This window comes from Leuconostoc suionicum (assembly GCF_001891125.1).
Lineage (GTDB): Bacteria > Bacillota > Bacilli > Lactobacillales > Lactobacillaceae > Leuconostoc > Leuconostoc suionicum.
In genome coordinates this window covers 57,672-115,342 of the sequence record NZ_CP015247.1, presented here as the reverse complement: position 1 = coordinate 115,342, position 57,671 = coordinate 57,672, and the positions used below count along the sequence as shown (strand labels likewise).

Annotated in this window: 58 protein-coding genes, 1 tRNA gene, 1 pseudogene, 1 riboswitch and 2 other annotated features (1 of these 63 only partly in view); of the genes and pseudogenes, 11 read left to right on the top strand and 49 right to left on the bottom strand. The window is 36.8% G+C overall.

Translation table 11 applies throughout. The features are described from left to right. A protein-coding gene (adhE, locus tag A6B45_RS00650; protein ID WP_072612920.1) for a bifunctional acetaldehyde-CoA/alcohol dehydrogenase crosses the window boundary here: on the bottom strand, positions 1–272 show its beginning. It extends 2,431 nt beyond the left edge of the window; 272 of the gene's 2,703 nt are visible here — the first part of the coding sequence; it begins with the start codon at positions 270–272; the stop codon falls past the left edge of the window. A gap of 232 nt (positions 273–504) precedes the next feature. Then, positions 505–1,281: a (S)-acetoin forming diacetyl reductase gene (locus tag A6B45_RS00645; protein ID WP_072612919.1), complete on the bottom strand. Its 777-nt coding sequence runs from the start codon at positions 1,279–1,281 to the stop codon at positions 505–507. Between the two features lie 126 nt (positions 1,282–1,407). Here A6B45_RS00645 and A6B45_RS00640 point away from each other — a divergent pair, with 126 nt between their 5' ends. After that, positions 1,408–2,091: a hypothetical protein gene (locus A6B45_RS00640; RefSeq protein WP_072612918.1), complete on the top strand. Its 684-nt coding sequence runs from the start codon at positions 1,408–1,410 to the stop codon at positions 2,089–2,091. A gap of 16 nt (positions 2,092–2,107) precedes the next feature. Here the strand turns inward: A6B45_RS00640 and thiD are convergent, their stop codons facing one another. The 11 genes from thiD to A6B45_RS00585 all read right to left on the bottom strand — a co-directional run bounded on the left by thiD (position 2,108) and on the right by A6B45_RS00585 (position 12,617). Continuing rightward, a complete protein-coding gene (thiD, locus tag A6B45_RS00635) occupies positions 2,108–2,935 on the bottom strand; it encodes a bifunctional hydroxymethylpyrimidine kinase/phosphomethylpyrimidine kinase (protein WP_072612917.1) in 828 nt (275 codons plus the stop codon). Positions 2,936–2,973: 38 nt separating this feature from the next. Beyond that, a complete protein-coding gene (locus tag A6B45_RS00630; protein ID WP_072612916.1) occupies positions 2,974–3,531 on the bottom strand; it encodes a folate family ECF transporter S component in 558 nt (185 codons plus the stop codon). Between the two features lie 36 nt (positions 3,532–3,567). After that, positions 3,568–3,698: riboswitch (THF riboswitch) on the bottom strand. Positions 3,699–3,815: 117 nt separating this feature from the next. Next, positions 3,816–4,358, bottom strand: a complete 543-nt coding sequence (locus A6B45_RS00625) for a hypothetical protein (protein WP_072612915.1) — start codon at positions 4,356–4,358, stop codon at positions 3,816–3,818. 89 nt (positions 4,359–4,447) lie between these two features. Continuing rightward, a complete protein-coding gene (locus A6B45_RS00620; protein ID WP_072612914.1) occupies positions 4,448–5,959 on the bottom strand; it encodes a peptide chain release factor 3 in 1,512 nt (503 codons plus the stop codon). A 118-nt stretch (positions 5,960–6,077) separates the two neighbouring features. Continuing rightward, complete coding sequence (locus tag A6B45_RS00615) at positions 6,078–6,860, bottom strand: amino acid ABC transporter ATP-binding protein (protein ID WP_072612913.1); 783 nt, start codon at positions 6,858–6,860, stop codon at positions 6,078–6,080. Between the two features lie 10 nt (positions 6,861–6,870). Then, on the bottom strand, positions 6,871–7,581 hold the full coding sequence (locus tag A6B45_RS00610; RefSeq protein ID WP_072612912.1) for an amino acid ABC transporter permease: 711 nt from the start codon (positions 7,579–7,581) through the stop codon (positions 6,871–6,873). Continuing rightward, complete coding sequence (locus A6B45_RS00605) at positions 7,578–8,300, bottom strand: amino acid ABC transporter permease (RefSeq protein WP_072612911.1); 723 nt, start codon at positions 8,298–8,300, stop codon at positions 7,578–7,580. The genes A6B45_RS00610 and A6B45_RS00605 overlap by 4 nt, the downstream gene beginning before the upstream one ends. A 23-nt stretch (positions 8,301–8,323) precedes the next feature. Further along, positions 8,324–9,184: a transporter substrate-binding domain-containing protein gene (locus A6B45_RS00600; protein ID WP_072612910.1), complete on the bottom strand. Its 861-nt coding sequence runs from the start codon at positions 9,182–9,184 to the stop codon at positions 8,324–8,326. A 15-nt stretch (positions 9,185–9,199) separates the two neighbouring features. Then, positions 9,200–10,201, bottom strand: a complete 1,002-nt coding sequence (locus tag A6B45_RS00595) for a uroporphyrinogen decarboxylase family protein (protein WP_072612909.1) — start codon at positions 10,199–10,201, stop codon at positions 9,200–9,202. After that, on the bottom strand, positions 10,194–11,225 hold the full coding sequence (locus tag A6B45_RS00590) for a uroporphyrinogen decarboxylase family protein (protein WP_072612908.1): 1,032 nt from the start codon (positions 11,223–11,225) through the stop codon (positions 10,194–10,196). The genes A6B45_RS00595 and A6B45_RS00590 overlap by 8 nt, the downstream gene beginning before the upstream one ends. Positions 11,226–11,397: 172 nt before the next feature. Beyond that, positions 11,398–11,652: a binding site (T-box leader), on the bottom strand. A gap of 119 nt (positions 11,653–11,771) precedes the next feature. Then, positions 11,772–12,617: an undecaprenyl-diphosphate phosphatase gene (locus A6B45_RS00585; RefSeq protein WP_072612907.1), complete on the bottom strand. Its 846-nt coding sequence runs from the start codon at positions 12,615–12,617 to the stop codon at positions 11,772–11,774. A gap of 138 nt (positions 12,618–12,755) precedes the next feature. Between A6B45_RS00585 and A6B45_RS00580 the strand changes: the two genes are divergently transcribed. Beyond that, positions 12,756–12,828 (top strand) — tRNA-Lys (locus A6B45_RS00580). A gap of 151 nt (positions 12,829–12,979) precedes the next feature. Here the strand turns inward: A6B45_RS00580 and xylB are convergent. The 11 genes and pseudogenes from xylB to A6B45_RS00520 all read right to left on the bottom strand — a co-directional run bounded on the left by xylB (position 12,980) and on the right by A6B45_RS00520 (position 24,069). Further along, complete coding sequence (xylB, locus tag A6B45_RS00575; protein ID WP_072612906.1) at positions 12,980–14,491, bottom strand: xylulokinase; 1,512 nt, start codon at positions 14,489–14,491, stop codon at positions 12,980–12,982. A gap of 142 nt (positions 14,492–14,633) precedes the next feature. After that, positions 14,634–15,980: a xylose isomerase gene (gene xylA / locus A6B45_RS00570; RefSeq protein ID WP_072612905.1), complete on the bottom strand. Its 1,347-nt coding sequence runs from the start codon at positions 15,978–15,980 to the stop codon at positions 14,634–14,636. 173 nt (positions 15,981–16,153) lie between these two features. Continuing rightward, the gene (locus A6B45_RS00565) at positions 16,154–17,323 is read right to left on the bottom strand and encodes an ROK family protein (protein WP_072612904.1); all 1,170 of its coding nucleotides are present in this window, start codon (positions 17,321–17,323) and stop codon (positions 16,154–16,156) included. A gap of 200 nt (positions 17,324–17,523) precedes the next feature. After that, positions 17,524–18,405, bottom strand: a pseudogene (locus A6B45_RS00560) (MFS transporter); the annotation flags it as partial. Positions 18,406–18,685: 280 nt separating this feature from the next. Beyond that, entirely contained in the window at positions 18,686–19,324 is a 639-nt protein-coding gene (trhA, locus tag A6B45_RS00550) for a PAQR family membrane homeostasis protein TrhA (protein WP_002815718.1), read from the bottom strand. Between the two features lie 83 nt (positions 19,325–19,407). Further along, positions 19,408–20,289: a DegV family protein gene (locus A6B45_RS00545; protein ID WP_072612903.1), complete on the bottom strand. Its 882-nt coding sequence runs from the start codon at positions 20,287–20,289 to the stop codon at positions 19,408–19,410. Between the two features lie 43 nt (positions 20,290–20,332). Next, the gene (locus A6B45_RS00540) at positions 20,333–20,671 is read right to left on the bottom strand and encodes a fluoride efflux transporter FluC (protein ID WP_072612902.1); all 339 of its coding nucleotides are present in this window, start codon (positions 20,669–20,671) and stop codon (positions 20,333–20,335) included. After that, the gene (locus A6B45_RS00535; RefSeq protein ID WP_072612901.1) at positions 20,668–21,066 is read right to left on the bottom strand and encodes a fluoride efflux transporter FluC; all 399 of its coding nucleotides are present in this window, start codon (positions 21,064–21,066) and stop codon (positions 20,668–20,670) included. Before A6B45_RS00535 ends, A6B45_RS00540 begins: the two co-directional genes overlap by 4 nt. A 152-nt stretch (positions 21,067–21,218) precedes the next feature. Beyond that, the gene (gene solA / locus A6B45_RS00530) at positions 21,219–22,346 is read right to left on the bottom strand and encodes an N-methyl-L-tryptophan oxidase (RefSeq protein ID WP_072612900.1); all 1,128 of its coding nucleotides are present in this window, start codon (positions 22,344–22,346) and stop codon (positions 21,219–21,221) included. 35 nt (positions 22,347–22,381) lie between these two features. Further along, a complete protein-coding gene (locus tag A6B45_RS00525; RefSeq protein WP_072612899.1) occupies positions 22,382–23,245 on the bottom strand; it encodes a MetQ/NlpA family ABC transporter substrate-binding protein in 864 nt (287 codons plus the stop codon). Between the two features lie 47 nt (positions 23,246–23,292). Further along, positions 23,293–24,069, bottom strand: a complete 777-nt coding sequence (locus tag A6B45_RS00520) for an acetoin reductase (protein ID WP_072612898.1) — start codon at positions 24,067–24,069, stop codon at positions 23,293–23,295. Between the two features lie 309 nt (positions 24,070–24,378). Further along, positions 24,379–24,624: a binding site (T-box leader), on the bottom strand. A gap of 208 nt (positions 24,625–24,832) precedes the next feature. Between A6B45_RS00520 and A6B45_RS00515 the strand changes: the two genes are divergently transcribed. Further along, positions 24,833–25,372, top strand: a complete 540-nt coding sequence (locus tag A6B45_RS00515; protein ID WP_072612897.1) for a YagU family protein — start codon at positions 24,833–24,835, stop codon at positions 25,370–25,372. 86 nt (positions 25,373–25,458) lie between these two features. On the opposite strand, the gene A6B45_RS00510 is transcribed toward A6B45_RS00515, so the two are convergent. The 10 genes from A6B45_RS00510 to A6B45_RS00465 all read right to left on the bottom strand — a co-directional run bounded on the left by A6B45_RS00510 (position 25,459) and on the right by A6B45_RS00465 (position 36,052). Then, entirely contained in the window at positions 25,459–26,829 is a 1,371-nt protein-coding gene (locus A6B45_RS00510) for an FAD-dependent oxidoreductase (RefSeq protein WP_072612896.1), read from the bottom strand. A 181-nt stretch (positions 26,830–27,010) separates the two neighbouring features. After that, a complete protein-coding gene (locus A6B45_RS00505) occupies positions 27,011–27,466 on the bottom strand; it encodes a GtrA family protein (protein ID WP_227005798.1) in 456 nt (151 codons plus the stop codon). Between the two features lie 109 nt (positions 27,467–27,575). Continuing rightward, entirely contained in the window at positions 27,576–28,580 is a 1,005-nt protein-coding gene (locus tag A6B45_RS00500) for a glycosyltransferase family 2 protein (protein WP_072612894.1), read from the bottom strand. 20 nt (positions 28,581–28,600) lie between these two features. After that, a complete protein-coding gene (locus A6B45_RS00495; RefSeq protein ID WP_072612893.1) occupies positions 28,601–30,703 on the bottom strand; it encodes an ArnT family glycosyltransferase in 2,103 nt (700 codons plus the stop codon). 209 nt (positions 30,704–30,912) lie between these two features. Continuing rightward, positions 30,913–31,551 (bottom strand): hypothetical protein, encoded by a 639-nt coding sequence (locus A6B45_RS00490; protein ID WP_227005796.1) that lies wholly within the window; start codon positions 31,549–31,551, stop codon positions 30,913–30,915. Between the two features lie 96 nt (positions 31,552–31,647). Continuing rightward, positions 31,648–32,538 carry an XRE family transcriptional regulator gene (locus A6B45_RS00485; RefSeq protein WP_072612891.1) on the bottom strand — a complete coding sequence of 297 codons (891 nt, stop codon included), beginning with the start codon at positions 32,536–32,538 and terminating at the stop codon, positions 31,648–31,650. A 223-nt stretch (positions 32,539–32,761) separates the two neighbouring features. Then, positions 32,762–34,117, bottom strand: a complete 1,356-nt coding sequence (locus A6B45_RS00480) for a flavocytochrome c (protein ID WP_072612890.1) — start codon at positions 34,115–34,117, stop codon at positions 32,762–32,764. 122 nt (positions 34,118–34,239) lie between these two features. After that, positions 34,240–34,530, bottom strand: a complete 291-nt coding sequence (locus A6B45_RS00475; RefSeq protein WP_072612889.1) for a hypothetical protein — start codon at positions 34,528–34,530, stop codon at positions 34,240–34,242. A gap of 168 nt (positions 34,531–34,698) precedes the next feature. Beyond that, complete coding sequence (locus A6B45_RS00470) at positions 34,699–35,265, bottom strand: ECF transporter S component (protein WP_081371152.1); 567 nt, start codon at positions 35,263–35,265, stop codon at positions 34,699–34,701. Further along, positions 35,249–36,052: a hydroxymethylpyrimidine/phosphomethylpyrimidine kinase gene (locus tag A6B45_RS00465; RefSeq protein WP_072612887.1), complete on the bottom strand. Its 804-nt coding sequence runs from the start codon at positions 36,050–36,052 to the stop codon at positions 35,249–35,251. The genes A6B45_RS00470 and A6B45_RS00465 overlap by 17 nt, the downstream gene beginning before the upstream one ends. 787 nt (positions 36,053–36,839) lie before the next feature. Here A6B45_RS00465 and A6B45_RS00460 point away from each other — a divergent pair. Continuing rightward, positions 36,840–37,835 carry a sensor histidine kinase gene (locus A6B45_RS00460; protein WP_237048954.1) on the top strand — a complete coding sequence of 332 codons (996 nt, stop codon included), beginning with the start codon at positions 36,840–36,842 and terminating at the stop codon, positions 37,833–37,835. A gap of 5 nt (positions 37,836–37,840) precedes the next feature. Continuing rightward, complete coding sequence (locus A6B45_RS00455; RefSeq protein WP_072612886.1) at positions 37,841–38,566, top strand: response regulator transcription factor; 726 nt, start codon at positions 37,841–37,843, stop codon at positions 38,564–38,566. A 489-nt stretch (positions 38,567–39,055) separates the two neighbouring features. On the opposite strand, the gene A6B45_RS00445 is transcribed toward A6B45_RS00455, so the two are convergent. From A6B45_RS00445 to A6B45_RS00415, 6 genes are all read right to left on the bottom strand, one after another. After that, the gene (locus A6B45_RS00445) at positions 39,056–39,229 is read right to left on the bottom strand and encodes a class IIb bacteriocin, lactobin A/cerein 7B family (protein ID WP_072612884.1); all 174 of its coding nucleotides are present in this window, start codon (positions 39,227–39,229) and stop codon (positions 39,056–39,058) included. Positions 39,230–39,242: 13 nt separating this feature from the next. After that, complete coding sequence (locus A6B45_RS00440) at positions 39,243–39,422, bottom strand: class IIb bacteriocin, lactobin A/cerein 7B family (RefSeq protein WP_072612883.1); 180 nt, start codon at positions 39,420–39,422, stop codon at positions 39,243–39,245. A 619-nt stretch (positions 39,423–40,041) separates the two neighbouring features. After that, positions 40,042–40,203 carry a class IIb bacteriocin, lactobin A/cerein 7B family gene (locus A6B45_RS00430; RefSeq protein WP_072612881.1) on the bottom strand — a complete coding sequence of 54 codons (162 nt, stop codon included), beginning with the start codon at positions 40,201–40,203 and terminating at the stop codon, positions 40,042–40,044. Between the two features lie 29 nt (positions 40,204–40,232). Then, the gene (locus tag A6B45_RS00425) at positions 40,233–40,409 is read right to left on the bottom strand and encodes a class IIb bacteriocin, lactobin A/cerein 7B family (RefSeq protein WP_072612880.1); all 177 of its coding nucleotides are present in this window, start codon (positions 40,407–40,409) and stop codon (positions 40,233–40,235) included. A 585-nt stretch (positions 40,410–40,994) separates the two neighbouring features. Continuing rightward, positions 40,995–41,159 carry a class IIb bacteriocin, lactobin A/cerein 7B family gene (locus A6B45_RS00420; protein ID WP_072612879.1) on the bottom strand — a complete coding sequence of 55 codons (165 nt, stop codon included), beginning with the start codon at positions 41,157–41,159 and terminating at the stop codon, positions 40,995–40,997. Beyond that, entirely contained in the window at positions 41,152–41,352 is a 201-nt protein-coding gene (locus A6B45_RS00415; RefSeq protein ID WP_072612878.1) for a ComC/BlpC family leader-containing pheromone/bacteriocin, read from the bottom strand. The genes A6B45_RS00420 and A6B45_RS00415 overlap by 8 nt, the downstream gene beginning before the upstream one ends. Before the next feature lie 688 nt (positions 41,353–42,040). On the opposite strand from A6B45_RS00415, the gene A6B45_RS00405 reads away from it, so the two are divergent. Further along, positions 42,041–44,188: a peptide cleavage/export ABC transporter gene (locus tag A6B45_RS00405; RefSeq protein ID WP_072612877.1), complete on the top strand. Its 2,148-nt coding sequence runs from the start codon at positions 42,041–42,043 to the stop codon at positions 44,186–44,188. 17 nt (positions 44,189–44,205) lie between these two features. Then, positions 44,206–45,555: a bacteriocin secretion accessory protein gene (locus A6B45_RS00400; protein ID WP_072612876.1), complete on the top strand. Its 1,350-nt coding sequence runs from the start codon at positions 44,206–44,208 to the stop codon at positions 45,553–45,555. Between the two features lie 818 nt (positions 45,556–46,373). On the opposite strand, the gene A6B45_RS10340 is transcribed toward A6B45_RS00400, so the two are convergent. From A6B45_RS10340 to A6B45_RS00390, 3 genes are all read right to left on the bottom strand, one after another. Next, positions 46,374–46,499: a putative metal homeostasis protein gene (locus A6B45_RS10340; protein ID WP_011679061.1), complete on the bottom strand. Its 126-nt coding sequence runs from the start codon at positions 46,497–46,499 to the stop codon at positions 46,374–46,376. A 114-nt stretch (positions 46,500–46,613) separates the two neighbouring features. After that, positions 46,614–47,351 carry an SDR family NAD(P)-dependent oxidoreductase gene (locus A6B45_RS00395; RefSeq protein ID WP_072612875.1) on the bottom strand — a complete coding sequence of 246 codons (738 nt, stop codon included), beginning with the start codon at positions 47,349–47,351 and terminating at the stop codon, positions 46,614–46,616. A 57-nt stretch (positions 47,352–47,408) separates the two neighbouring features. Then, entirely contained in the window at positions 47,409–47,996 is a 588-nt protein-coding gene (locus A6B45_RS00390) for a helix-turn-helix domain-containing protein (protein ID WP_072612874.1), read from the bottom strand. 464 nt (positions 47,997–48,460) lie between these two features. Between A6B45_RS00390 and trpX the strand changes: the two genes are divergently transcribed. The 4 genes from trpX to A6B45_RS00370 all read left to right on the top strand — a co-directional run bounded on the left by trpX (position 48,461) and on the right by A6B45_RS00370 (position 52,139). After that, entirely contained in the window at positions 48,461–49,465 is a 1,005-nt protein-coding gene (gene trpX, locus A6B45_RS00385; RefSeq protein WP_072612873.1) for a tryptophan ABC transporter substrate-binding protein, read from the top strand. Further along, positions 49,462–50,361, top strand: a complete 900-nt coding sequence (locus tag A6B45_RS00380; protein ID WP_072612872.1) for an ABC transporter permease — start codon at positions 49,462–49,464, stop codon at positions 50,359–50,361. The genes trpX and A6B45_RS00380 overlap by 4 nt, the downstream gene beginning before the upstream one ends. Continuing rightward, positions 50,354–51,109, top strand: a complete 756-nt coding sequence (locus A6B45_RS00375) for an ABC transporter ATP-binding protein (protein WP_072612871.1) — start codon at positions 50,354–50,356, stop codon at positions 51,107–51,109. The genes A6B45_RS00380 and A6B45_RS00375 overlap by 8 nt, the downstream gene beginning before the upstream one ends. A 115-nt stretch (positions 51,110–51,224) precedes the next feature. Further along, positions 51,225–52,139, top strand: coding sequence for a lactate/malate family dehydrogenase (locus A6B45_RS00370; protein ID WP_072612870.1), 915 nt, complete (start codon positions 51,225–51,227; stop codon positions 52,137–52,139). A gap of 40 nt (positions 52,140–52,179) precedes the next feature. Here A6B45_RS00370 and A6B45_RS00365 read toward each other — a convergent pair whose 3' ends face one another. From A6B45_RS00365 to A6B45_RS00340, 6 genes are all read right to left on the bottom strand, one after another. Next, entirely contained in the window at positions 52,180–53,136 is a 957-nt protein-coding gene (locus A6B45_RS00365) for an ABC transporter permease (RefSeq protein WP_072612869.1), read from the bottom strand. 1 nt (position 53,137) lies between these two features. Next, the gene (locus A6B45_RS00360; RefSeq protein ID WP_072612868.1) at positions 53,138–54,274 is read right to left on the bottom strand and encodes an ABC transporter permease; all 1,137 of its coding nucleotides are present in this window, start codon (positions 54,272–54,274) and stop codon (positions 53,138–53,140) included. Beyond that, positions 54,274–55,830 carry an ABC transporter ATP-binding protein gene (locus tag A6B45_RS00355; RefSeq protein WP_072612867.1) on the bottom strand — a complete coding sequence of 519 codons (1,557 nt, stop codon included), beginning with the start codon at positions 55,828–55,830 and terminating at the stop codon, positions 54,274–54,276. The genes A6B45_RS00360 and A6B45_RS00355 overlap by 1 nt, the downstream gene beginning before the upstream one ends. A 348-nt stretch (positions 55,831–56,178) precedes the next feature. Next, positions 56,179–56,385, bottom strand: coding sequence for a hypothetical protein (locus A6B45_RS00350; protein WP_072612866.1), 207 nt, complete (start codon positions 56,383–56,385; stop codon positions 56,179–56,181). Between the two features lie 40 nt (positions 56,386–56,425). Next, positions 56,426–56,635 carry a Blp family class II bacteriocin gene (locus A6B45_RS00345; protein WP_072612865.1) on the bottom strand — a complete coding sequence of 70 codons (210 nt, stop codon included), beginning with the start codon at positions 56,633–56,635 and terminating at the stop codon, positions 56,426–56,428. Positions 56,636–57,161: 526 nt separating this feature from the next. Next, positions 57,162–57,434 carry a helix-turn-helix domain-containing protein gene (locus A6B45_RS00340; RefSeq protein WP_157884975.1) on the bottom strand — a complete coding sequence of 91 codons (273 nt, stop codon included), beginning with the start codon at positions 57,432–57,434 and terminating at the stop codon, positions 57,162–57,164. Positions 57,435–57,671: the final 237 nt, after the last annotated feature.

Below are 57,671 nucleotides of genomic sequence, written 5' to 3'. Positions count from 1 at the left end.
CGGTTTTTCGTATCTTTGTCTTCTACAACACCACGACCCGTTTCATCATGAGCAGCGTGGGCTAATAGCAGTGAATTTTCTGAACCAGCTAAAGCCATAGCTGCAACAATTTTATCAACTTGTTCTTGAGAAAATGTTGAAAATTCAGCTAATGCTTTTTGTGATTTTTCTACCAAACCCTCGGTCATTTTCTCAGCTTGTGTCTGTAGTTCCGCTTTTTCTTCAGGTGTCAAAACCTTTTTTGCGGGCTTTTTTGCAATTGCTTCTGCCATAATTTTATGCTCCTTTACTTGCTCATTTATTAACAATATAAGTATATATCATCTCCTTTAAAAAAGCAACTGTATTTAAAAAAGTTTTTAAAACGTTGTTTTAATAGCATTTGGAAGCGCTAACATAAACAAGGAGTAATTGTATAGTAAATCACATGGAGGCCGTTTTGACAACAAAAAAATACCCCAAATTAAATATGTGGGATACTTTTTTATTTATTTTGAATACTTATTAACTAAATACCATACCGCCATCGACAATCAATGTTTGTCCAGTGACATAGTTTGAATCTTCACTTGAAAGGAAAGAAACGACATTAGCAACGTCTTCTGGTTCACTCAAACGTCCCATAGCGATTCCTTCAGAGAATTGTGCCATGCCCCACTCATCGTCTTTGCCAGCATTTACACTAACCTCATGAGCGATATCTTCCATCATTGGTGTTTTAACAATTCCAGGCGCAAATGCATTTACTGTAATACCAAACTCTGCTAATTCTCTAGCTGTTGTTTGTGTAATACCACGAATAGCAAACTTTGTTGATCCATAAGCAGTTAAATTAGCGTTACCTTGAACACCAGCTTGCGATGTTGCATTAATAATTTTGCCACCATGACCAAATTCTTTGAATGCGTCTACTGCTGCCTGAGTTCCCCAAACAATACCATTTACGTTAATGCCCCACGTCCAGTTCATGTCGTCTTCTGTGACAGACATGATTGGTGTCGTAGGAGCAACACCAGCATTATTAACAATTACATCAAAACCGTTAAACTTTTCTTTTGTTTCTTTAACAGCCGCAAAAACTTCATCACGTTTTGCTACGTCAGCCTTAATAGCGATGGCTTCTCCACCATTTCTATTAATTTCATCAGCTACTTTTTGTACTTTTTCAATATGACGTCCAACTAGGGCAACCTTAAACCCATCTTTTGACAATCGTTCTGCGATTGCTTGTCCAATTCCTTGACCAGCTCCAGTTACCAAAGCGACTTTATTTTCTGACATTGTTTTTTTCCTCACAATTTTCTAATGCATATATTCTATACCTTAATTGTGATTTTGTAAACTATCTTTAAAAACCTTTCTTAATGCTATAATAAGAAGATAATCAACTAAGGAAAAAATTACACAATGTACTATATAGATGGTCAATTTTATCAACTGGGATACAAACAAAAAATTAGTTTCTTTTTTATCTCTTTAATCATTAACTCATTTGGTAATGGATTAAGTGTGGCTAGCGCTATGGGTTCGGCCCCATGGACGGCTAGCGCCGCTAACTTAGCTAACACCACTGGATGGCAAATTAGTATCTTTTTAGCTATTACAGCTGTTTCTGTGGCCTTCTTAAATATGTGGTTAGCCATGCGTATCAATTGGTTACGATTATTTGGCAATATTTTCTTCGGTATGGCGTTTAGTATTTTAGTTGGCATATTCGCCAATTACTTTATCTCGCTGGGCATTCGTCAACTTAGTTGGTGGTGGCGTATTCCTCTTGACCTGTTTGGTATTTGGACAATTGGCGTGGCCATTTCTATATACCAGCGTGTCAATTGGATTCTTCACCCCTTAGATGATCTGACGAATATCTTACGCTTTGATTATTTCCGTGGCAATGCTAGTAAAGCTCAAATGAGTAATTTCGCTGTTGCAATTGGTATTTCGATTATTTGTCTCATCATTAGCCATCAAATAGTGGCGCTCGGTATTGGTACTGTCATGTCCTTCCTTTTACAGGGGCGTAATATTGCTTGGGCGGATCGTCATATTTTCAAACGACTTGTTCATGGTGATATCACCGGTGCATCATAATAAAAAAGAAGACAAATTACTTGTCTTCTTTTTTATTATAGTCTTGAGCTGCCCAGTGATTAATTGGCCCAAACTTATGTCCAACAGCAATTTCATGTTCGATCGCTGTTGCCGTCACATCGTGGGCAATGCGAATAGCTGTAGCAATGTCTTTCCCCTTAGCAATTTCAGCGGCAATAGCAGCGCTTAAAGTGTCCCCAGTACCATTGATGTGTGTAGTATCAAAATACGGATGCCTTAACCAAAAATCAGATCCATCCGCGAGAAGAACATAGTCAGCAACCTCATTTTGGTTATCTTGATTATGCCATCCTTTGATAATAACATTTTGGACACCCAGAGATTGAATATCTTTTGCAGCTGCTGCCTGTTGCTGTTCATTATCAATAGTACGTCCTGTTATCAACTGTGCTTCAAAAAAGTTCGGAGTTGCAACTGTTGCAAGGGGTAGAAGTTTTTCTTTTAGTGCCTCAAAGGCCGCTGCCTCTAACAACTGAGCACCATGTTTTGTTGTTATTACCGGATCAACTACTAATGGACCAAAGTCAAACTTTTTATAAGCTTTTACCACCGCTTCAATTAGGCTAGCATCTGATAACATTCCTGTCTTACTAGCACGAACTTTAAAATCGTCAGCAAGAACCTCAAACTGTTTGTCAATAAAGTCTAGCGGTAAGGTTTCCGCAGCATGAATACCGTATGAGTTCCCAGCCACAGCAGCAACTAACACACTCATACCGTATGTTTTTCTAATGAAAAAGGTATGTAAATCTGCTTGCATACCTGCGGATCCATCTGAATCAGAACCTGCTATTGTTAAAACTTGTGGAAATTCATTTACCATATTAAACCCCTACTTTCAAAAAAAACAGCCGAAGCTGTTTAACTAAAAATCTTTTTTGTGGTGTGACTAATAACCTGATTATTCAAAAGGAAATACGAAATACCTACTTGAATGGGAAACATAATTAAATTCTTAATGACACGTGGTGTAATAAAGGTTAAAAATGAAGGCCAATCGTGTGCTGTATGATACATCATAACCAACCAAATCGAATTTAAACCAATATTAGCAATTAATAGTACCAAACCCACAGCAATACTTACTCGCCACCAGCTTGTTTTGTCGTGCTTGAAATAAGCCAGTGAATAAATTAACGCACTAATCATTGCTGTAAAAGTGAATCCCAAAAAGAATGCACCTGGATTAATAATTGTTGCGCCGATAATGTCTAATATCGCCGCAATTAACATAGACCACAATGGGCCATACCATTTAGCAATAAGAGACATTGTTACAAATGCAAAGCTTACTTGAAGTACATTAGTACCGACTGTCAGCCTGCTCAGCACCATGTGAAGTGCCATCAACATCGCCAATAAAACAAATTGACGCGTATCTAGTTTTGGGAAAACCCACGTTCGTGCTGTATTTTCCATGCTATAGAACCTCCGAGTGGAGCGTTCACCTTATATAGTGGTGAATGTGACTGATGCATCGCACAAACCAATTAGCTAATACGAAAAACGATTAGCTAATTAGTTTGTTTCGTCAGCGGCTCACATTCCGTCTCCGCTGCACTTAACGCGCATCAATCTACCCCGATTTTATTTGTCTCATCGACCCAAACATTGTACCACAAAAAAAAGCGAACGTTAACGACAATACTTACAAAACGTTCGCTAAATTAGCTAAAGATACTATTCATCCGCCGTTATATTCACTATTCTGGTAGTATTATTTGAGTCGATGGTCCTTTTTGTTCGGATTGTTCAGGTTGCTCTTGTACTAAAAAACTTGGGTAAAGTGTCAAAGATTTTTCTTCAAATCCAACAACAGAAGATCCGAGAACACGTGTAACTAATTCTAACAATCTTTCTTCGAAAAGATCCTTATCAATTTCCTCAATTTCAGGCTTTAGAGACTGTTGGTACATGTTCATGTGTAAGTTGGGAACCAACGCATATTCACGGCCAATTAAACCAGCCCATTCCTCAAATAACTCATTAGGAATTTCTTCCTCTTCAGCATGCGCCAATGGCATAAAGTTAACGCTAAATGTGTTAACCGACTCGCCTTCCTCATCAAACTGTTCCTGTGTGATTTCACCATTCGTTAATTCTTTAGCATATTCAAAGTCAAAAGCTCGCCGTTCGTCGAAAATATGAATAAAACCAGCAGTTGCTTGTGTAGCATCATCTGAATCAACAACACGCAAAATACGTTCGCGTTGGCCATTAAAAAGTTGTTGTGTATAATATGACATGATTTTCTCCAATATTCTTATTACTATATTCTAACATATTACGATATTAAAAAAGAACGTCCACAGACGCTCCAATATTCTTGGTGTTCTTACATTTTTTCTTCTAATTCAACATCAGGGTATTTATCGTGGAACCAATTCAAGGCGAATTTATTCTCAAATAAGAATACTGGCTCATCATACCGATCTTTTACTAGTAAATTACGTGATGAACTCATTTTCTCATCTAATTGTTCTGGCTTTATCCAGCGAGCAACTTTGGAACCAATGGGTTCAAATTGAATTTCAACATTATATTCGTTTTCCATACGGAACTGGAACACTTCAAATTGCAATTGTCCGACAGCACCAATAATGTAGTCGCCACCATTCCATGATTTATAGAGTTGAATAGTTCCTTCTTGAACGAGTTGTTCAATCCCTTTATGGTATGACTTTTGCTTCATTACATCCTTGGCAACCACACGGTTAAACAATTCAGGTGTAAATGTTGGCAAATCAGGGAACTGAATAGATTTCTTTCCAGAGTATATCGTATCACCAATTTGGAAATTCCCCGTATCATAGACACCAATAATATCACCAGGAACTGCTGTCTGGACGTTTTCACGTTCTTCAGCCATAAATTGGGTCACGTTCGAGAGCTTTAATTTCTTGCCATTACGTTGTAATAACACATCCATACCGCGATTAAACTCACCACTTACGATCCGCACAAACGCAATACGGTCTCGATGTCTGGGATCCATGTTGGCCTGTATCTTAAATACAAAACCACTGAACTGCGCATCTTCTGGATTGATTGTTTTGTCATCAACTGTTGTCATCGCCGCTGGAGCTGGGGCATAGGTCAAATATTCACGTAAGAATTCTGTTACACCAAAATTAACCAACGCTGAGCCAAAGAATACTTGTGTTAATTGCCCATGAGCAATTTTATCCTCATCAAATGGATTACCCGCATCACGCAACAATTCAATTTCGTCCATCGCCTCATCGACAATCTCGGAGTGAGTTGTGGCATTCTTAAAGGGCACAAGTTGGTCAGCCCGCAAATCATAAATGCCTTGCAGAACCTGCCCAGAGCCGACTGGCCAATTCATTGGGTAAGCTTGAATTCCTAATACAGTTTCGAGCTCGTCAACCAAATCAAGTGCTGGGCGAGCGTCACGATCAATTTTGTTAAAGAACGTAAAGACTGGTATTCCCCGTTGTGAGACAATTTCAAATAACTTTTTAGTCTGTGGCTCAATACCCTTGGCGGCATCGATTACCATGACTACTGAATCCACAGCCATCAAAGTACGATAAGTATCTTCTGAAAAGTCCTCGTGCCCTGGTGTATCCAAAATATTGATTCGTTTACCTTCATAGTCCAACTGCAATACAGATGACGTTACTGAAATACCACGTTGTTGCTCAATCGCCATCCAATCAGATGAGGCTAATTTGTTCGACCCACGGCCTTTAACTGTTCCGGCTTCACGAATCACACCACCATGCAACAATAATTGCTCAGTTAAGGTTGTTTTACCAGCATCGGGATGGGAGATAATCGCAAAAGTACGTCGGTTTTTTAGTTGTTCTTGAAAGTTTTCCATAATATCTAGTTTACCTGAAAAACAAGCCAATCGCTAGTAACCAGTTAAATATTTTTATCTGTTTCACGTGAAACACTTTCCGCTAGATGCTTCTGCAAGTCTAAAAAATGCGTTTAACTTATTTTTGATTAGCCTTTTCATACTCAAAACTATTGTCAGCAATATTGGCAGCGCTAATACGACTTAAAAATTCCTTCAAACGTGGCGACTTAGGATTATCAAAAAATTCAACAGGTTCATTTTCCTCTACAACCAAACCTTTATCCATAAAAACTACTTTGTCAGCCACATCACGAGCAAAAGCCATCTCATGAGTGACGACAATCATCGTTTTCCCTTCATCAGCTAGTTGTTTAATCACCTGCAAAACATCCGCTACTAATTCGGGATCTAACGCGCTCGTCGGCTCATCCAACAAAATAATCTCCGGATTCAAAGCTGCTGCTCTAGCAATTCCTACGCGCTGGGCTTGTCCACCAGATAATTGACTGGGATAATGATTTGCAAATTCCAATAAACCTACTTTTTGTAGGGCTTCCTGCGCTTTTTTTCGAGCTATTTCTTTTGGCTCCTTATGTCCAATAATCAAACCTTCTTCGACATTTTGTATTGCCGTCTTATTAGCAAACAAATTGAAATTTTGAAAAACGAAACCCATTTTTTGTCGCAACTTTTTAATATCAACAGGCGTTGCCGATTCAATACTTATTTTTTGATCATCAAATTCTATAACACCAGAATCTCCTGGTGTTAGAAAAGCTAACCCTCTTAAAAACGTAGTCTTACCAGATCCTGATGGCCCGAGTAATGCCACTACATCCCCTTGGTTAACTTCAATATCAATTCCTTTCAATACTTCATGTTCATGATATTTTTTTCTGAAATTTCTGACTTTTAACATGTTATTCTCCCTATGCAACTGTTCCACGTAGCTTATGTCGACCTAAGTAACGTTCCAGATATTTAAAAATAATTTGCAGTATTGTTCCTAAGATAAAATAAATTATAAAGATATCAATATAGGCTTCCGTGTAATCATAAGTATACGAGGCTGCTGTTTTAGCAACTGCCGTTACTTCTTGAACCGTCATCATGAACGCAAGCGATGTGCCCTTTAAAATGTTTAACGTTAAATTACCAATGTTAGGCACAGCCGAAACCAATGCTTGCGGGATAATAATACGATAATAAGCTTGTATTGGCGTCAACCCAACCATTAAAGCTGCCTCTTTTTGTCCAGGATCAATCGTTAAAATTGCTGATCGAAATACTTCCGATAAATTTGCAATTGCAATTAAAGCAAAAACAATAATGGCATAAATAATGGGATTTGTGTCGAACACCGTAACATGCCAGTGTAGTTTTTGGTTGATTAGGACATTCAACAAGCTTGGTAATGTACTATAGAACAGTAAAATCAGTAACACCATCGGCGTAGCCCGCATGAGCGATGTGTATGCGACAACAAGCGGATAAAGTATACGAATCTTTCTAATTTTAATCCATGCCAGTAAAAAGCCAAGAGGCAAACCAATGAACAATGACGCACCGGTGATTAATAGTGTTATTGGCACAGCTTTTATAGCCGACCAAAAAGTTTGAATTAAAAATGGTACATTCATGAGACAACCTCCGCAGGATTTGATGCAATTGCACGGCTTTTGCCAAAATATCTCTCTAAATATTTCGCGCCTTGCTCAATGATTACAAATAAAAACCAATAAATAATGGCCAACGCTAAATATGTCTCGAGTGAGTGGTGTCCAAAATTCCTAGAAATCAAGTTGTCTCCTGCGCCCATCATGTCTAATAATCCAATGACATATGCCAAAGCTGTATCTTTAATTAATGCGGCGACGGTATTTGCGAAATTGGGTAAGGCGACTACGATGGTTTGTGGTAGGGTTATACGATAAAATGTCTGCCATTCTGATAAGCCTACCATCAATGCCGCTTCACGTTGCCCAGTGTTCACAGATAAATAGGCAGATTTAAACACTTCTGCTAAATTTGACGCAAACAGTAAGGATAATGCGATAATGACGAAAATCGATTTTTGCCAGTCATTAATATTAATATTCAAGGATAGCAATAATAATTTAGGTAACCCATAAAAAATTAAAAACAATAAAACGATAGGTGGCGTAGAGCGCAGTACAAAAACATAACCTTGTGACAAGGTTCTCCATATTGGTGATCGACTAAGTTGCCCACTAGCCACTAATGCCCCTAATAAGGAACTAAAAATTATCGATGCAACAATGATGAGTAGCGTAACTGGAAAATAAGGTAGCACCTCACTAAAAACCGATAGGAAAAATTTGAAACTAAATGGTGGCATCTTAACTCCTTAATTCTGAAACTTTATTTATCACCGACAAAGTCCCAAACATTTTCTTTGAAATACTTTTGTGACAACTTTTCCAACGTACCGTTCTTCTGTAGCTTCTTGATAGCTTGGTCATATTCTTTTGAGAAATTAGAGTTGTCTTTATTGGCACGACTGATAATTGGATAAGTCTTAATGCCCTTATAGGGTATGTAGGCCAATTTGTCAGCTGAACTATGGTAAGCGCCACTGCTCTTAACAACTGAATTTTGGTAATTTACCTTCACATCAAAGTAAGCATCATATCGGCCTTCCAACACCCAGTTATACGCATCACCAACAGTAAATTGATCAGCTGATTTTAATGTGATTTTTTCATTGGGGTGTTTTTTGTTCCACTCCTGTACTACTGCGTATTGACCATTCTGTGGTGAAATCGGCACTAACTTACCTGACTTCTTAGCAAACTCGGCAAATGACTTATAGTTATCATCCTTTCGATAAGTGATTCCTATGATAGATGCACCAACCGCTTGCTTGGGTAAGATGTACTTTTTGGCACGTTCTTTTGTCCACCAAGCACCCTTCACCCCAACATCATATTTCCCTGAGTCCAAGCCAACTAATAAATCTTCATCTGATGTTGGATGATACTTAAACTTATAATCGGGCAATAGCTTATCAACAGCTTTCAAAACATCAACTTCATATCCTTTTGATACACCGTTTTGCACATAATCATATGGCACATAGTTTTGTGTATGTGCCACATTAATTGTTCTTACTTTTTTGGTTGCTGCCTTGTTGCTGTCTGCATTAAAATGACGTATAGTCAAACCACCACCAATAACAACAATGACTACCGCAGCGGTAACAATCCCTTTTTTATTTACCATTCTCTCTTCTCCTCGTTACACAACGCTTTCATGTACGGCGGCAATCGCCCACCTCAAATGATCAACAGGAATATCGCGGGGAACAGTGCAATCCGCACCGATAATAACACGCTTTTTATCAACATTGGACAATAATCCTTGTACAGCCGCTTCTATTTCGTCTTTAGACCCGTTGTATAATACATCATCTGTTGTATTACCAAATCCGCCCAATACAACTTTGTCTTTAAATATTTGTTGCCCCTGTTGGAGTGACACACCTTCCACTGTCACTGCCCAATTGACAATTGGCAAATCATAGTCTGTAAACCACTCTAGATGGTTACTTGTACCGCTGAAACCACAGATATGAAGAATGCTAATATCACTAACAGACTTAATTGCATCTATAACACTTAAATCAACATTCTTTTGTATGCCATCAAACAATTCTTTAGTATATTTTGAACTCTGTAATTCTTGTGTACTGTAATAGACTCCGTCAGCACCACCGCCTACTACAACCGCCTTCACTTGCTTGATAATGCTCTTAGCTAGAACGTTTAGAACATGCTTAATTTTCTCTGGGTATTGAATAAACAATTCGGTTAAGCGTTCATCTCCCTTGGCAGGCAGCTCACTTTCTGCATCATAGAGCGCCCACTTTAAAATCGTAACCGGTGAAAAAATATTATAAAATCCTCTACGCTGACCAATAACTTTTTTCTGCTCTTGCACTAATTTGACCTGTTCAGTAAGCCAAGGATCCTCATCTTGTATCTCTTGAATTTTATTTAAATCATCAATATTTTTAGGATCAGTGACATTGTCAAATGGAACATTAAAATAACCGTCACTCATTAACTTCACAAAATCTGGACGTAAGCCTTCAACATATTCCTTATGTCCTTGAATATTAATCGTAGCAATTGTTGGATTCTCTAGTGCATCGACAGTTTCATCATCAGCGAAATGGCGCCAAAAACTAACCGGTATTTTTTCTGTTGCATCTAATAATACATTTTGTTGATTACTCATAACTTTTCAAACCTTCACTTTCTTTTTGAACTGCTTCTATCGCCCACTGTAAATGTTGAAGATCAATATCCCGGGGAACCGTACAATTAGCACCAATAATTAAATTCTCGGCTCCCGCTTCCTGAACTAAATGTTTAGCAAATTGTTGTATTTCAGACTGTGTTCCTCGATACAAAACATCTTTCGCAGTGTTACCAAACCCACCAAGAACAATTTTCCCTGGGAAAATCTCTTTGCCCTCATGTAAAGATATATCTTCCGTATCAACTGACCAATTAACAATTGATGCCGGATAATCTTCAAACCATGAGATTTCATTTCTGGCGCCGCCATTACCACAAATATGTAAGATATTTGTATCTGACAATTGATTTGCTGCCTTTAGAACTTGTTTATCAGTCGCAGCGACAAATTCAGCAAAATCCGCATGTCCTAGCCGGGTATCCTGAATAACTTGCGTACTATAATAGATGCCATCGGCGCCAGCATTGACTGCAGCCTTAACCTGCTTGATTACATCTAGTGTAATCACCTCTAATGCCTGACGAACATTTTCGCTATTTGTCAAAATAATATCAGCAAGCTTTTCATCGGCTTTACTTTTATCGTAGTGCCCATCTGGATTCCTAACTAATGCCCATTTAAGTAACGTCGTTGGTGAAAAAACATTATAAAATGAAGCTCGTTCACCGATAACCTGCTTTTGCCGTCTAACTAAATCTGCTGTTTTTATTAACCATGGATGATTATTCGCTATTGGTGATAAATTAGCGTAAACTACACTTTTATCATCAGCATCTTGGTAATTAAATTCGTAATGAAACAGGCCGTCACTCATTAATTTCACAAAATCCGGTGAGGTTGTCTCAACCAACTTCTTAGTACCTAAAATATTACCTTCAATAATCTCAGGATTTTTAAAGGCATCTAAATCAACACCGGATGCTGCTGAGAAATGATACCAAAAGCTTACTGGAATATGATTAAATCTCTTACTGAAGTTGTCTTGATTTTCCTTAGCCATGTGCTCTCCTTGTTTATTGCCATAAAAAATTAACAATAACAATCACATTCGGCTTTGTACCATACCTAGCCCTTTTAATTTAACTAATATGTTTTTAGTCACTAACGCATTCATATTAATTATCTCCTTTATTTCATACAATAAAAAAACCGCAACTTTGAAGTCATCAAAGTTGCGGGACGAAGTTATCGCGTTACCACCCGTTTTCTGCATATTATTACTAATACACACTTACCAAGTACGGAAAAATCTTTTCGATACTGTGACACTGTAACGGGTGTACCCGAATGGCATTTACAATTACGTATGCTCACACCATTATTAAACTCCAAGACCATTTTCCTAATCATTCTGATACTAATTTTCACCACACATTAGCTCTCTATCCAATCAGTCCGACAAGTACTTATCTTTTCAACGTTATATGTTGAAATAATTATATACTAATCATTTTTTAATGTCAATCACTTTTTTCTAATTATATATTCAATGTTTGTGGTAAATAAAAAACGCACAAAGTTAATTTGTACGTTTTTGGGAAAATGCTTATTTTACGATGCCTACAAGACCTAGAATCAAGAAGATAGCACCTACAATGATTCTATAGTAACCAAATGCCTTGAAATCATTATTCTTGATATAATCCATCATAAATTTAATTGCAAACCAAGCAACAATCCATGAAACAATGAAACCAATTAGCATTACCAAACTTTGCATGCCTGTAAATGAACCACCCTTGAGGAAGAATGAACCCATTTTAAGAAATGTAACGCCAAACATAACCGGTATTGAAAGGAAGAAAGAAAACTCAGCAGCCACAAAACGTGAAGCGCCCAAGATAATTGCTCCTAAAATAGTTGCTCCAGAACGTGATGTACCAGGAACTATTGATAAAACTTGGAACAAACCAATGTATAATGCCAACTTAAATGTGATTTGGTTTACATTAGTGATAACTGGCACAATACTTTTTTGACGATTTTCAATTACGATAAACGCAATACCATAGATAATCAGCGTTGCTGACACTACCCAAAAGTTCATTAGATGTGCATCCATAAAATCATTTAATGCAAATCCAAAAATCATGGCTGGTATTACACCAACGATAACGCGAATCCACAAGCGCCAAGTTTGGAACTTTTCGTGATCTGTTTTTTTAGATGAAAACGGATTTAACTTGTTAAAATACAATTGAATAACAGCAAAAATAGCGCCCAATTGAATTGAGTAATCAAATACCGAACTGAAAGCTTTGGTCCAAACAGTGCCCCCTGGGATTCTCATTAGGGATTCTGCTAGAATGATATGTCCCGTTGAAGAAACTGGTAGAAATTCTGTCAGTCCTTCAATGATACCAATAATTATTGCTTTGATAAGATCAAACATGATAATAGAGCGTGAACGATTGATTCATATTTCACGCATCTCCTTCCAATATAGAATATATTCATTTTATCATACTTAGCTATTGCATTTTGTATTTTCACATGGTATTATATTTGATGTTGTGAAACACGACATTTTGGTCAGCTAGCTCAGTTGGTAGAGCAACGGACTCTTAATCCGTGGGTCCAGGGTTCGAGCCCCTGGCTGACCACTAAAAAACCACTAAACAATCGTTTAGTGGTTTTTTGATTTGATAATTACGACCTGAGAAAACATAGTATATTTTCAACCTAAAAGTTCCTATGATAAATACACCTCTGTCCATGTATCTAAAATAAGAACTTTATATACTTCTTTTTCAATTAAGAACTGATTTTACGCTGATACGCAACCAACTTGTGTGATACTTCTGCAGTTGAATGATATGCCATTTGATAAATGCTGTACATTTGCTGATACTTCAAAACATTTTCTGCCTTCGGTTCGTAAACCGTTCCAAATGATAGAAAGGATTGTGCAGCTTCTTGCACACTGTCAAACCATCCCAATCCTGTAGCTGCAATTATCGCGGCGCCTAATCCCGGTCCCTGCTCATTTTCTAACGTTGTAACCCGCTTTCCAAATATGTCAGCTTGTATTTGTAACCATAGTGGGGACTTTGCACCGCCACCAATGGCAATAATCGTATCAAAACCGACCCCTTGCTGATCATAAATTGTCATAATATCCTTGAAACTAAAGATTATGCCTTCCAAAACCGCACGGATAAAGTCGCCTCGTTGATGTTTACGATCAAGTCCTAAGAAGCTCCCACGGATATCTGCATCAGGATATGGCGTTCGCTCCCCTGATATATAAGGTGTAAACAATAAGCCATTGGCACCTACACTTGATTGTTCAGCTTCACGTAACCATGCTGAAAAGCTTTGTGTTTCACCAAAAACACGCTTAAACCAAGAATTGGCGTCACCAGCTGCTAACGTCACGCCCATGGAATAATACTTGTTAGGGATAGCATGATTGAAGAAATGAATTTGCCCATGATAGTCTATATCAGCATTATTTTCAAACTTTGCAACCACACCTGAAGTTCCAATGGAAGACATGACCATGTTTGATTTGAGCAAACCTGCCCCAATTGCCCCAGCGGCATTATCAGCTGCCCCACCATATACTTTAGTTTGTGTTGTCAATCCAGAAAATGTCGCGTAAGACTCTGAAATATAACCAGCAAAATCAGTTGACGTAATGAGTTCAGGGAAAAAAGATGATGGTAAGTCAAACGCTTCTGCAATGTCTGTTGACCAGCATTTTTTAGTAACATTTAAGACAACCGTTCCAGCTGCATCAGAGTAATCCATGGCTAATTTACCAGTCATACGATATCGTAAATAATCCTTAGGTAGTAGGAAAAGATCTGCTTGCTTAAAAATCTCCGGCTCCTTCTCCTTAACCCATAAAATTTTCGGTAAAGTAAAACCTTCTAGAGGATAATTTCTGGTAATATCAAGAAACTTTTTACCTAGTTTATTCTTAATTTCCTCTACTAGTGCGCTGGTACGTGTATCATTCCATAAAATTGCTGGTCGCAGAACCTGATGATTTTCATCTAGCAAAACAAGCCCATGCATTTGCCCAGAATAAGAAATCCCTTCAATATCTGTTGGCGCAATATGATCTTTTAAAATCAGATTAACAATTGCAACTGTTGTTCCATTAACCCAATCTTCAGGATTTTGTTCTGACCAACCAACTTGTGGTTGTGTAACAGGATAATCAAAGCTTTGTTGTGCAACAATGTTTCCTCGACGATCAACCGCTGATACTTTTACTGCTGAGGTACCAAGATCAATACCAAGCACTACCTTTGTCATGTCTAACCTCCACTCTCTGTTCATCTTTACTAAGATAACTCAACACAGTCACCTGTGTTATGTACAAGACCAGTTTAAACTAGTCTTTTTTGAAAATATTTATAATTCTGTACCGCTTTGATGCCTTAAGACACATTCAATCTTAAGATCCAAGTACAGAAAAGATGTAATTATTCAATGTTTGTTTGATACGTTCTTGGCGACCAGACTTGAGAGTTGCGTTGATTTCTTCATCTGTCTTATTTTCAATATAGGTGGCCAATTCTTTTAAGCTAACTTTCCCAGCTTCAAAATCAGCGCCAATACCCGAATCAAATGAAGCATACCGCTCTTTCAGAACATTTTCAATCACTTGATCATCAATTAACTTAGCAGCAACCTTCAAGCCAGCGGCGTAAGTATCCATACCGGCAATATGCGCGTAGAATAAATCGTCAGCTTGGAAACTTTGACGGCGTGCTTTCGAATCAAAATTCAAACCACCAGTTGGTAGACCCCCGTTTTTCAAGAATTCATACATTACTAAGGTCGCCTCATAAACATCATTTGGAAATTCATCAATGTCCCACCCAGTGAGCTTATCACCCATGTTGGCATCTAATGATCCTAACAAACCAGCCTCTCGCGCAAATCTTACTTCATGCTCATACGTGTGACCAGCTAAGTACGCGTGATTGCCTTCCAAGTTCAACTTGAATGTTTCTTCTAATCCATAAGTTTTCAAGAAAGCAATTGTTGTTTGCACATCAAAATCATATTGATGCTGTGTTGGTTCTTTGGGCTTAGGTTCAATCAAGAACTGCCCCTGATAACCAATTTCATTTGCATAATCCTTAGCTAGCTTAAAGAATGCTGCAATATGGTCTAATTCACGTTTGGTGTCAGTGTTCAATAGAAAGTCGTAGCCTTCTCGTCCGCCCCAGAAAACATATGATTCTGATCCTAAGCGCTTGGCAATATCTAATGAATGCTTAATTTGTCCAGCTGCATAAGCAAATACCTCAGCAAATGGTGTAGTTGCGCCACCAGCCAAAAAACGTTTATTCGTAAATAGTGATGAAGTATTCCATAAAAGTTTTTTACCTGTTTCATGCATTTTTTGTTCAATTTTGTCAATAACTTGATCTAAATTTTTATTTGTTTCGGCAAGTGTATTCCCTTCAGGTGCAAGATCACGATCATGGAAGGCAAAGTAGTTCACGTCAGTTTTTTCCAAAAACTCAAACAAATAATCAACCTTCGCTAATGCTTGCTCCATTGAATCTGGTTTACCTTGATTGTCCCACGGCCGGACAGCTGTTCCTTCACCAAATGGGTCTACTAAGCGTTGGTCCATTGTATGCCAATAAGTCACTGAAAACTTTAGCCAGTCACTCATTTTCTTACCTTTAACTATTTCATCTGGATTATAATAATGAAATCCATCACCCGCTTGTAATGATTGTGTTCCTACAAATGTTACTTGGGGAAAATCAAAAAGTTCTGCCATTGTATTTATCCTCCTGTATTAATTTAATACAATTATCATAGTTGGTTACACCAACCAACTATGATAATTGTATACGCTTTCATTGATTTATGCAAGTTTATTAACTAGGTCCATTAACGCAACAAATATAAAAAAGCAGGACAGCGTATTTACTGTCCTGCTTCACAAAAAAATTATAGTCTAAAACTAAGCGACAAACCGTCTAAATCTAATACTTCTCTGGCAATGCTTGATGCTCCACCTAATAATGTTGCATCGTATACTGAGTGATTTGCAAATAATATTTCGGATTGATTGATTGGATTTAACATTTGATAAGCCACAATCACGCGCTCTAATAAATCAGGCATTTCAGCAATAAAACGTGAATGAATGAATAAAGCTTCCGGCGCCAGTGTTTGCACTAAATTAAATGCCACCCGTGAAATACCATGAACCCACTCATCAAGCAACAAACTAACCGTCTCTGGTTGTTCTTTCCTCAGTTGAATGAATCGATCCCTATCTTGAACGATCAAACCAGTTCGTTCAGCAGTTCTTCGTAACATAGCATCTTCGGAATATAAATCTTCAATTCTAACTGTCTCACCTGTAGTTGTTTCAATCACACTGCGGCCTATCTCACCGGTTCGCCCTTGTATTCCCCGATACAACTCACCATTAATTATAATTCCAGCGCCAATCCCATAGTGAATGTTTAAAACAACCATATTATTGTAATGATCAGACTTGCGATAATCATGATAATCACGTATATAAGTGGCCGCAAAATTGGCTTCGTTTTCCAAAACCACACGTACGCCACTGGCGTTTTCAAGTTCTACTGCCATGTCTAGTTGTGAGTAATCGAAAAAAGGGGAATATTGTACCTTGTTATTTTCAACGACACCATGGATACCAACCGATATTCCCATCAGCCCGTTCAAGGTGCCATTTTTTTTATTCTTATACTTTTTAATCTGAGATATCATTAGCTCAGTTACTTGTAATACGCTCATGCCGTCCACGGCAGTATTTTGTTTCATAATCACTGCTCCACCAACCTGAACCAGTGCTGTTCGTAAATGATGTCTCCCCATATCAAAAGAAATGACGTACCCATAACGTCGATTAAACCGAATCAGCTTTGCTTTACGGCCTCCCGTCTCGGAAGTTTCACCATCACCAAGGCTTTCAATAAAGCCTTTCTCATCCAAGTCGCGGTAAATAGAGCTGATTGTCGATTTATTTAAGTTTAAATCAATAGCTAATTGTGCCCGGGATGTTTCGTCGGCATTAAAAAGCGCTTGTAAAACTAAGCGCTGATTATGATCACGAATAGTTAGATGATCTGACTTTTTCATCTGAAATGCCCTCAAATAGTTTCTATTAGTTTTAACAGTACCTCCATTGTACGGTAACCGACACATGCTTTCAAGTTGGCGTACAAACACCGGAACATAGAGCAATAAATGTTGCAACTAAAAAATCTATGAGCATCAAGCAAGTATTTTGTGCTGATGCGCATAGATTTAATGAGTAAAAATTCAGAAGACATAGAGGTTCAGTTATTTATCCCAACATAGTCGCTCTCCAGATAGCCTTTTGCATGAGCTTTTGATCTCAAGTCTGATTCGATAGATTCTAATGAACGATTACGAGTCTCAATCGTAAATTTAGCAATAAACCAAATAGCAACAAAGCACAAAACACCATAAATGAGAAAGAGCTTAGCAATTCCTTGCCCCTCCGCATTAACAGCATGATCTGGCGTAAAAGCGATTAAAAGCATAGGAAATGACTGTGCCACAGAAAAATTAGCTGTCCAGTTTATAACGGCACCAAATGAGTTACCAAGTCCACGTATATTAAGTGGAAATGCCTCTCCTATCATAACCCACATAACTGGTCCCCAAGTAGATGAAAAGAAAGCAATATAGAGCGTCAAAGCAATGACACATATCCATGAACCAACATTACCATTTCCCGCTCGAAGAACAAGCATCGCTGTTGACATCGTTAACAGCGATGCACCCATACCAACAGCACCATAGGTTAGCATTTTCTTTCGATCTATTTTATCCATTATTTTAACCGCAATGGCGGTAACAATCACGTTAAATAATCCGATAACAATATGTGATTGAAGTGCGAAATGTTCACTAAATCCTGCCGAAATGAATATTTTTGGTGCATAATATAATACCGTGTTACATCCCATAACCTGTTGAAAAATGGCTAGTCCTAAAGCCATTATTAACACTGGCCGCGCCATGGGACCAAATAGTTCCTTGAAACCACCGGAAGGTGTATTCACTTGTAATTTAATATCATATAACTCTTCTTCTACAAGTTTTGCGTTTGGATTCATGGTTGATAAGACCTTTTGGGCTTCACTCATTTTTCCTTGTTTGACTAGAAAACGTGGCGACTCTGGAAGCGAAAGACAATGTCTGAATTTCCAATTCTTTCCTGATGAACAACATAGCACCAGATATTACACCCGTATCATACCCAAACAGGAGGCCGCCAAGGGCACCAAAAAATAAATAAAATTGTTTGAGATAGATTTACGTTTCAACATGATTTCTCCTTACTTTTATTTTTACATTGGAATCGTTTACAACAAACACATTATACATCCGTTAGTTTATTTACACAACCAACTAATTTTAATAAAGCAATCATTATTTTGAAAATAGTCATAAAAAAAAGCCTACCGGCTTTTACAAAGAAATGTAGATACTAGCAAACATTAATCCAGCGCCACCTAAGACGAAGAGATGCCAATAAACATGACCCATTGGAATTTTAGGAATAAGATAAAAAATAGTTCCCGCCGAATAGGTCAAGCCTCCAGCAACAAGTAACCAGAAGGCGGTATGTGACAAAACGCCCCAGAGAATAGGCATTGCTAGAATAATCAACCAACCCATGACCAGATAAATCGTCACCGATACCCAAGGCCATCGTCCAACAAAAAATAAATCATAAACAAATCCGGCAATCGTCATTGCTAAAATAGCACCCCAAATAGTCCAACCAACCCAGCCCTTGATCAATAACCATGTGTAAGGCGTGTAACTACCTAAGATGACGAGATATATACCTGCATGGTCAAAAAATTGAAAGATTTTTGCCGCCCGGGTAAACACGAGCGAATGAAATAGCGTTGAGGCAAGTAGAAAAAAACCAACCGTACTAATATAGATGATAACCGCAGTTAAGGTCAATGCGGTAACTGGTTTGCTCAACACATGAATCATCAACATTACACCGGCAATCACAGCTAAAATGAACCCAAATCCGTGCGTGACCGCGTTGAGCACTTCATAAACAATTTGAAAACGTCTTGATCGTTGCATTAGTACACCCCGTAAATTATTCTATTCTTCATTATACAATAAAACCAGCACCAATTTTGGTTGATACTGGTTTTCATTACTGATTAAATTAAATCTTCCCAATCACGTGCCCAGATTACACCCATAGCGCCATCGCCTGTATGTACGCCAATAAATGCACCAATCACACCACGTTCAAATTTAACGGTAGGATATTCAGACTGTAAATCTTTCAACCATTTATCGCCTAACTTCGTGTTATTACCATCAATTACATAGGCCCGAACAGGATAATCAGCTTCAGCTAATGACTGACGTAATGGTTCTTTTATTTCTTTTAAAGCCCCACTCATCTTGCGCGCCTTGCCAACGGCCCCGATTTTTCCTTCGTCTTGAACATCAATAGATAAAATTGGTTTGATATTCAACAAACCACCAATTAAAGCTTGGCCACGTGATAAGCGACCCGTGCGTTGTAAATGTGAAATATCATTTACAACGAAGCGAACATCAATGGTTGATCGTAGTTGTTCTAATGCTGTACTAATTTCATCAAGTGAACGGTTTTTCTCCGCCATGGCAGCTGCTAATATAGCTTGCACACCGGCACCCATTACTGCTATTTTTGAATCCCACGCGCGAACTTCATCCATACCGTCATATGATTGCGCAATTGCATTAGCTGTTTGATAGGTGCCTGAAATACCAGACGAAAGCGTAATCAAAATAGCCTGATTGTAACCAGAAGCCTTAGCTAAATTCAATGCCTCTTCCCAATCGCCAGGAGCCGGTTGAGAAGTGGAAGCCAATTGCTTTTTTTCTTGCATCATTTTAACAAGCTCACCCAAACTATGAATATCCACAGTTTCCTTGTAGACTTCATCCCCAAAAATAATGGGGTCATTCACTTGAAAAATATGATATCGGTTGCGAATAGCTACTGGCATTGCCGAAGATGAATCAATAATAACTGCTATTTTACTCATTATTTTGTCCTCATTAATATGTTCAACTTAACTTGGTGTTCTTTCATAATATCGTGATTAGCGCAGTTCCTGCACTAAAGAAAATCATACCAAAAATAATTTGCAAAGCTAAGTACCAAGCTTGCTGTCCGCGAGTGTATTGACCGCTTTGCGTCATCATCGTACTAAAAGTCGTTAGCCCCGCAATTACACCAGTAGTCCAAAAGCTATACATCGCGTAGGTTGCGCCTGTAGCCATAAGATAACCTAGCGCGAAACTGCCAACCATATTAACAATGAATACGGCAGTAAAGTATTTCGACTTAGCTGGCCACGTATTCAAAACAATATACCGCAGCATTGTACCTAATGCCGAACCAATGGCTACTCCTAGTATTGTCATACATGTGCCTCACCAATCTTGTTGCCAAAGTAGTTGCCCAATTTTAACATTATAAGGCTACCACCAAGAGTTAATATCATATAAACTAAAGCATTAGCTACACTAATGAATAACTGTTGATGTATTTGCCAAATCATGGTGCTAAATGTCGTGAACCCACCTAAAACACCAGTACCAAGGAAGGACTGCCACCGCTCTAATCGACTGCGATGACTCGCTAGATAGGCGCCCAACATTGCTAATAGCAAAGTACCTAGCCAATTAATCATCATTGTCATTACCGGCATTGGTCCAATTATTGGAACTAATCCCAAAAGATACCGCGTAGTTCCACCAATGGCACCACCAAGTCCGGTAACTAATAGTTCAGTTAAAAAATTCTTCTGATTTTGCATACCCTCTATTTTAGCAATTTTATGCTTATTCAGCAAAATTTTTAACTATCATATATTATATTTATCATGTACATTGAAAAAGCAACTACTAATTAAGTAGTTGCTTTTTCTCGCGCCAACATTTAATTTTACTAAAGCATTTCAATATTTTCTTATGAATTAAACCGTGATAACAAAAATGGTGAAAGGTCAAAATCCAATGTTTCATTTAACGCTTTGGCAACCAATATTTCGCCTAACACACTAGCAAATTTAAAACCATGGCCACTTAATCCTGAGACAAACTGAATGTTTTTCTTTCCTGGTAAATCGTCAATAATAAAATGCTCGTCCGGAGACAAATCATAGCTGCAGGCCACACCATGATCCAAGTTACCCACAGTTTTCAAGACACTGTTTAACAAAGATGATATTTCTGTTTTATCCTCTTTAAGTGCATTAAAATCAAGTCGTTCTTCTCGCTTCGTGATATATTGCCCTCCCTGGTGTCGACCTATTTTAATGAGCCCTTTATTGGCTGGAAAACCGTAATATTGTGTACCGTCACCGAGCTGAATCGTAAATGCTGGAAACCCCGTCTCTTCTGCCAGTTGTTTTGGTGCTTCAAACCAAGAAACAACTTTTCTAACTGGTTGGATGGGCAGGTTGGGTATCAGATCTTTCACCCAAGTACCAACAGTTATAACAGCAGATTTCCCTATAAATATGCCTTCATTTGTAGTCACATGAACAGATCCATTCTCATCATTATCAACCGAAATGACCTGCGTGTTAAATTGTTCATGAGCGCCCAACCGTTTAGCTTCTTTAACATACGTATCAATAGCTAGTTCTGATTTCAAATAACCAGAGTTTTTTTCTAAAACCGCCTTGAATTGATCAGGTATTGTAAATTGTGGCCACTTTTTTCTGGCTTGAAAAGCATCATAGACTTCGATCGGTAACTCATATTTTTCAGCAGAAGTTATGATATTATTTAAAAAACTCGATTGCTTAGGTGCTATATTCAGCACCCCTGTTTGATGAAATATATCAACTTGTGTGTCTTTTTTTAATTCGTTCCATAGTTCTTGCGCACGCAATACAAGAGGTACGTAAGATGAACCTTCACCATAAGCATGACGAATCATCCTAGTTTCGCCATGATGTGATCCATTAGTATGTGGCGGTGTGGCGGAATCAATTTCCAAAACACGTAACCCTCTCTTAGCGGCATAATAGCCAGTGCTAGAGCCAACAGAACCAGTTCCTATAACAATTAAATCATAAATTTCAGCCATGTTGACTCCTTACTTTTGAATATTCTAATGATAAACTAGTCAGCTAAATAAGAGACAGACTTTTGAACTTCGATTTTAGTACCATCAAACTTTTTGTTAATATATTTTTGAGCTGCTTTACTATGATACAACTTAACTAACTTTTTAAATTTAGCATTATTCTTATTCTTTTCTGCTGTGGCTAGAATATTAATATTGTCCTTTGTTGATTGGTTAATTTTTTCGTAGTAAAGTGAATCTTTCAAAACATTCAGTTTGCCTTCCAATGCGATTGTATTTCCAATAAGTGCAGCGGCAATTGAATTATCTTTAATCACTCGTGGCCCGGTTGTATCATCAATTTCTTTAAACTTGAAGTTGTGTGGGTTGCTTTTAATATCATTAACGCCAGAAAGACTATTAAAATTATCTTTTAATGTTATTAATCCAGCTTTTGCTAGTAATTTCAATCCACGTGCCGTATTAGCTGCATTGTTAGCAATAGCAATTGTTGACCCATCTGGAATATCGTCAATAGAATCATATTTTTCAGAGTAAATGCCCATAGGTTCTAGGTATGTTGTCCCTAAAACACTCAGCTTGTTCGAGCTATTACTCTTGTTATAAGCCACAAAATACGCGTATGATTGAAAGGCATTAACATCCACTTTTCCTTGTGCAGTCGCTGTATTTAGTGAAACCCCATCAGTAAAGTTCTTAACCTTGATAGTGATATTTTCTTTTTTGGTTTCTGGTAGTTTCGCAATATATTCCCAAATTTGGGCGTCTGATCCTATCGATCCGACAGTCACTTCCGTCTTATCGGTTGTTTGCGCCGTGTTTCTATGAATAATCACACCTGCTACAATAACAATTCCTGCCACAACAGCTGCTATGACTACCGTTTTCTTTTTTACCATCTCAAATTCTCTTTCTTGTATTTTTTATTAGAAATACTTACAAAACGTCAGTGAAATCTCATACCACCATCAATTAAAATCGATTGCCCAGTAATATACTTTGCCTGCTGTGAAACCAAAAATGATACAACATCGGCTACATCATCAGGCAAAGCCGCTCTTCCTAACGCAATTTCATTGACAACACTTTGCCTTTGAATCTCAGCTGTTGTGTCTTTAATTTGTGCTGTTCGCTGATCAATATAATCACGTAAAGGTGTAATAACTATACCTGGATCGTAAGCATTTACAGTGATATTATATTTTGCAAGTTCTTTTGCCGCAGATTGACCTAATCCTCTAATGGCAAATTTGGAAGCCGAATATGCGCCTTGTAGTGCAGATCCTTCCACTGCAGCCAGTGACGCAGCATTGATTATCCTTCCACCACTCCCTTGCTTTTTCAACTGTTTTGCAGCCGCCTGGATTCCCCAAAAGGTTCCCTTAAGATTAACATCAAACAACCGCTCAACTTTTTTCGGATCACTATCAATAATACTATCAATGTAGGCAACCCCTGCGTTATTAACAAACACATCTAGACGACCAAAATCAGCTACTACTTTGTCGACCAAATCAAAAACTGATTTTCGATCAGCAACATCTAAAACATAATATTTGGCTTGCTTTTCCTTCATAGCGTTGATACTATCACTCACATATTTAGCACTAGATTCATCAATATCGACTACTGCAACGTAATAATTTTCTGTCGCGAGTCTCTCAGCAATTGCTTTTCCTATTCCTCTACCACTGCCTGTAATAATTGCTACTTTCTTTGACATTTATTACTCCTGTCTCTTTACATAAAGTTGTATTACTAGCATTGAAAATTTATTCTGAAAAATCAAACTGAGGTACAGGTTTTTAAAAAATACTCGTTTTATATACTAAAATAACGAGCCCAATGATTAACCAAAATAACCCAGTTAATTTTGCTTCCAGCGCTAAACTCAAACATATCCACAAATTCACTGGAAATCTTTCAACTCTGATAAGATGTTATTTACTTTGTTTGTCATAGACCGTTCTCCATTATTTTTTCTACATACGACAATAAAAAAGTCCCATAATCTTTGCATTATCCACAAAGATTATGGGACGAAAAACTCGTGTTACCACCCAAATTCTATAAAGTATCACTACTTTATACTTGACAGGTACATCAAAAGAAAGATACCTTAACGCGATAACGGGCGCACCCGAGCGATATTTACGAACATGCTCATACCACTAACGACTCCAAGACCATTTTCAATTCATTCGTAATACTAACTTTCACCAAATGTTAGCTCTCTTTGATTACCCCTAAAATTTACTTATCTTTTCTTTGTCTCATTTATTTGTAATAACCTTACAGTATTTATAATTATTTTGCAACCATTTATTTTTATTCTCATTGTTTTTTAATTGCATGTATTTTATTTCACAATTTGCGCAATATCCATAATTAATCGAACATATTCACGAAATCAAATGAATTGACAAACGATTCCAATGCCTGTATTATTAACAGTTGTTAAATGATTCACATAAGGGAGAAACACCATGTTTACACTAAATAAACCAGTTGCATCACTAAAGGAAATCATCGTTAAAAGTATTTTCTACGGATTTATTGCAGGAATGATTTCAGGAATGGTTAAAATCGGTTGGGAAAATATTTTGCCACCACGTACACTAGCTCGTAATGCCACTAATCCACCACAACATATGGCTGAACAACTTGGCATTCCATCTAAACTAGTTCATTCATTCTTTTACTACTCTCAAGATCAAAAAGTATTTTGGTTCACATTGATTCTACACTTCTCATTTGCCATTGCATTTGCAATACTATATGTGTTTGTATCTCAATATTGGTCTAAAATAGCTTTGTGGCAAGGTGCTGCTTATGGTATATTCCTTTGGATTCTTTGGCATATTATTATCATGCCTGCATTTGGAACAATTCCTGCTGCATGGAATCAACCTTTAGATGAACATATTTCTGAGTTCTTTGGGCACATCGTTTGGGCGTGGTCGATCGCAGTAACGGTCTACTTCTTAATTGCTAAGGATAAGAATGGTCATTTAGAAAACATATAATTTTACTTATCAAATAAAGGAGACGCAACTCGAAAAGTTGCGTCTCTTTTTATTTGTAGCATAATCTTACATTATTCACAAGCTAGTTAAAATTTAGGCTCACCAAGTGCATGTTGTGCCGCTAGGTTCAATAGACTCCATTGTCGGTCAAATCCTGGTTGGAAGAAAAAGTCGGCTTCAGCCAAATCTTCCAGACGAAGCCCTTGTTCGATAGCTAGCGCAATGACATTGCCCTGAGCCGTTATATCATAAGTCGATAGTACTGCACCACCTAAAATACGATGTGTCTGTGGATCATAGTCCAGTCCGACATAAACTTCGGTGTTCCCCTTTTCTCGAGGAACATAGTCGGGTCGTAAGGTATCTTGATAGAAGGAACTCTTCAAAGTAGCACCTGCTTTTTTGGCTGTTGTGGTATTTAATCCAGCCGTTGCAAAATGATAATCGAACACGCTTAATGCCGACGAGCCAACGGCCCCTTTGAAAGGAACTGAGGGCTGATTTTCAAATAAATGTGCGATTATATAACGGACTTCACGCCGTACAACGGTTGCTAGTGCAATCGGTATTTTAGTTTGTGCAGGGATTGAATACGATAGAACTGCATCTCCCGCAGCATAGACATCTGGTAAATTCGTCCGTAAATATTCATCAGTTTTAATCCAGCCTTGATCGTCTAAATCAATCGCACCTTTCAACCAATTCGTATTTGGCTTAACCCCAGCGGCTTGAATAACTAAATCACTTGGGTACTTCCCCTCATTTGTTTTGACTGCCGTTACTTGACTAGTTCCCTCATAACTTTCGATGCGAACGCCAGTAACCACTTTTACACCTTTATCAGCTAATTCCTTTTCCAGAATAGCTGTTAATTCCGCATCCAAATAATTGCCCAAAGGGCGGTCAATCATATCAATTAAAGTAACGTTTTTCCCGGCCTTAATACTTGCTTCCGCTGCCTCAACGCCAATGTAACCCGCACCAACAATTGTGATATTTTTAACAGCAGGGTTTTCTAACTTGGCTTTTATACTTGTTGCCCAATCTTTACCGCGCATGAGATAGACATTTTCTAAATCGTTCCCTGGAACAGGTAGACTATTTGGTGTCACGCCTGAACTTAATATCAGCTTATCATAGCTATATTTCTCAATACTACCGGTAGTGACGTCTTTGACAGAAACTGTCCTATCATCAGCATTAATTGCTAGTACTTGGTGATTATTGTAAATTTCTGCGCCCAACTGTTCCATATCTTCAGGACGGAAATTACGAACATCATTAACATCAGTAACACTATTTTCTAAATACAATTCCATGCCGCAAGACATGAATGAAATAAAATCACCGACCTCAAATAACTTGATGTCAAGATTCTTGTGTTTACGAGTTAGTTCTAAAATTGCTTGATGTCCCCCGTGAGATGCACCAACTATAATAATCTTTGTTTTTGACATTCTTAATTCCTCCTTAATATTGTTATTCTTTTCCTATCTAACATACTACAACAATTCTAAACAAAAAGCAATCGTTTTGATTTTTCGACAAAAAAAAAACAGCTATATCAAATAGCTGTTCTAAAGTTGCTTGTTCTTAAATAAAGGCATCACTTTTATCTACATGTGGTTGATAAAGGTGTTAATTAAAAATCATAAATTTTGAAATAAGATAATTTACAATTACTGAGATCACTTGTATCAAAATAATTGCTAGGAAACTATTTAGCTCCGTACTATTTGAAGCAAATTGATTTACTATTGGCAATGAAAAAGGAAATAACTTAAAGTTTACCTGATTAAGAAAGAAAATATGAATAAAAATATTGCTATATTTTTCAATCATAACATAGGTTAAAAAGAAGTCAATTCCGGCCACAAATAACCGTCCCCAAAGGAATCTGACAAACTGAACGAACACACTTTTCGTTTGTTTCGTTGTAAATACAAACAGTTTATTAACAACAAATGCGAATATAATAGTCAGTGTCTGCGAGATTAGGACAGGCAGCATTGTGTCATCAAATATTTTCATGGAAATGAGTCGAATGATTAAATATACTATGGTCGTTGCCACACCCCAGAAAATATACTTCATTTTTTCAGAAAGTAAATATTTACGCAAAACAATTCGTCTCCATTCAAATCCAAAAAGTACTTTGATTACTATTAAACATTATCTTTATCAATTGTATTATACTTGAAGATCACTTCATGGCATAGTCATCAACTTTACGTAGCTTTTGCACGAATAGCCCTGTTTCAGTTTCAATTTGGAATAAAGGCCTATGCTTCACTTCGGTAAATATTTTGCCAATATAAATACCAACAATCGATATTGCTATCAAGTTAATGCCTCCCAATAACCAAATGGAAATCATCAAAGATGACCAACCTGCTTCTGTATTCCCAATCATTTTTTCAAATATTGTGTACACAATTTCAATACTGGCGATGCTGATGACAAGAATACCTAAATTAAACAATAAACGAATCGGTTGAACACTGAAACTGGTAATGCCATCAATAGCAAAATTCAACATCTTTTTTAGTGGATATTTGGATGTACCTGCCTGACGTTCACCACGTTCATAAAAAACTTTATCTGACTGAAATCCAACTAGCGGTACCATAGCGCGTAGAAAAACATTTCGCTCAGGCATTCGCAGTAATGCTAGCACAGCAACACGACTCATTAATCTAAAGTCAGCGTGATTTGGCACCATTTCGACACCTAAAAATGATGAAATTTTGTAAAAAGTTAGTGCCGTATTACGTTTGAACCATGTATCGGTTTTTCTACTGGATCTGACCCCATATACGATTTCATTGCCCGCTTTATATTTAAGCACCATTTTTTGAATAATATCTGGATTATCTTGCAAGTCAGCATCTAGTGTTATAACAATGTCCGCTAATTTAATACTCTCTGACATTCCTGCTAATAATGCCGATTGGTGGCCAAAATTACGAGATAACTTGACACCAATTAAATCAGAATTTAATTGTTCTTTTTCTTGAATAATTCCCCATGTATTGTCTACAGAGCCATCGTCCACAACCATAATAAAACTATCATCGCTAATGAGGTTTTTTTGAATCAAAGTCGCTTTAACCGTATTCAATTTGGACAAAGTTGTGGGCAAAACTTCCTGCTCATTATAGGCTGGTAAAATCAAACCAAGTCTTGGCGTTGTATATCTTGTCAGCATATTTAAAGTATTCTCCTTTCTTATTCGTATATATTTGATAGATCATATAGCGTTGAACTTTGTGATTGTCCACCCATTTGTTGCGTTGGGGAACTTTGATTTGATGTACTAGAGCTATATGTGACCTTAGTGCCATTCTTTTTAACCCAAGTTAGTATTTTACTAATTTGGCCACTTGAAGTCTTACTATTATTACCCATAACGAAATATTTAAGTTGTCCCGACTTGACTAGCTTCTTAAACTCGGATAGAGACATCGTTGGATCAGTACCGTTATATCCACCTATAGCCATAACTGCTTTGCCAGATTTGATAATATATCCAGATGCTGAATTAGAATCTGTTGTAGCAAATAAATATTTGGCATTGCCTTGATGCTTCTTAGTGTAGCTCAATAATTGACTATTGACTTCCCCGCCCATATCACTGCTGCCGGTTTGACTTAGCAGAGAAGGACTGGCGGCTGGTATTGCTGCAGAATTATGCGACAATGTTGGTGTTAACGACCACCAGCCTGCCATTAGTAAGATGCTAATTGCCGACAAGGCAATTTTTATTTTGCTATTGATTTGTCTAGGCAGTAACCACCAGATAGATAAGCCAATTGCTAAAATAATCAAGATGATGCTGATAATTGGGTAATATGACCATACATAGTACGCTTGAAGTAGAAGCGTTGTTAATACGGCAACACTGACCACTATTCGTGCAATCATTGATTCTTTATTGCTTTGAGCAGACATTTTCACAACCGCTACCACGCCAATTGCTGTCAATGCAGCAATCACAGGGGCTAGCATAATTGTATAATATGGATGGAAGAAACTAGCAACAGAGAAGAAACCGTAGACAGGAACGAACCATCCCGCCCAGAGAAGAACCTCGGATTGTTCTTCAGAAACATGGTACCACTTAGCACCACGCTTTCTAAATCCAAACCAACCAGCAATAAGTCCAAGAATTGCAAGTGGCAGATACCAACCAATTTGTGAACCCAAATCTGATTGGAAAAGTCTAAATGGTCCAGCTGATCCAATAGCAAAAGCACTGTTACCGCCACCCTGGCCACCTTGTGTTTGTCTGGCCATTTTTCCGGACTGACTAGGTGCTTTGCCCTTAGCCTGCTTAGCATTTTTATTTGTAGATTGGTTTGGTGGCGTGCCAGTTGGAGCTTTACCACCACTTTGTTTTCCTGTCGGTGCCTGTCCGGGCATTTTACCAGTTGGCGCTGACCCGCTCGGTTTTTTACCACTCGGAGCACCGTTATTTTTTTGAGTTCCTGTTGATTTTTTAGTATTTCCCATGCCAGGGAAAGCACCGCCAGTTCCTGTTGATTGTCCTAATAATCTTTCAGTCCCGTTGTATCCAAATGCTAGTTCCATTAATGAATTCGTTTGTGAACTACCAATATATGGTCGATTAGATTGGTCAACAGAGTCAACTGCCAATGGGTAAGCTACTGTAAAAATCGATAAGGAAGCCATACCAACAACTAACCAAGCAATTTTCTTTTTCCACGGTAGTTTGATTGCTACCCAATAATAAACAAGCATTGCTGGTAAAATCATGAAGGCTTGTAACATTTTGATGTTAAAGCCGACACCAATCAAGCCAAAACTGACAATGACTAGCCAAATATTTCTCTTAGCGACTGCTTTTTGTAAAATATATACAGCTAAAAGCAAGAAAAATACCAGTATAGCATCCATATTATTCGTGCGACTATTAGCAACCACCGTTGGCGTTAATGTCAAAATTAAGGCTCCAATTCGTCCGGCCCATAAACCAAACTTTGGTGCTAATAATTTATACATTAAGTAAACAGATCCTATACCCGACAAAACACTTGGTAAAACAACCGACCAACCATGTACACCAAATATTTTAGCTGATATGGCCATTAGCCATAATGCAACTGGCGGTTTGTCAACAGTAATAAATCCTGCTGGATCAAAAGCACCGTACCAAAAATTCGACCAACTTTTGGTCATCGAGGTAATAGCCGCCGTGTAGTAGCTATTAGCACTACCAGCATCCCATATCCCCCAACCATACAGAAAGGCACTTAGTATCAAAATACCAGCTAAATACCAATCTGTTTTTTGCGTTTTTCTTAATTGCAAAACGTTTACCTCCTTATTCAGATAAATTTATTGTAAGAGTGGATTAATATATGTATGTTAAACAAAAATTAATTCAACATTAAATCAATGCATTTTTACATTAACTCAATGCATAAAAATAGAAAGCATAACATGCGAATATACATCTTATGCTTTCTATTTTTCCTCAACATTTTCTATCTAAACACAACCCCATTTATCAAATGTGGTTAACTCGTCATCCGCCGGATATGGAGGTAAGTAAATACACCTACAGGGACAGCAGTCATAACAATCGTTGCTACAAAACGCAATAAACTATATCCAACACTACTACTATCAATCAAATGCTGTATTATCGTAAATAAATAATACCCGGGGAACAACTTTTGAACAGCACTGATAATAGTGACAAAGCTCCCTGTGGTCCACGTATCAAAAGGTATAATCAGTAATGCCCAAACCATCATAATTGGAAAGGATAACGCATCCAATACTTTGTTATCAGCTATGATGCCCATCGCAAATCCTATTAAACAAAAATATATTCCCAGTACTTGACACAACAAAACCTCAAAAATGAAATTAATGTCTAATTGTATTGTCTGCATAACAACACCACAAATGGTTACAGTTAGCGCAATGAGGGCATTTAAAATCAGCTGAATCATCATTTGATCCAACACCCAATTTTTTATACCATAACGTGAGGTCTTAGCTTGTAAAAAGTAAAAATTTTGGCTACGATTAATGGTTTTTCCAAACGTAACAACTGAGTTGCCCATAATACCCATTACGCAAGAAGCAACAAACCAAATACTCGAATAACGGTGAGTAAAGAACCCAGCTGACTTTGCTATATTAACCATGAATATGTACCACATTACTGGTGAAATAAGTGTAAATAAAATAAATCGTCTGTTACGAAACGTTTCCTTTAATTCTATATATGTAATCATCCTGCATCACCCCTCGTTATTATTATACTTGCGGTACCATTCTTCAATCGTCTGATTATTAGAATGTATTTCCGTAACTTTTTCATCTTGTACAATCACACCGTCTTTTAATAACAAAACACGATTAAAATACCGATCAATTTGATTAAAATCATGTGTAATAGTCAAAACGCTACCAGCAACATGATCCATATAATTCCAAAAGAAATCAATAGATTCTAAATCCATGCCAACTGTCGGTTCATCTAGAATCAAAAGCTTTGAAGAACTCATTACGCTTAATAATAAGGCAAGTCTTCTTTTTTGACCGCCAGATAGATCACTAATTCTGACATTAGCTTGTTCTTCCAAATGAAACTTTTGCAATAACCCACTAACAAACTGCGTTGAATAAATACGATGAATGCCAGCAGAAAGAGCTATATGTTCTGCTAATCGAAGCGTTTCTATTAAAACATTTTCTTGAGGCATAACATTTAAATCCTCTTTGGGATCAAATAATCTTTCGATGTGACCCGCATCTGGCCGCAACATCCCCGCAATGATATTTACAATAGTGGACTTACCCGAACCATTGCTCCCTAATAATGCAATGCGATCCTTACCATAAATTTCTAAATTCACATCATTTAGTACTGGTTTTTTAAAGCCTTTTCGAACGGCCGTCAACTTCAATAATAATTCTTCTGGACTCTGTTGTCCGGCCAATAAATAATTTAAATCAACTCCAAAGATGTCCGCTAACGCGATAAGTTTATCAATGTCTGGTTCAGCATCCCCACGTTCCCATTTTGAAACGGATTGACGCGAAACATATAACTTTTGAGCAATAAGCTCCTGTGATAAACTTTTCTTTTGCCGTAACATATTGAGCTGATAACTGAATATATTTTCCATATTTTAATCCTCTTCACTTTGTTGTGCACAGGTTTTATTATACGTAAAAGATTTCACTTGACCATCAAAAGCACAATATCTCTGTATCCCTTTAGCTGCGCTGGTCGCAACTAGTAGTTGCATACCAAAAAAGACTATTGGTTCACCAATAATCCTTCCAGATTTCTCTCAAAAATTTAATTTATGACAAACTCAAAACATGTTTTGCAGCTTGCTTGCCCGCCTATCGGCCAAAAACAATTGTTTCGGAAATTGAATTACCACCAATGCGATTGTCTCCATGTAATCCACCAGTCACCTCACCAGCAGCAAATAATCCTGGTACTGTCTCACCTATCTCATTTAAAACTTCAGTTAAACTATTAATCTTTATTCCGCCCATTGTGTAATGAACGGCCGGCTTAATATGAATCGCATAATAAGGCGACTTCTCAATACCACGATCCATGCCTGTCTGGCGACCAAATGCTATATCCTCAACGGTCTCTTGATAAATGTTCCAACTACTTACTGTTTCTTCCAAGTTATTGGGATTTACACCTATTTTTTCCGCTAACTCACATATTGTATTTCCTGAAACAGCTAACCGCATGGCAACATAAAAATCGGCTGCTTTAAATACTTCGCGAATGCCCTGATCAAATATCAGTATCGCTCCATCCTGATGTAGGTCATCAATGGCCTTAGTCACCTGATCACGCGTAGCCATTTCATTAGTAAAACGTTTGCCCGAATGATTGATCAAAATAGCACCAGCACCGCGTAACCCCTCACCTATTAAATAAACGTGATCTGTTTCCTGCTGGGCAGTTGGGTGAACTTGTACTTTGTTCATATCTACCAGTGCGCCACCTGCTGTTGTTGCAAGTTTAATACCGTCACCGGTCGCACCAGGATGATTTGTTGTGCCTAACCTTAATAAATCAGGAGCATATACTGACATCAGGGTACGATTTTGTGCGAATCCACCACTAGCAATCAGAACTGCTTTGGCATTAATAATCTTTTTACCTGCTTGCGGATGCTCAATCTCAACCCCCGAGATATGACCATCATTCTTAACCAAAGATAAGACTTTTGTCTGATTAAAAACGGGGATGTGCTTTTCCACTAACTGCTGTTGCAGCCCGTTTACAAGATAACTGCCAATTGCGGTGGCACCGGTTGGTCGATGAGCGCGTTTTTTTGACATACCACCTGTCGATACAATCTCATTTAATTCAATATTATGATGAGACAACCATTCAATTGCAGATTCAGTATGTCTCACGAAATATGACAATAATTCCTTATTATTACTACCTTTTCCACCCTTCAGTGTCTCTTCATAAAATGATTCCTGCGAGTCAATTATCTGATACTTTAATTGTGTCATCGTTTCAACAGCATTCATGCCAGTAGACGCACGCATCGAATTACCCCCTAGGTTATTTAACTTTTCAAATATAACCACATCCAGCCCCAACTCTTGCGCCTGAATAGCCGCAGTCATGCCTGCGGCACCTGACCCAATAACTACAAAATCATATGCACTTTTCAAATTATCAATATTGGTACACGAAAAATTAAATTTGACCATATTTGCTCCCCTCATTTTATGACAATCACCATATTTAATACTAAATATATCTTTATCTTACTATAATTCAGTCGTTTTAGAGTCAATTTAAACTACTATCAGAAAAAACTTGTATCCAAAAATTAAAACGTCTTCTTTGTGAGAATATCGTGTTTAGCATTCTCATAGCCACTAATGAATTTTGATACTTCAACAGCTTTGTTATTAGCAACGATATTAATAAAATTAGCAGCAGTAGAGGGAAAACGCTTAAAAGTGTGGTGTTTGTGATAATCACGCTTTGCTTGTTCATACCCTAGTTGATAATCATCCACACTATTTTTATCCTTTTCAAACCACTTCTCATTCTCTCTATATATGCCATTTTCATAATTATCTTTAACATAATCATGCAGAATTTTGAAAAATCCCATAATATACTCCTTATAATCTATATTTCCTCTATACTCGATACACTTAGTATACATAGAAACAAAACTGGTGTTGTATATGTTTAGCTGCGCTAATCGCAACTATTATGAGCAAAAAAACTACTATCCTATAAATAATAAGATAATAGCTTTTTACCAATAAGTCGAAGTTTAATTAAAATTATTTCTTACAAATAATCGTTTAAACTGTTCAGCTAGTACTCGATATATCACAAAGACAGTAACTAATGTCGTAATGCAATTAATTATGGTAGGAAAAAGAGATGAAATAGTAGCTATTATTGCTGGTTGGAGTGTCATCCCCTTAAATAAGCTCATCACAAAATTATGTCCCGTTGTCATTACTAATTTAGCAAAAACAGCTGAAAAAATAACCAGAATTAATTTTAAATTTGTCCCATGTTTTTTATAGTCTACTAATGAAAATACATAATCTGCAATACCACCAACAATAAAGCACTCAATAAAATAATAAGGTGCTTCCATGGCATAACCATGCATCACATCAAATAATGCTAATCCAAAGCCACCAGCCAATGCACCCCGTTTATAGCCTAATAAAAGTACCGAAAGAAGCACTGCTGAGTTACCCAGATGTACAAATGGTTTCCCTATCAGTGCCGGCATTGGAACCTGTATACTGGTCGCTACAAATGTAATACTAGTAAATAAAGCAACTAACACAATATCTATGACTACCCTATTTTGTTGCCCCATGACCATTTTCTCCTTGCCAAACATGGCCTACAAATTGATTGACTCTAACTTCATTTTCTATCGACTGAAATGTAAAATTTTTGGCATCAAGAACCGCCTCGTGTATTGGCAATCCCTTCACAGTGTTCGCTAATACAGCTGCAGAAAAAGTACAGCCTGCACCATGATTGTAATCAGTTGCTATCGATTCCCGTTGGAATATTTCAAAAGTAGTACCATCATACAGCACGTCTGTAGCTAGATTATCACCAAACCTACTACCCGATTTAATGACAACATATTTAATGCCATAGCTAGACAACTTTTCAGCGGCTACTTTCATTTCGGAAACGTTGTTAATAGACTCCACTCCCGTTAACATCGCTGCTTCCAAAATGTTTGGCGTAATAATGTCCGCTTTGGCTAACAACTTTGCTTTGTAGGTCTCTAGATTAACCATACGATCATTATCGATTGACAATTTTGTAGCCATGACGGGATCCACCAACAATACACTGGGGTTCACACTTTCTAGATAGCCAACCAATGTATTGAAATTATCAACATCTGAAATCATACCAACTTTAATGCCATTTAGATCAACCGCCAATGTTGTTTGTAATTGAGCCGCAAACAAATCATTAGGTTCTGTATATTGCGTCACTGCCCATGTTTGTGGTGCCATAGTAACAATATTTTCAATAGCAACCAAATTAAATATGTTGTATTTTTCGAAAGTTCTAATGTCCGCCTCTATGCCACCGCCACCACTTGTATCTGATCCGCCGATAGATAATACTTTATTCATAATTCTCCCATTTAAATTTTGTCATGTTGTAATTATAAATGCTATTATACTAGTTTACTGGATGATATCAAATAGAAAATTTTTGATACTAATTAATGCATTATAAAAAGCCACTAATTTTTGAAGACTAGCGGCCTTTTAAATATTTTTATAAATTACTATTTAGTTCAAAAAAAATGTGCGTTGTTCATTATCCTGCACATACCACGCAGCAAATCTCCCCCATTAACTTTAGTTAACGTTTCCTGATTTAACTTTTTGAATTGTTCTAATTCCATTACTTTTGATCCCCCTCAAATTATATTTGTATAATCATTATCTCCACTATTCTATAAAACTTCAATATTGTCTCATTGAACGGTCATCAACATTGCGTTAATGGTTTTTTATTTACTTAATTGACTGAGTTGATTCTAATGGTAAACGTTTATCTTTTAATGTAAAATGTAACTAGAGTTAGGGGGAACTTGTTATGTATATATTAGTAATGATTAACGTTATGTTTGGTTTTCTATTTTTATCAGGCATAAAATATATTATATTCTGTGCGATGAGTAAAACAAAGTACAGCCTACGCTACTTTGTTTTATTTTTAGTAGTTATTCTAGTAACAACACACTCATTGAGTATTCTGGGACACACTGTATAAGTATTGTACCTAGTACTGCTGGGGGTACTGCCTAATAGACAAACTCAAAGTTTTCATCTCATCTGTTTTTATGGACTATACGCCATTTTAACGGTATCTGCTTTAGGAACTATACTTCAATCATTTGGCGAACTATTTTTGCCTTCACACTTTTTTGTAGATGATGTTGTGACTCTCTATGACAGCATTGCTACACCAATACTCATAGGTATTATACAGTTTGGTGTAATCAAACTGATTGCACCAAATCTAGAAATTATACGGAAAAACCAACACTTACAGAAAAGCAATCGCTTGAAATTTATCAATTCACTATTGTCTACTAGCCTAATACTTTATTTATTGACGTACCAATTTAACAATGCTTCATATAAAAATGCTGTTAATATGTTCTTTGTTGTTAGTTTAATATCATTATTGGTTTATCTTAAGAATACTACCCAAAATTATTTCAACTTTCAATTAGCACAGCAAAAGCAACAGCAATTAGATCATTTAACAACCTATACAACACAAATCGAAGATCTCTATAAAAGTATCAATGGCTTTCGTCATGATTATGCCAACCTAATTGTCAGTTTAGAAACAAGTATACAAGCCGGTGATATCAATCAGATTCGCTCTATATATGAAGATGTATTAAAAAACTCCTCGAGTGTATTGAATCACGGGAATCACACCTTAGGATCATTAACAAAAATCGACATCCCTGCTATCAAAAGTATTCTATCAAATAAAATTATTTTAGCACTAGAAAAAGGTATTCATATAGAATTCGAAATTGAACAAAAATGGTCCACTTGCCACGTTGATGTTTTTGATTATATTCGTATGCTGGGTATTTTGTTGGACAACGCTATTGAAGCCAGCGAAGCATGTTCAATAGCTTTTATTAATATTGCGTTCATTACAGATAATGTTAAGCAGGAGCACCGTCTCATTATTGAAAATTCTACTAATCAAGAATTTATTAATATCAGCCATATTTTTCAAGATGGCGTAACCAGCAAAGGAGCTAATCGTGGCATTGGATTGAGCAATATGCAACATATCTTAAGTAATTATGAACAAGCACATATAGAAACCGAATGCAGTAATTATCGATTCCGACAGACATTGATTACACAAGGATAAATTTTATGCACATCAACATTTTAGAAGATGATATCATACAGCAACAAAAATTGCGACGCTACTTAAACGAATTAATCCAGGAAAACAATTGGTCATGCCAACAGATTAACACTTACTCAAAGCCAGAACAACTATCACAGCACCTACTGAGTAATGGGACGCATCACATATACTTTCTCGATATTGAAATCAAAGGATCGGATAAAAAAGGGTTTCAGGTCGCTAAAGAAATTAGAAAACATGATCCATATGCTGCTATCATTTTTGTCACGACTCATTCTGAATTCTTGCCACTTACTTTCCAATATCATATCTCTGCACTGGACTTTATAGATAAGACGCAAGCATCAAGTGATTTTAAGCAGCAATTAAAAGAATGCTTAACTCATCTTGTAGAAAAAAGGCATCAAGATAAGCCTCTAGATTTATTTCACTACAATAACTCACAATGCCATTTTCAGATACCCTTCAATGATATTCTATTCTTTGAAACAATATCGGGCACACGACAAATCGCTTTAGTGAGTAAAAATAAACGTATCCAATTCACAGCTCGACTACAAGATATCGAAGCGATGGATGATAGATTATTCCGTAGCCATCGTTCCTATCTTGTAAATATTAATAAAATTGAACAAATTGATAAAGTTAATAATGAAATTATCCTTCATAATCAACTAACTTGTCTAATTTCCCGAAGAAAAATAAAAGCATTAAGAAACCTCCTGTGACTAAAAAAAGCGGATTCACTGTTAACATCTCAGTGAACCCGCCTTTTTTATTTTTTGTGTATGATCTGCAATAGCTAGAATTAATAATCTCCCAACAGTGATTCACTAACAATAGTGCAGCAACCTGAGAACTTTTGATATGATTTTCCCTATAATAATCATATACTTTCTTGCCATCTGTCTAATTTGAATAGTAATGTGATTATTCTTTTTACAATTGAATTATCTAAAATAGTATTTTATGTAATAAAAGACAACTATATAATACTATTTACCGAAGAAAAGAAAATTTACTGTCTTTTTTTAATGGCCATACAATCAAATTAACAAAAGTTATTATTAACAAAAAATGAGATGCTTGCTCTAAGTCTCTTGCAGAAATAATATTTAAGATACCTACATCTGTAAAAAAACGTAGTGCTGCAATGACAAAGTATAATATAAATACTCCTAACGCTATTGCAGCGTTCGTATTATCTGTCATGATTATTATTTAGCCAAATCCTTTCCAAATTGATATCCTTTGTCATATCCCCACACAAAGGCACCACCAACTGCAGCGCAATACCACTTAACAGTACTCGGACTAACAGGAATAATTCCACCATGAATATTTTTCATTTCTTCTGTTGATAAATTAGCAAATGTATTCAATTCTTTCATTTTCTTATTCTCCTCACTTTTTATTAGCAATGTACCCAGCCGTCGCTCCGATAGCGAAGCCCGCAACTCCAGCACCGCCAACTCCTCCAGCGATCCATAAACCAGCTACAATCAGAGGAGCTATTCCTCCTGACTCCAGTAATTCTTCAGAATTCAACTCTTTAAAGTTACTTAATCCCAGATAGTTATCCATGACTCTTCCCCTAGTCCCATATTTTTTTATCGTTGCGCAACGAATAATTCGAATATACAAAAATTTATTAACAATATATACATAAGTGAGGTCAGTGGCTATTTTAGGGTAGTAAAAGGTCCATTTGGTCCATCTACAGAATATTAACAACCATTCATGATACATTCAAAAGCAATTTGTAGCTAATCTTTGAGTGACTATTTGAATAATTGCTCAATACCAATTTTACTGCAAAAAAAGCATGGATTTCTCCATGCCATAAAAATCTACTTAAGAGTTTCGCAAACATCTTAATCCTTGAAGTAAGATATATGAATTTAAATTTTATTACAAACTATTTCCTTCAACGACAATATACCACCACTTATTCCTGTCCATACAACAATTTTCCATAATGATTTTTTTCTCAAATATCCGGACAAACTGTTTTCAAATGCACCTAAGAATTTATTGGGTATTAAAAATAAGGCAAACTGGAAAAGCATCAACAAAACAAACATACTATTCATAGCATGATATGATACCGCTCCAAAACGATGTTGATCACTTAAACCTATTAATATTACCAATAAACATAAAGCGGTAAATATTAGACACTGTAAAAACAACAGTAGATATTTCATCGGCGTAAGCCAGCTTGGGCTCTGTCTTTTCCTGCCGCATATCCAGCTTGGTATATTCCAAGTGCTAATGTTGGGACACACAAAACTACAGCTACTGGGACTACTCCCCCATTTACATTTACTAATTCCTTGTTGCTTAATTCCTTAAATAATGCCATACGTTATACCCTCCTAAATAAATCTAATCCTACTTTTTATTATTTCGATATCCTTGGTCCATACCGAATTGATATATTGAATAGGCACCAACACCTACTGCCCCTCCAAGTACAAAGGAAATAGCAAAACCTTGTGGTGACCAACCACCATTAATGCTTTCTAATTCCATGTCATTTAATTCCTTGACCGCTATACTGTTGATCATACTTCCCCCTATTATTTTTGGTATTTAACCGCTGCGCAACGATAAAACTAAATATACACTAACTTGTTGTGTCTTTATAGATAAATGGAACGAATGGTCATGTTGAAATGTTAAACGGTTAAAAGTCCACCATTCAACACAAAATAACAACCAGAAGCAATGATAATGGTGGTGCTTTTCTAGTTTACGAAATAAGCAATAAAGGGATAGGATAATTTTTTATCAAATAAACCCTAGCTAGGGCGTCTACACCACAATCATGTTCGTCTATTTGTAGGATATAATTTAATTTCTTAAGAGTATATTTTTTACTATTCTTAATTGCTCAATAAAATTGACAAAATTAATTTATTTTCCAAAAAAAGAACTTACATCGCAGTTATCCACAATATAAGCTCATTCTAATTTTCAAGTCCAACTAAAGTATAAAGCAAGCAATGACAAAATGTATAATATATAAAAATTTTTGATACTATCAATGGTGTTAGTATATATAAGCAATGCAGTAACACTAAATAAAATAACAAATATCAAACTAAAAATCTTTAAAACACTTTTGCTTGTTATAGTCATAATTTATTTACCTTACTTTTTCTTTGTGAGCGCGTATCCAATAGTATATCCAGCCGCAAAAGCACCACCCATACCAGCAGCCACCTTCAGAACTACAGCGCCACCCACTATTATTGGCACCACGCCACCAACAACTTCAGGAAGTTCTGAGTGATCCAAAGTTTTAAAACTATCCATTTTTCTTTGCTTTATATCCAACATATGCTCCAACTCCCGCTGCTCCCGCTAATAAACTACCTGTTATAACCGCTCCCTTGGTAATAACTACCCCACCGATGATGAGTGGGAAAATACCACCTTCAATTTGTTCAAGCTGTCCGTTATCAATAGTTTCAAATTCAGACAAACTAGTCAATGATTGTGAGTTCATAAACTCTCCTTTAAATAAAATATTCCATGTGAAGTGTTATACATGATGATAATAAAATGGACAATACTTTTAATTTATAAATGAAAAATTCTTTATAGTTGGTTTTAGTCAATTACCCCTGAAGAATCCACAAAATTTTTGTTCAATTGTTCAGCTTAATTTTACAAGCTATCACTCACTATACATAAGACACACAAGATTACTAAAAAGAATGAAGCTATTACAATAAATTAACACTCTTTAAACTTACAAATAAAACCACTTAAAAGGAAATTAAATACCCAAAATATGACTGCTGCTATAATAGCAGTTAATAAAGATGTTTTTTCTCCCATTATGGTTACAGGTATTAAAAAAATCGAAACATAATTGCACCGCAATCCATTAATAAATTTTCTTGTGTATGTGTTTACATATAAAAACGAACAATTTCATTTTAAAAGTACTCCGAACTTATTTCACATTATAACAATAGCCTCTTTCTATCGTTGCGCAACGAATACATTAAATATACAACAATGAATGAATAATGAATACATCATACACTAAATGATCATTTGATTACATTGAATGGTTAAAAGTCCACCATTCAACACAAAATAACAACCAGTTATGATCAATTAATAACAAAATACCATTCTCACTATAAAATAAACTTTTAAAGTTATTTTTATAGGAGCGCATAAGCATGAGAAAGTTTCATTATATATCACAACTTGAAGAAAAAGATTGTGGCGTAGCAGCACTAGCTATGATTTTAAAGCGACACGGCTCAGATGTTTCATTAGCTAACATTCGCGAACGCTGTCAAACATCTTTATCAGGTACAACGGCGTTAGGCTTAGTGAAAGCCGCTGAATCATTTAATATGGATGTCCGTCCAATTCAAGCTGACTTGACTTTGTTCGAAATGAAAGATTTACCTCTGCCGTTTATCGCTCATGTTGAGAAAAAAGGTCAATACTTACATTATTATGTAGTGTACGGATTCACTAAAAACAAAGTTATTATTGCAGATCCAGATCCAACAGTTGGTAAAACCGCAATGACGTTACAGGAATTCTCCAAAGAGTGGACTGGGGTAGCATTGTTCATGTCGCCTTCACCCAAATATAAACCTTTTAAAGAAAATAAAAACAGTATCCTATCCTTTTTACCAATTATTAGCCGACAAAAAGGATTAATTGCTAATATTGTCGCCGCTTCTTTGCTAGTCACCTTAATTAGTATCGCTGGTTCTTATTACATGCAACTAGTGATCGATGCCTATATTCCTAGTGCTATGTCTAACACATTAACCGTTGTTTCATTAGGGCTCATTACGACCTATGTGTTACAACAACTACTTAGTTTTGCTCGAACCTATTTGTTAACTATTATGGGACAACGATTATCGATTGAAGTCATACTATCATACATACGTCACTTGTTCGAACTGCCTGTTAATTTCTTTGCCACACGTCGAACAGGTGAAATTGTAACGCGTTTTAATGACGCCAATACCATTATTGATGCCATGGCAAATACAATTCTCTCACTTTTTTTAGATTTAGGGATCACGATAATTGTTGGCAGCGTCTTAGCAATTCAAAATACAAAACTTTTTCTACTATCTCTAATCTCTTTCCCTATCTACTTCTTGATTGTCTACTGTTTCATGAAGCCATTTGAACGATTGAATCAAGAACAGATGGCAAGTAATGCAACACTGAGCTCCTCTATTATTGAAGACATCAATGGTATTGAAACCATAAAATCTTTGACAAGTGAGAAGACAAGCTATCAAAAAATTGATCGTGAATTTGTTGATTATTTAAAAAAATCCTTTGCCCATCAAAAAAGCGAAGCCATTCAAAATAGTATTAAACAAGCAACTCAACTCATTATCAATGTATTCATTTTATGGTTGGGCGCCAAGCTAGTGATTAGTAATCAAATTAGTGTCGGTCAGTTAGTTACTTATAATGCATTACTAGGCTACTTTACTGAACCTTTCCAAAATATTATTAACTTGCAGGCGAAATTACAAACGGCAACGGTTGCTAACCGACGATTAAACGAAGTCTATCTTGTAAAATCAGAGTTTAAAAAATCAGAATCGCAAGAGCTTCATCATAATAACCCTCATAATATTACAGTTGACGACGTCAGCTATCAATATGGTTATCAAAAGAACATATTACACCACTTTTCAATTAAGATTCCCTTTGGTGAAAAAGTTGCTCTGGTCGGTGTTAGTGGTTCCGGTAAGTCAACATTAGCCAAACTACTTGTTAATTTTATATCACCTAGTGCTGGAAACATTTTTATTGGTGAACAAAACATTAAACACGTTCAACGCCAAAATTTAAGACAACATATTCTTTATCTACCACAAAACCCATACATATTTACTGGAAGCATATTAGATAACTTAACACTAGGTGCTCGTGAAAATACAACACAAGAAGACATCCTACATGCTGTTGAGCTTGCTGACATTAAAGACGACATCGAAAATATGCCACAAAGTTATCAAACCGAAATTTCAGAGGAAGGCGGCATGTCTGGAGGCCAAAAGCAGCGTATCGCTTTAGCTAGAGCCCTCCTTAGTAATTCTCAAATACTTATTTTGGATGAATCAACCAGTAATCTTGATGTCGCAACTGAAAAAAAGATTATTGATAATTTATTATCGCTTAAAAATAAGACAATCATTTTTATTGCACATCGCCTGACCATTGCTGAAAAAGTCCAACGTGTTATTCTACTTGAAAAAGGGATCATCAGTGAAGATGGTAGCCATGCTGAACTTATACATAAAAAATCAAAATACTATCATCTTGTAAAGCATTAATAATGGGAGGTACAACCATGTTTAACGAGAGGCTTTTAGAAAGCTCAGAATTTTATACTAAAAGATATCAAAACTTCACAACACTCATCATTTTTCCAACACTTGTTCTTTTGGTCTTGCTTATTTTGCTTGCTTGCCTTACGCATAAAGAAACAGTTATTAAAAGCACTGGAGAGATAGCACCGATCAAAATACTTAGAACGATACAATCAACAAGTAATAATCCTATCATTAAAAATGAATTACTTACAAAAAAGGAAGTCACTACTGGAGATATCCTGATTCAGTATCAAAATACTGAATCAGATACCAATTTACAATTACAAAAATCATCGCTTAAAAATCTGCAAGAACATGTACAAGCACTCACAGTCTATAAGGACAGCATAAAACAGAATCAAAATTTATTTACTGATGACGATAACTATGGTTGTTCCACTTCATACCAAAGTTATCTTTTTCAACAACGCAGTCTGACGACAGACCATCAGCAACAAATCAATGACCAAGACCACGTCAAACAGCAACAAACGATTATAGCAGAAGCTATAAATAAGAAAAATTCAGAGCTTAACCAGTACCAAGACCTGATTAATGCCATAATAAAAAACACAAGCCTCTCACCTAAAAATGCCTACTACAACACCTTCTTAGACTACCAACATCAATCACAAGAGTTACCCACTTCACAGGTAGATAAACTAAAAAAAGAAACTGTGACTAATATTCAACAACAAATAGATTCAATAAATGATGCGCTAACTAGCTATAAAACACAATATGCCGGTTTTTCTTCCACCAATTTAGCAGAGGATGTGCTCACAAACAAGCTCAGCGAACTAAAATCACAACAACTAGCTTCTATTACCAAAGAATTAAAAAAACTTAATCAAGAAATTGAACAAACCAAAATACAACACGCTGCAACAGAAACAAGTGGCAAAAATACTATCATCGCTACTGAATCCGGTACGGTCAATTTACTAGTTAATAAAACAAAATTAACTAACATCCCTCAAGGAACTAATGTTGCACAAATATATCCAAATCTCAAAAAAATTCCCGACTTAAAAGTTAGTTTTTATATCTCTGCAAATGAAATTTCACAGATAGTGGAAAATCAACCAATACGTTATCATTTAACAGAAAAAAATAGCAAACACATGGTGATACCAGGCAATATTACAAATATTCCCGCTAATCCCATTACAACAAAAGACGGTAATTTTTATCAGGTCAGTGCAATATTAAACTTACGTCCAAAAGACTATCAAAATATTCATTATGGACAAACTGGAACAGTTAGTATCATCACAGGGAAAAGCACTTGGATGTCGTACATTAAAAACACGTTGATTCATCAATAGCGTGCACAACCTAAAAAAACGTATCACCCTTTACTCAAGGCTGATACGTTTTTTTGATTCCTATACGCATTCTTTTAGCGTGATTGAAGGAATAGGACACAATCATAACGTGATAATGAACCCCAATATCAATTGTTCTTCATCATCACAGACCACCACAATTGAAAAACACAGCCCCCTTGCTATGTTTTTCAATTGTGGACCTATACTACTCCAAAAAATTTTTGTAGTGCAACAAATTTTCCAAAGTTGATCAATGTAAAATTGTAATCTAACATACTAGCTTTTTCGAAAATTGTCCATCTCTACCAATTTTGAAGATAGGACTACACATACAAAGGTAATGAACTTGAATAAATAACGATTTCATTTCATATCCTTCTCCCCATTAACCACTTCAATAGCAAGAACACTTTATGATTCAAATTAAGTGTCCCAAGTATTAGACTGAATCACCATAAAAAAGTTCTATGGCACATGCACATTATCACCTGAAATGAATTTTTTCAAAATCAATTCATTCAATTCCCCAATTATAAACAACAATTAGCACGATTACGATTAATCTAAATTTCAAAACATAAACAAAAACATCAGATGATTTTGATAATTATCCCTTCTAATGTGATTTGATGTTTTTTATCCTCCCTTTAAAATTTGTTGTATTTTAATCTATATAACAATAACTATATACCCTTGATTTACTTCTTCTACTTCAATAACATAAACGGTTATAAAAACGCACTAAACGGTTATAAAATATGCACCCAATCAAAAAAAGCATCATAACATACGATGCCTTTTCATGTATTGAACAGCTATTTACTTTTTTGTGACTTTTTAGCCTTGATTTCTTTTAATAATTTCAAAGCACGGTCCCTTGTCTTCGCATTCGGACTTTTTAATCGTCGGTATGCACTGCTTAAATCGTTTTTTTCTGCCATTATTATTTTTTCCTTTTTACTAATAGTAATTATTACTTTTAATTATAGTAATTATTACTATTTAAGTCAATAGAATAATAACAACCGGTTCATTAATCCACAATATAATCGTTCCTAATAGGTAGTTATCTTACTCAAGTATGGTGCCAAAATTTTTTCTGCTGTCTTTACATTATACTTCTGATTATCAAGTTGTACTATTTTACCATTTTCATCAAAAAATATGCCTGACATTTTCTCTAAAGTAGCATTAAGCGCCAAATATGCGCCCACCGGTACTTCAGTGTTATCTATTTTTTCGGTATATCTCATCAAATTGCTATTCACTTGTCCAGGGTAAAAGCTATTAACTGTGGTATTGCAATCTCGCAACATTTGATTTAATAGGATCATTAGTAGAGTTTTGTGCGTGATTACCCATGCTGCTCTAGAAAATGCGCTACTTTGTATTTCACAAATCGGTACAAGATTTACTGCTTGTGGATGTCCTGTGATAATCAATACCCTACTATTTGCTAATAAGCCACGTAATTTAGTCGTTAAATAATAATGTGGTAATAAATTCACATGGATATTTTCAATCGCATTGTGTGGAAGAACACCTGCACTATGAATTAGCACGTCAATATGTGAAAGCAGCCTTTTAATCTCATCAATCACACCCTCACATTCAGCTTCGTTGGATAGATCGCCGATAACTACTTTAACATTATTCCCAAGCTTCTTTTGAGCTATATGGGCTTTATGTTCATGACGGCCCACAATAATTATGTTATGTCCTTCGTTTGCTATTTCTTTGGCAATGGCAAATCCCACGCCAGAAGTACCACCCGTTATAACGATATTTTTCATCAACATTCTCCCTAGAGTAATCTTTTTTGTAGGATGCCGTAACCTAAATACAACCTCCTAATGAACAAAAACATGATAGGCGGTGTTAATAATTCTTGGACGATATCCTTGATACTGGGCCAATTCCTTAGCAATCCGTAAATGAATACGTTGAGATAAGAAAGATTCTGCCAATAATACCAGATAAGCATCGAAAGACCAAATGCCATCTAAGTTATCAAAATAATTCTCAACTTCTTTTGGCAAACCGCAATCAGAGTTGATACACGTCTGCAAAATCAATTTTAAAATTTCTTCTTGTCGTATTAAAAAATCACGGCTACATATTTCATCTAAAATTTGTTGTAACACGATGTGGTCATTTTTAAATCGATAAGCTTTTTCGCACAATTCATTCATTAAAAATTCGTCAAATAGTCTCGCATGACATAAGTCATCTAAGGTTAAAGACATAGCACTAAATATTTTAATCATGCTGCTTAACTGAATATCTGTTTGCCCTCTTTCAAATTTAGAAATCATACTACGCGACAACCCTGTCACTCGTACTAAATCATTGACAGAAACGCCACGTGCTTCACGCATACCACGAATTAATCTACCTAAATTATTGACTTCTGAAAAAGTATTGACTAAATCATTCATATAACTTCCTTTTAGTTAGTCTGTTTACGTTGACAATAAACATAATATTTTTATCTTTATTATATCCATAAATATTGCTTATTCTTTCAGTTTTTCTTAAGAGAAAAACTTTTAGGCATTCTATACTGTTTTAAAAGGACACATACCGATACATTTTTTATTTTAAAAACTATTGACAACTCATCAAATTCTTAGTATTCTTATTTCATAAACAACTCGGAGATAATTATGCAAAACTTAGCAGTTCAACTCAATAACGCCTGGTGGCGTCGGTAGAGTCAGCTTTTCGGTAACGGATAAAGCTGATGTTTAAAACATTTGTTTTATCCATACCGACTATTTTTTGCGACAATCGAGTCTGTATGGGGATATACCATGCAGACTTTTCTTTTGACCTTGGAAAGCCCTGCGTGGCGAGCCAAGGTCATTTTAGTTTAGAAGAGCAGAGAAATTTGGAGAATATCATGAACAAGCGACTTTTGTCGGCAATTACAATTATTGTTGCATTTCTAGCCGTAGCATTTATTGTTACTAGCAAACCAAACACACAAGAAAAAAAATCAACTTACGTGCCAACTGTTGGCATTTTACAATTAGTTACGCACCCTGCCTTAGATCAAATTCATCATGGTATTGTTGCGGGATTAAAATCACAAGGCTACTCAGGTAAAAAAATTAAGATTGACTATCAAAATGCCCAAGCTGACCAATCAAATCTCAAGACTATGTCACAAAAATTTGCCAATGAAAATGCTGATTTAACAATCGGTATTGCCACACCAGCTGCCCTATCATTAGCCAAAACAGCTGATGGTAATAATCCGGTTATTCTAGCCGGAATTACTGATCCTAAAGGGTCTGGATTAGTCAAAACAACACAACGCCCGGGAAATAATGTGACGGGTGTTTCTGGTGACTCTCCTCTGAAACAACATTTAGGTGTGGTTCAACAAGTCGTTCCCAAAGCTAAAACATTAGGCATTATTTACACAACATCAGATCATGGTGGTGAATATAATGCTAAAAACATGGAAAAGCTGGCTAAAAAAGCTGGCTACACTGTTAAAATGTACACTATTTCAACAACTAACGATATGCAACAAGTTGCCGAAACAATGGCCAGCCAAGTTGATGCTGTCTATGCACCACAAGATAACGGCGTTGCAAGTGCTATGAAAACACTCATTAACGTCACAAACCAAGAAAAAATTCCAGTTATCCCTGCAGTAGATACCATGGTGAAGGATGGTGGAATCGCCACTATATCCGTTAGCCAGTATGATATAGGTTATCAAGCCGGTGTCATGGCCGGACAAGTCTTGAAGGGTAAGAACACCGCAACCTACCCTGTCAAAACCATTACAAAGGGTGAAATGACCATTAACTTAAAACAAGCTAAGCTGCTCGGCATTACTTTGCCAAAGAGTATGATTAAGGAAGCTGAAACTAAAGGAGAAGTCTTCAAATGAGTATGATTGTATCTAGTATCGGGCAAGGCCTCTTATGGGCAGTACTTGGCGTCGCATTATTTCTTACTTTTCGAATTTTAAACTTTCCTGATATGACCGTTGAAGGCTCTTTCCCTTTAGGTGCGTCAACAGCAGTGGCGATGATTGCTCATGGGATTGACCCGTTTATCGCGACCATTGCCGCTTTCTTAGTCGGCACAATTGCTGGGTTAATCACTGGGTTACTTTATACCAAAGGAAAAATTCCTATCCTCTTATCTGGTATCTTAGTCATGACGGCAACATTATCTATTAATCTCCGTATTATGGGCTCAGCAAATATCTCATTACTAAATCAAAAGTCGATTTTCTCTATCAAAATATTGCAGCACTTACCAAAATATTTTGATTCTGTTTTCTTAGGCTTGGTTATTATTGCTGTAATCACAGCAGGATTAATCTTTTTCTTGCAAACCGAATTAGGACAAGCCTTTATTGCTACCGGTGACAATCCTAACATGGCACAATCAATTGGGATTCAAACAGACCGCATGACAATCATGGGACTAATGTTGTCCAATGGTCTTATCGCCTTTGGAGGCGCTGTTATCGCACAAAATAATGGTTATGCTGACATCAACATGGGTATTGGCATTATTGTTATTGCTTTAGCTTCAATTATTATCGGCGAAGTTGTTTTCGGTGAATTAACATTAAATGAGCGTTTAGTTGCTGTTATTGTCGGTTCGATTCTATACCGTTTAGTCCTGTTAGCTGTGCTTCGACTTGGTTTTTCTACTAACGACATCAACCTTATTTCAGCTCTCGTCTTAGCTGTTGCTATGATTTTGCCGCAACTGCGTCATGCGCTGAATCTCGATAAAATAATTAAGAAAGGTGTTACACCACATGACTAAACCAGTTTTCTCTCTTAAAGACGTCATTGTCACAGTTGGGGATAGTATTCAAATACTAAAGTCAATTAATTTCGATATTTACGATGGAGATTTCATCACCGTTTTGGGCACTAACGGTGCTGGTAAGTCAACACTATTTAACACTATTGCAGGTAACCTATCAGTAGCATCTGGTGAAATCTTGCATAACGGTAATAATATTGCTCATGAAACAGCCGTTAAGCGTACAAATTACATTGCTCGTGTTTTTCAAGATCCTAAAATGGGTACTGCACCTAGAATGACGGTTGCTGAAAATCTACTTCTTGCTGAAAAGCGAGGCAGCAAGCGCACGTTACGAAGTCGTGGATTAACACAAAAAAAATTGACTGAATATGCTGAATTAACCAAGGTCATGGGTAACAATTTAGACAGTCGTCTCAATACAGCAACTGGTGATCTGTCAGGTGGTCAGCGTCAAGCACTAAGTTTTCTAATGGCTACACGTGTTAAACCAGAGCTACTTTTATTAGATGAACATACCGCTGCACTCGATCCCAAGACATCTGAGCAGCTGATGCTTGCAACGAATGAGCAAGTTACTGCAAATAATCTGACTGCCTTGATGATTACACACAATTTAGCCGACGCGTTGAAATATGGCAACAGGTTAATTATTTTAAATGCAGGTAATATTGTACTTGATGTGCGCGATGACGAAAAAAACGCGCTTGATGAGGCGCAAATTTTAAAATACTTTGTCAGTTAATTTTTGACTTACCAAAACAGCAGTGACACTGAGACAGTACCACTGCTGTTTTCATTTACACTAATTATGTGTATAATCTAATTTGTAACACATAATATATTAACGAGGTACTCACATGAGAAAAATAGGTGTTGTTGGCATTGGACATGTTGGTGTAACGGTGGCCCACATCATTATTGCACAAGGATTAGCAGATGAAATTGTTTTAGTGGATAAAAATCCAGAAAAACTTGCATCTGAAGAGCTTGATTTTCGTGATGCTGCCAGTCTATTAGATCATCATGTCGAAGTACACGCTGGAACAGCAAAAGATTTAGCAGACGCTGAAGTTGTTATTTCTGCTCTAGGACACATCGAATTGATTAAGCCTGGTGGCGATCGTTTTACAGAACTAAAAGCTAATACCCCAGAGGTACAACAGGTTGGATCTGACTTAAAGCAAGCAGGCTTCAATGGTGTGCTCATTGTTATCTCAAACCCTGTTGACGTTATTACTGGTATCTATCAGAAAGCAACTGGCCTCCCAGCGAATCAAGTTTTTGGCACTGGAACTTACCTAGATACTGCACGCTTAAAACGTGCATTAGGTGATACATTAGCAATTGACCCTCGCGGAATTAGTGGTTATATGCTTGGAGAACACGGCGATTCACAATTTGCCGCTTGGTCTACCGTTAAGGCATTAGGAAAAAATGCAGATGAATTAGTTAAGCTATACAATATTAATCTAGATAAGGTTGCAGAGGCTGCACGTGTTGGTGGTTTTACCGTTTTTGCCGGTAAAAAATATACGAATTTTGCCATTGCTCATGCTGCTGTTTCTCTTGCAAAATTAGTTCTATCCAACGCACGCAGAGAAGCCATCGTTTCTCACTATGATGAACGTTTCGAAGGATATATTTCTACGCCAGCCATTATTGGTCGTGATGGTGTAACTGCTGAATTTGATCTACAACTTAGCGATGATGAAAAGGTACTACTACAAAAATCAGCTAATGCAATTGCTGAGAAAACAGCAGCTTACTTATAAATAAAAAAAGCGAATCTTTTGATTCGCTTTTTTATTTTATTTAAGCTGCTTTAATATAGTTAACACCATCAGCCTTAGGCGGACGTGTTTTACCAAAGAAGAACACAAGCACAATAATTGTAAGTACGTATGGTGCTATTTGTAACCAGATTGAAGGAACATTTTTCAATCCAGGTAACTGTGCCCCAATCACAGCAAGTGATTGTGACAAACCGAAGAACAATGAAGCACCCAAAGCACCTAATGGATTCCAACGACCAAAGATCATTGCAGCCATTGCCATAAACCCTTGTCCAACAATCGTACTAGCCGAATAGTTTAACGAAATCGATTGTGCCACGACAGCACCACCAATACCACCAAGTAACCCAGAAATCATCACACCGGAATAACGTAAACGCGCCACATTTAACCCAAGCGTATCGGCAGCTTGTGGATTTTCACCAACTGATCGCAAACGTAATCCGAATTTCGTTTTAAAAATAATGTACCATGATATACCAGCGACAAGAATCGCCAACCATGCTGGGCCAGACGTTTTTTCAAAGAATAGTTGTCCCAATACTGGGATTTTTGCCAAACCAGGAACAGTAGCATAGCCAAAGTCCTGTCCAATAGATTCTGTTTGACCTTTACCATACAAAACTTTGATAAGGAAAACGCCTAAAGCTGGCGCCATCAAATTAATGACAGTTCCAGAAATGATATGATCCGCACGCAACGTTACCGTAGCAACGGCGTGAATTAGCGAAAAAACAACCCCAACAATGGCACCAGCTAGCAAGCCCAACCAAGGTGTGGCAGCACCAAGCTGTCTAGCAAATGTTAGGTTAAAGACAACCGCTGCAAAAGCGCCCATCCCCATAATTCCTTCCAAACCAACGTTAACAACACCTGAACGTTCGGAAAAAGTGCCACCAATTGAAGTAAATATCAGCGGTGCTGAATAAACCAATGTACTAGATATAACAAGTGATAACATTGCCATGAATGACATCTTATTCACCGCCTTTCTGCTGATTTTCGTTATTTGAAGCTGCTTTTGCAGCTTTTTTATTAGCTGCCTCCATGGCTGCTTTTTCATCCATAGCCTTAATGCGTTTTTGCATTAATAGAATCAGGTATCGTGCCCCGACAAAGAAAATAATTGAAGCCGTAACAATATCTACTAACTCAAATGGTACACCCGAAGACATTGGCATTCCTAAGCCACCAATTTTCAAAACAGAAAATATTGCAGCTGCACCAAGAATGCCAAGGTAAGAACCACCACCAAGCAAAGCAACAGCCATACCATCAAATCCAATTGATGGTGACCCATTTTGCGTAAAGAAGTTCAGATAATTACCAAGTCCCTCGATTGTTCCTGCCAAACCTGCTAAGCCACCAGAAATAGCCATAGCTATTGTAGCATTGCGCTTTGCTGACATACCAGCATATCTAGCCGCATCAGGGTTTAAACCAACCGCACGAATTTCAAAGCCAAGCGTTGTTTTCTTCATAACAAACCAAACAACAACAATCATTGCTAAAGCAATAAATATTCCCGCTGAAATGCTTGAACCTTGCGTCAAGTCAGTCAACCATTTCATCTGGAGCGATGCATTGGCACCAACTTGTTTGGTTGTTTCTGCAGACTCCTTAATATTCTTAGACATCGTATTTTGCAAGATATCATTTCCTAAAAAGAGGAAAATATAATTCATCATAATCGTCACAATCACTTCACTAGCACCAAACTGTGCGCGTAGCCAACCAGGAATGAACCCAGCAATTGCGCCTAGCCCAGCTCCAATGATTAATGCGCTTGGTATCATGATGATAGCTGACATATCAGGGAAACTCAACGCATACCAAACTGCCCCAACCCATCCGGCTAAAGCTTGACCTGACAAACCAATATTGAAGAATCCGGCAGCCGAAGCCACTGCAAAGCCTAATGCTGTCAAAATCAAAGGCGTCATTTGCGTCAATACACCACCAATATCCTGCATTGAACCAAATGCCGAACCAAGCAGCGCAACATAACCAGAAATTGGGTTATAGCCGAATACTAACATAATCACTGCGCCGACAATTAAACCGAATAAAACAGAAAACATTGCCACAGAAAGGTTATTCTTTTGTGCAATCATTAGGACCCCACCTCTTCTTTCAATGCCGCACGAGCTTCTGTTAAGCTCATACCTGTCATCAACAAGCCAAGTTCTTGCTTATTTGTGTCTTGAGCGTCAACTATTCCGACAATTTTACCGTCATTAATAACAGCAATGCGATCCGATAAATTAAGAATTTCATCTAACTCAAAACTAACGACCAATACGGCCTTACCAGCTGTACGTTGTGCGATTAAACGTTGATGGATATATTCAACCGCTCCAACATCCAACCCACGAGTTGGCTGGGCAGCAATCACGAGATCATTATCACGATTTAATTCACGTGCAACTACAGCTTTCTGTTGGTTTCCACCCGACATTGAACCCGCGGTCACATGAATACTAGCAGCTCGCACATCAAATTCCTGAACTAATTTGTCAGCTAATTTATCCATTTCAGCAGGTTGCAAGACACCTGATTTTGAAATAGGTTGTTTATAGTACGTTTGCAACGACAAGTTTTCAGACAACGTCATTTCAACTTCCATACCAAAACGCAATCTATCTTCAGGAATATGACCAACACCCGCTTCAGTAATATGACGTGGCTTTTTGTTGGTAATATCTTCTCCTTTTAGCTTAACATGTCCTTCTTGTACCTTTGTTAATCCAGTAATTCCCTGGATTAATTCTGTTTGCCCGTTTCCATCGATACCAGCTAAACCAACAATTTCACCTGCTCTCACATCAAGCGAAAAGTTTTTAACAGCAGCAACACGGCGTGCATCTTGAACTTCTAAGTTATTAATCGACAATATCACTTTACCGGGTTGAGCCACTTCTTTTTCAGTTTTAAAACTAACTTCGCGACCAACCATCAAGTCAGCTAATTCCTGAGAAGACACGCCAGCAACTGGGAAAGTATCAATTGATTTTCCTGAACGAATAACCGTCACCGTATCAGCAGCAGCACGTATTTCGTCAAGTTTATGCGTAATCAAGATAATTGATTTTCCTTCTTGTGCTAAATTGTGCATGATGACAATTAACTCATCGATTTCTTGTGGTGTCAAAACTGCTGTTGGTTCATCAAAAATCAAAATATCAGCGCCACGATAAAGGGTCTTTAATATTTCAACACGCTGTTGTTGACCAACTGATATATCAGAAATCTTAGCCATTGGATCAACTGATAAACCATATTGATCTGACAAAGCTTGTATTTTCTTAGCAGCAGTTTTAGTGTCCAAGGACAATCCTTTTGTCACTTCTGAACCGAGAATAATATTTTCTGTTACAGTAAAAGCGTCAATTAACATAAAATGTTGATGCACCATGCCGATGCCTAAAGCATCGGATTTTGAGGGTGAATCAACTGATACTTTCTCCCCATTAATCAAGATTTCGCCACTAGTAGGCTGTAGTAATCCTGTCAAAATATTCATTAATGTTGATTTTCCTGCACCGTTTTCACCAAGTAACGCGTGAATTTCACCTTGTTGGACTTGTAGGTTAATGTCATCATTGGCCGCAAAATCACCAAATTTTTTGATAATATGTCGCATTTCAATGACTGGTGTTGATTCGGTCATATACTCTCTGCTTCTTTCTATAATAAGTTGTAAAAATTCCGCGGACAAAAACTGTTCGCGGAATTTTCCTTAAATAATATTATACCATGTTCTCTAAACACGTATGTTGCAATCATTTTACCTATTGATTAGAGCAAATTGAGGTAACGCCCACTTATCATGATTACTTTTCCTTATTTTACAAGCCAACCGGTGACATTAAGCTATATGCCATATGAAACATTACTAAATATTGTAACTTTTTGGTCACTAAGCGGACAATCACCAACAATGCACCTGCGGTTAAATAAACAGTCCATTATTCCGGTATCGATGGTCCGTGAACGGCCGCAAAAACAAAAGCTATATTTAACATTCTTTAAATTTGCCAAGAAATCCACGTAAAACAAAATCAAATACCCAAAATATGATTGTTGCTATAGCTGCACCTAATATAGTAGTTTTTTCCCCTATCATATTTGTTATCAAAAAAAATACGATTCCAAATACTAGTGCGCCACAATCCATTAGTAAAAATTGTTTGATTAATTTCTTTTTATTGCTTATCTTTTTCATAAATCATCTCTCGCTAGTATTTATCACAGTACAATGACTGTTAATAATGAGTTACAGCATAAGTAGCTGCTCCCGCTGCCGCTCCAAGATGTGCTCCAACGAACATCCCAGCTGGTCCTCCTGGTATTCCCCGGATCACGCCACCAACAATTCCTCCTCCAATAGCTCTGGCAAGGCCTCTTCCAGTCATTACCCCACCTACCACTGTTTCTAGTTGTTCAATATTCATTTGCTCAAAACTGTTTAACATCACTTCTGTCCCCCGTTAAGTTTACTTTACTAGCATCTTGTTACTTAAAAACTCTGTATAAAAATATGCAAATTCTTAGCAAGTGCACATATATTTCCAGTGTAGTAATTAGATTTCCTCCCGCAAATTTGTCATTGGATAACGAATTATTCACAATAAGATTAACAAATGTATTTTTTGCACCGCAGATTACGACATGCACATAGCACATACAGCCTTATTAGATCCATTTATTATCTGGCATAGTAGCATAATCGTTGCAAAAGTTGTTGCGGGACATCCCTATACCATTTCATAATAATAATAATAATATTGAAAATACAACTTAGAGTATTTCATTAATTATATTCATAATTACGCCTTGAAACTCCAAATTATTACTAACCATTCTTTCTTGTGCCACTGCCTAAAAAATATAATTCTTATACTTTATGAGAAATAGCAAATGATGTATACCTCATCTACTACCTAATATAGTATTACAAATATTCAAATCTACTTCAACCAAAATCAACACATTGTTAACTCACATACTTTCTAATAACGTATCAATTGATAAATCTAGTTGATGAGCAACATCTCTAACGAATTCTAAGTCCGGCCTTCTTTTGTTATTTTCATAGTTAGACAAAGCCGCTGGTGTGATATTCATTTTTCGGGATAATTCGCGAGCGGTTAAACCTGCAGCTTGCCTATAGTATTTAAGGGCTTCACCTAAATCACCACCATAAATTTTCTGTAATTGTTCAGTTTCTACAATGTCATACTCGCCTTGAGTAATCGTTTCTTCAGCATTCACTCGCATGTCTCCTTTAAAATTTATACTTCGGTGAAACTACTCTTTACTATTTTTATTCTTAATAATACGTAATCTAACTTTTTTCCTTTTATCTCATCGCCTTTGAAATATTCTGTCCCCCACAACCTTTTCGCTCAAGTTGTGCAGAATAAAGAATATTTCTCATCCTTTTTAGTATTATATCAAAGTAGATTTTTATAAATTCCAAAATCTATCACTAATAATTATCAATTTTTT

What these genes read in the sequence shown, in the direction of transcription:
- A6B45_RS00600 (WP_072612910.1), bottom strand. Translation starts at nt 9,184, where the DNA reads ATGGTAAATAAAAAAGGGATTGTTACCGCTGCGGTAGTCATTGTTGTT.
- A6B45_RS00565 (WP_072612904.1), bottom strand. Translation starts at nt 17,323, where the DNA reads ATGAAAAAGTCAGATCATCTAACTATTCGTGATCATAATCAGCGCTTA.
- A6B45_RS00370 (WP_072612870.1), top strand. Translation starts at nt 51,225, where the DNA reads ATGAGAAAAATAGGTGTTGTTGGCATTGGACATGTTGGTGTAACGGTG.
- A6B45_RS00430 (WP_072612881.1), bottom strand. Translation starts at nt 40,203, where the DNA reads ATGGCATTATTTAAGGAATTAAGCAACAAGGAATTAGTAAATGTAAAT.
- A6B45_RS00470 (WP_081371152.1), bottom strand. Translation starts at nt 35,265, where the DNA reads ATGGGGCAACAAAATAGGGTAGTCATAGATATTGTGTTAGTTGCTTTA.
- A6B45_RS00500 (WP_072612894.1), bottom strand. Translation starts at nt 28,580, where the DNA reads ATGCTGACAAGATATACAACGCCAAGACTTGGTTTGATTTTACCAGCC.
- trpX (WP_072612873.1), top strand. Translation starts at nt 48,461, where the DNA reads ATGAACAAGCGACTTTTGTCGGCAATTACAATTATTGTTGCATTTCTA.
- A6B45_RS00610 (WP_072612912.1), bottom strand. Translation starts at nt 7,581, where the DNA reads ATGAATGTACCATTTTTAATTCAAACTTTTTGGTCGGCTATAAAAGCT.
- A6B45_RS00520 (WP_072612898.1), bottom strand. Translation starts at nt 24,069, where the DNA reads ATGTCAAAGAAAGTAGCAATTATTACAGGCAGTGGTAGAGGAATAGGA.
- xylA (WP_072612905.1), bottom strand. Translation starts at nt 15,980, where the DNA reads ATGGCAGAACTTTTTGATTTTCCCCAAGTAACATTTGTAGGAACACAA.
- A6B45_RS00455 (WP_072612886.1), top strand. Translation starts at nt 37,841, where the DNA reads ATGCACATCAACATTTTAGAAGATGATATCATACAGCAACAAAAATTG.
- A6B45_RS00380 (WP_072612872.1), top strand. Translation starts at nt 49,462, where the DNA reads ATGAGTATGATTGTATCTAGTATCGGGCAAGGCCTCTTATGGGCAGTA.
- A6B45_RS00345 (WP_072612865.1), bottom strand. Translation starts at nt 56,635, where the DNA reads ATGTTAAACAGTTTTGAGCAAATGAATATTGAACAACTAGAAACAGTG.
- A6B45_RS00485 (WP_072612891.1), bottom strand. Translation starts at nt 32,538, where the DNA reads ATGGAAAATATATTCAGTTATCAGCTCAATATGTTACGGCAAAAGAAA.
- A6B45_RS00540 (WP_072612902.1), bottom strand. Translation starts at nt 20,671, where the DNA reads ATGACAATACTAGGAGTAGCCATTGGTTCGGCATTAGGTACAATGCTG.
- A6B45_RS00545 (WP_072612903.1), bottom strand. Translation starts at nt 20,289, where the DNA reads ATGAGTAAAATAGCAGTTATTATTGATTCATCTTCGGCAATGCCAGTA.
- A6B45_RS00440 (WP_072612883.1), bottom strand. Translation starts at nt 39,422, where the DNA reads ATGGATAACTATCTGGGATTAAGTAACTTTAAAGAGTTGAATTCTGAA.
- A6B45_RS00645 (WP_072612919.1), bottom strand. Translation starts at nt 1,281, where the DNA reads ATGTCAGAAAATAAAGTCGCTTTGGTAACTGGAGCTGGTCAAGGAATT.
- A6B45_RS00350 (WP_072612866.1), bottom strand. Translation starts at nt 56,385, where the DNA reads ATGAAAAAGATAAGCAATAAAAAGAAATTAATCAAACAATTTTTACTA.
- A6B45_RS00590 (WP_072612908.1), bottom strand. Translation starts at nt 11,225, where the DNA reads ATGGCTAAGGAAAATCAAGACAACTTCAGTAAGAGATTTAATCATATT.
- A6B45_RS00615 (WP_072612913.1), bottom strand. Translation starts at nt 6,860, where the DNA reads ATGTTAAAAGTCAGAAATTTCAGAAAAAAATATCATGAACATGAAGTA.
- A6B45_RS00355 (WP_072612867.1), bottom strand. Translation starts at nt 55,830, where the DNA reads ATGACCGAATCAACACCAGTCATTGAAATGCGACATATTATCAAAAAA.
- A6B45_RS00490 (WP_227005796.1), bottom strand. Translation starts at nt 31,551, where the DNA reads ATGGTTAATATAGCAAAGTCAGCTGGGTTCTTTACTCACCGTTATTCG.
- A6B45_RS00630 (WP_072612916.1), bottom strand. Translation starts at nt 3,531, where the DNA reads ATGGAAAATACAGCACGAACGTGGGTTTTCCCAAAACTAGATACGCGT.
- A6B45_RS00515 (WP_072612897.1), top strand. Translation starts at nt 24,833, where the DNA reads ATGTTTACACTAAATAAACCAGTTGCATCACTAAAGGAAATCATCGTT.
- A6B45_RS00365 (WP_072612869.1), bottom strand. Translation starts at nt 53,136, where the DNA reads ATGTCATTCATGGCAATGTTATCACTTGTTATATCTAGTACATTGGTT.
- A6B45_RS00375 (WP_072612871.1), top strand. Translation starts at nt 50,354, where the DNA reads ATGACTAAACCAGTTTTCTCTCTTAAAGACGTCATTGTCACAGTTGGG.
- A6B45_RS00525 (WP_072612899.1), bottom strand. Translation starts at nt 23,245, where the DNA reads ATGGTAAAAAAGAAAACGGTAGTCATAGCAGCTGTTGTGGCAGGAATT.
- thiD (WP_072612917.1), bottom strand. Translation starts at nt 2,935, where the DNA reads ATGGTAAATGAATTTCCACAAGTTTTAACAATAGCAGGTTCTGATTCA.
- trhA (WP_002815718.1), bottom strand. Translation starts at nt 19,324, where the DNA reads ATGCAACGATCAAGACGTTTTCAAATTGTTTATGAAGTGCTCAACGCG.
- A6B45_RS00620 (WP_072612914.1), bottom strand. Translation starts at nt 5,959, where the DNA reads ATGGAAAACTTTCAAGAACAACTAAAAAACCGACGTACTTTTGCGATT.
- A6B45_RS00605 (WP_072612911.1), bottom strand. Translation starts at nt 8,300, where the DNA reads ATGCCACCATTTAGTTTCAAATTTTTCCTATCGGTTTTTAGTGAGGTG.
- A6B45_RS00400 (WP_072612876.1), top strand. Translation starts at nt 44,206, where the DNA reads ATGTTTAACGAGAGGCTTTTAGAAAGCTCAGAATTTTATACTAAAAGA.
- A6B45_RS00395 (WP_072612875.1), bottom strand. Translation starts at nt 47,351, where the DNA reads ATGAAAAATATCGTTATAACGGGTGGTACTTCTGGCGTGGGATTTGCC.
- A6B45_RS00535 (WP_072612901.1), bottom strand. Translation starts at nt 21,066, where the DNA reads ATGCAAAATCAGAAGAATTTTTTAACTGAACTATTAGTTACCGGACTT.
- A6B45_RS00390 (WP_072612874.1), bottom strand. Translation starts at nt 47,996, where the DNA reads ATGAATGATTTAGTCAATACTTTTTCAGAAGTCAATAATTTAGGTAGA.
- A6B45_RS00360 (WP_072612868.1), bottom strand. Translation starts at nt 54,274, where the DNA reads ATGATTGCACAAAAGAATAACCTTTCTGTGGCAATGTTTTCTGTTTTA.
- xylB (WP_072612906.1), bottom strand. Translation starts at nt 14,491, where the DNA reads ATGACAAAGGTAGTGCTTGGTATTGATCTTGGTACCTCAGCAGTAAAA.
- A6B45_RS00415 (WP_072612878.1), bottom strand. Translation starts at nt 41,352, where the DNA reads ATGAACTCACAATCATTGACTAGTTTGTCTGAATTTGAAACTATTGAT.
- A6B45_RS00480 (WP_072612890.1), bottom strand. Translation starts at nt 34,117, where the DNA reads ATGGTCAAATTTAATTTTTCGTGTACCAATATTGATAATTTGAAAAGT.
- A6B45_RS00420 (WP_072612879.1), bottom strand. Translation starts at nt 41,159, where the DNA reads ATGGATAGTTTTAAAACTTTGGATCACTCAGAACTTCCTGAAGTTGTT.
- A6B45_RS00595 (WP_072612909.1), bottom strand. Translation starts at nt 10,201, where the DNA reads ATGAGTAATCAACAAAATGTATTATTAGATGCAACAGAAAAAATACCG.
- A6B45_RS00625 (WP_072612915.1), bottom strand. Translation starts at nt 4,358, where the DNA reads ATGTCATATTATACACAACAACTTTTTAATGGCCAACGCGAACGTATT.
- A6B45_RS00475 (WP_072612889.1), bottom strand. Translation starts at nt 34,530, where the DNA reads ATGGGATTTTTCAAAATTCTGCATGATTATGTTAAAGATAATTATGAA.
- A6B45_RS00510 (WP_072612896.1), bottom strand. Translation starts at nt 26,829, where the DNA reads ATGTCAAAAACAAAGATTATTATAGTTGGTGCATCTCACGGGGGACAT.
- A6B45_RS00405 (WP_072612877.1), top strand. Translation starts at nt 42,041, where the DNA reads ATGAGAAAGTTTCATTATATATCACAACTTGAAGAAAAAGATTGTGGC.
- A6B45_RS10340 (WP_011679061.1), bottom strand. Translation starts at nt 46,499, where the DNA reads ATGGCAGAAAAAAACGATTTAAGCAGTGCATACCGACGATTAAAAAGT.
- A6B45_RS00505 (WP_227005798.1), bottom strand. Translation starts at nt 27,466, where the DNA reads ATGAAGTATATTTTCTGGGGTGTGGCAACGACCATAGTATATTTAATC.
- A6B45_RS00465 (WP_072612887.1), bottom strand. Translation starts at nt 36,052, where the DNA reads ATGAATAAAGTATTATCTATCGGCGGATCAGATACAAGTGGTGGCGGT.
- A6B45_RS00640 (WP_072612918.1), top strand. Translation starts at nt 1,408, where the DNA reads ATGTACTATATAGATGGTCAATTTTATCAACTGGGATACAAACAAAAA.
- solA (WP_072612900.1), bottom strand. Translation starts at nt 22,346, where the DNA reads ATGGCTGAAATTTATGATTTAATTGTTATAGGAACTGGTTCTGTTGGC.
- A6B45_RS00425 (WP_072612880.1), bottom strand. Translation starts at nt 40,409, where the DNA reads ATGATCAACAGTATAGCGGTCAAGGAATTAAATGACATGGAATTAGAA.
- A6B45_RS00585 (WP_072612907.1), bottom strand. Translation starts at nt 12,617, where the DNA reads ATGTTTGATCTTATCAAAGCAATAATTATTGGTATCATTGAAGGACTG.
- A6B45_RS00445 (WP_072612884.1), bottom strand. Translation starts at nt 39,229, where the DNA reads ATGAAAGAATTGAATACATTTGCTAATTTATCAACAGAAGAAATGAAA.